The organism is Sphingopyxis sp. KK2 (assembly GCF_001990265.1).
In the GTDB taxonomy this organism is placed as follows: Bacteria; Pseudomonadota; Alphaproteobacteria; order Sphingomonadales; family Sphingomonadaceae; genus Sphingopyxis.
The window spans coordinates 1-57,671 of sequence record NZ_LYVN01000006.1; the positions used below are offsets into that span (position 1 = coordinate 1).

Annotated in this window: 51 protein-coding genes and 1 tRNA gene (1 of these 52 running past the window's edge); 42 read left to right on the top strand and 10 right to left on the bottom strand. The window is 63.0% G+C overall.

The annotated features are described in order from the left end of the window. Window positions 1–29 precede the first annotated feature (29 nt). Window positions 30–1,052, top strand: a complete 1,023-nt coding sequence (locus B1A78_RS01780) for a radical SAM protein (RefSeq protein WP_256837399.1) — start codon at window positions 30–32, stop codon at window positions 1,050–1,052. A 176-nt stretch (window positions 1,053–1,228) separates the two neighbouring features. Here the strand turns inward: B1A78_RS01780 and B1A78_RS01785 are convergent, their stop codons facing one another. Further along, the gene (locus tag B1A78_RS01785) at window positions 1,229–1,864 is read right to left on the bottom strand and encodes a TetR/AcrR family transcriptional regulator (RefSeq protein WP_077145345.1); all 636 of its coding nucleotides are present in this window, start codon (window positions 1,862–1,864) and stop codon (window positions 1,229–1,231) included. A 73-nt stretch (window positions 1,865–1,937) separates the two neighbouring features. Between B1A78_RS01785 and B1A78_RS01790 the strand changes: the two genes are divergently transcribed. From B1A78_RS01790 to B1A78_RS01805, 4 genes are read left to right on the top strand one after another with little or no spacing between them, the layout of a single operon-like run. Continuing rightward, entirely contained in the window at window positions 1,938–2,966 is a 1,029-nt protein-coding gene (locus B1A78_RS01790) for a phosphotransferase family protein (protein ID WP_077145335.1), read from the top strand. Between the two features lie 10 nt (window positions 2,967–2,976). Beyond that, the gene (locus tag B1A78_RS01795; protein ID WP_077145346.1) at window positions 2,977–3,714 is read left to right on the top strand and encodes an SDR family NAD(P)-dependent oxidoreductase; all 738 of its coding nucleotides are present in this window, start codon (window positions 2,977–2,979) and stop codon (window positions 3,712–3,714) included. 25 nt (window positions 3,715–3,739) lie between these two features. Then, entirely contained in the window at window positions 3,740–4,966 is a 1,227-nt protein-coding gene (locus B1A78_RS01800) for an acyl-CoA dehydrogenase family protein (protein ID WP_077145336.1), read from the top strand. Window positions 4,967–4,987: 21 nt separating this feature from the next. Continuing rightward, complete coding sequence (locus B1A78_RS01805; RefSeq protein WP_077145337.1) at window positions 4,988–6,028, top strand: alcohol dehydrogenase family protein; 1,041 nt, start codon at window positions 4,988–4,990, stop codon at window positions 6,026–6,028. Window positions 6,029–6,252: 224 nt separating this feature from the next. Here the strand turns inward: B1A78_RS01805 and B1A78_RS01810 are convergent. Continuing rightward, window positions 6,253–6,328: transfer RNA gene (locus tag B1A78_RS01810), tRNA-Lys, on the bottom strand. A gap of 478 nt (window positions 6,329–6,806) precedes the next feature. Beyond that, a complete protein-coding gene (locus tag B1A78_RS22480) occupies window positions 6,807–7,475 on the bottom strand; it encodes a Crp/Fnr family transcriptional regulator (protein ID WP_037466733.1) in 669 nt (222 codons plus the stop codon). A 117-nt stretch (window positions 7,476–7,592) separates the two neighbouring features. Between B1A78_RS22480 and B1A78_RS01820 the strand changes: the two genes are divergently transcribed. The 9 genes from B1A78_RS01820 (at window position 7,593) to B1A78_RS01860 (ending at window position 20,287) form a co-directional block, all read left to right on the top strand. Continuing rightward, a complete protein-coding gene (locus tag B1A78_RS01820; protein WP_077145338.1) occupies window positions 7,593–8,627 on the top strand; it encodes an AraC family transcriptional regulator in 1,035 nt (344 codons plus the stop codon). A 183-nt stretch (window positions 8,628–8,810) separates the two neighbouring features. Then, window positions 8,811–11,615 (top strand): TonB-dependent receptor, encoded by a 2,805-nt coding sequence (locus B1A78_RS01825; protein ID WP_037466737.1) that lies wholly within the window; start codon window positions 8,811–8,813, stop codon window positions 11,613–11,615. 424 nt (window positions 11,616–12,039) lie between these two features. Further along, on the top strand, window positions 12,040–12,819 hold the full coding sequence (locus tag B1A78_RS01830; RefSeq protein WP_081570247.1) for a Crp/Fnr family transcriptional regulator: 780 nt from the start codon (window positions 12,040–12,042) through the stop codon (window positions 12,817–12,819). Between the two features lie 120 nt (window positions 12,820–12,939). Further along, entirely contained in the window at window positions 12,940–13,470 is a 531-nt protein-coding gene (locus tag B1A78_RS01835; RefSeq protein ID WP_037466744.1) for a thiamine pyrophosphate-binding protein, read from the top strand. A gap of 12 nt (window positions 13,471–13,482) precedes the next feature. Continuing rightward, window positions 13,483–14,082 carry a thiamine pyrophosphate-dependent enzyme gene (locus B1A78_RS01840; RefSeq protein ID WP_037466746.1) on the top strand — a complete coding sequence of 200 codons (600 nt, stop codon included), beginning with the start codon at window positions 13,483–13,485 and terminating at the stop codon, window positions 14,080–14,082. Beyond that, window positions 14,075–15,712 carry a GMC family oxidoreductase gene (locus B1A78_RS01845; RefSeq protein ID WP_037466748.1) on the top strand — a complete coding sequence of 546 codons (1,638 nt, stop codon included), beginning with the start codon at window positions 14,075–14,077 and terminating at the stop codon, window positions 15,710–15,712. The genes B1A78_RS01840 and B1A78_RS01845 overlap by 8 nt, the downstream gene beginning before the upstream one ends. Window positions 15,713–15,722: 10 nt before the next feature. Next, entirely contained in the window at window positions 15,723–17,015 is a 1,293-nt protein-coding gene (locus B1A78_RS01850) for an MFS transporter (protein WP_037466751.1), read from the top strand. A 44-nt stretch (window positions 17,016–17,059) separates the two neighbouring features. After that, window positions 17,060–19,426, top strand: a complete 2,367-nt coding sequence (locus B1A78_RS01855; protein WP_037466753.1) for a TonB-dependent receptor — start codon at window positions 17,060–17,062, stop codon at window positions 19,424–19,426. A 66-nt stretch (window positions 19,427–19,492) separates the two neighbouring features. Further along, a complete protein-coding gene (locus B1A78_RS01860; RefSeq protein ID WP_062793000.1) occupies window positions 19,493–20,287 on the top strand; it encodes a Crp/Fnr family transcriptional regulator in 795 nt (264 codons plus the stop codon). 85 nt (window positions 20,288–20,372) lie between these two features. On the opposite strand, the gene B1A78_RS01865 is transcribed toward B1A78_RS01860, so the two are convergent. Next, on the bottom strand, window positions 20,373–22,460 hold the full coding sequence (locus B1A78_RS01865) for a malate synthase G (RefSeq protein ID WP_037466758.1): 2,088 nt from the start codon (window positions 22,458–22,460) through the stop codon (window positions 20,373–20,375). Between the two features lie 95 nt (window positions 22,461–22,555). On the opposite strand from B1A78_RS01865, the gene B1A78_RS01870 reads away from it, so the two are divergent. Then, window positions 22,556–23,455: a LysR family transcriptional regulator gene (locus B1A78_RS01870; protein ID WP_034156878.1), complete on the top strand. Its 900-nt coding sequence runs from the start codon at window positions 22,556–22,558 to the stop codon at window positions 23,453–23,455. A 45-nt stretch (window positions 23,456–23,500) separates the two neighbouring features. Here B1A78_RS01870 and B1A78_RS01875 read toward each other — a convergent pair whose 3' ends face one another. The 6 genes from B1A78_RS01875 to B1A78_RS01900 form a co-directional block, all read right to left on the bottom strand. Then, window positions 23,501–24,940: an NAD-dependent succinate-semialdehyde dehydrogenase gene (locus B1A78_RS01875; protein WP_020997462.1), complete on the bottom strand. Its 1,440-nt coding sequence runs from the start codon at window positions 24,938–24,940 to the stop codon at window positions 23,501–23,503. A 259-nt stretch (window positions 24,941–25,199) separates the two neighbouring features. Then, window positions 25,200–26,426: a Rieske 2Fe-2S domain-containing protein gene (locus tag B1A78_RS01880; protein WP_256837422.1), complete on the bottom strand. Its 1,227-nt coding sequence runs from the start codon at window positions 26,424–26,426 to the stop codon at window positions 25,200–25,202. A gap of 156 nt (window positions 26,427–26,582) precedes the next feature. Continuing rightward, window positions 26,583–27,251 (bottom strand): dienelactone hydrolase family protein, encoded by a 669-nt coding sequence (locus tag B1A78_RS01885; protein ID WP_052215406.1) that lies wholly within the window; start codon window positions 27,249–27,251, stop codon window positions 26,583–26,585. A 66-nt stretch (window positions 27,252–27,317) separates the two neighbouring features. Further along, window positions 27,318–28,127, bottom strand: coding sequence for a chlorocatechol 1,2-dioxygenase (locus B1A78_RS01890; protein WP_372236860.1), 810 nt, complete (start codon window positions 28,125–28,127; stop codon window positions 27,318–27,320). Window positions 28,128–28,351: 224 nt separating this feature from the next. Continuing rightward, window positions 28,352–29,431, bottom strand: coding sequence for a maleylacetate reductase (locus B1A78_RS01895; protein ID WP_020997467.1), 1,080 nt, complete (start codon window positions 29,429–29,431; stop codon window positions 28,352–28,354). A 186-nt stretch (window positions 29,432–29,617) separates the two neighbouring features. Further along, a complete protein-coding gene (locus B1A78_RS01900; protein ID WP_077145339.1) occupies window positions 29,618–30,508 on the bottom strand; it encodes a LysR family transcriptional regulator in 891 nt (296 codons plus the stop codon). A gap of 179 nt (window positions 30,509–30,687) precedes the next feature. On the opposite strand from B1A78_RS01900, the gene B1A78_RS01905 reads away from it, so the two are divergent. From B1A78_RS01905 to B1A78_RS02035, 27 genes are all read left to right on the top strand, one after another. Then, complete coding sequence (locus B1A78_RS01905) at window positions 30,688–31,884, top strand: muconate cycloisomerase family protein (RefSeq protein ID WP_081570248.1); 1,197 nt, start codon at window positions 30,688–30,690, stop codon at window positions 31,882–31,884. Then, window positions 31,881–32,627, top strand: a complete 747-nt coding sequence (locus tag B1A78_RS01910) for a sulfite exporter TauE/SafE family protein (RefSeq protein ID WP_037468440.1) — start codon at window positions 31,881–31,883, stop codon at window positions 32,625–32,627. Before B1A78_RS01905 ends, B1A78_RS01910 begins: the two co-directional genes overlap by 4 nt. Continuing rightward, on the top strand, window positions 32,624–33,706 hold the full coding sequence (locus tag B1A78_RS01915) for an AraC family transcriptional regulator (protein ID WP_020997471.1): 1,083 nt from the start codon (window positions 32,624–32,626) through the stop codon (window positions 33,704–33,706). The genes B1A78_RS01910 and B1A78_RS01915 overlap by 4 nt, the downstream gene beginning before the upstream one ends. Window positions 33,707–34,080: 374 nt before the next feature. Next, a complete protein-coding gene (locus tag B1A78_RS01920) occupies window positions 34,081–36,360 on the top strand; it encodes a TonB-dependent receptor (protein ID WP_083733730.1) in 2,280 nt (759 codons plus the stop codon). Between the two features lie 101 nt (window positions 36,361–36,461). After that, window positions 36,462–37,700, top strand: coding sequence for an NAD(P)/FAD-dependent oxidoreductase (locus B1A78_RS01925; protein WP_020997473.1), 1,239 nt, complete (start codon window positions 36,462–36,464; stop codon window positions 37,698–37,700). Then, entirely contained in the window at window positions 37,697–39,043 is a 1,347-nt protein-coding gene (locus tag B1A78_RS01930; RefSeq protein ID WP_077145340.1) for an SRPBCC family protein, read from the top strand. The genes B1A78_RS01925 and B1A78_RS01930 overlap by 4 nt, the downstream gene beginning before the upstream one ends. Beyond that, window positions 39,043–39,576 (top strand): aromatic-ring-hydroxylating dioxygenase subunit beta, encoded by a 534-nt coding sequence (locus B1A78_RS01935; protein WP_020997475.1) that lies wholly within the window; start codon window positions 39,043–39,045, stop codon window positions 39,574–39,576. Before B1A78_RS01930 ends, B1A78_RS01935 begins: the two co-directional genes overlap by 1 nt. An 18-nt stretch (window positions 39,577–39,594) precedes the next feature. Next, on the top strand, window positions 39,595–39,924 hold the full coding sequence (locus B1A78_RS01940) for a non-heme iron oxygenase ferredoxin subunit (protein WP_020997476.1): 330 nt from the start codon (window positions 39,595–39,597) through the stop codon (window positions 39,922–39,924). Window positions 39,925–40,348: 424 nt separating this feature from the next. Next, complete coding sequence (locus tag B1A78_RS01945) at window positions 40,349–42,769, top strand: TonB-dependent receptor (RefSeq protein ID WP_077145341.1); 2,421 nt, start codon at window positions 40,349–40,351, stop codon at window positions 42,767–42,769. Window positions 42,770–42,795: 26 nt separating this feature from the next. Continuing rightward, window positions 42,796–44,595 (top strand): FAD-dependent monooxygenase, encoded by a 1,800-nt coding sequence (locus tag B1A78_RS01950; protein ID WP_062793167.1) that lies wholly within the window; start codon window positions 42,796–42,798, stop codon window positions 44,593–44,595. Between the two features lie 99 nt (window positions 44,596–44,694). Beyond that, on the top strand, window positions 44,695–45,381 hold the full coding sequence (locus B1A78_RS01955) for a 3-oxoacid CoA-transferase subunit A (protein WP_020997479.1): 687 nt from the start codon (window positions 44,695–44,697) through the stop codon (window positions 45,379–45,381). A 14-nt stretch (window positions 45,382–45,395) separates the two neighbouring features. Further along, complete coding sequence (locus tag B1A78_RS01960) at window positions 45,396–46,049, top strand: 3-oxoacid CoA-transferase subunit B (protein WP_034156879.1); 654 nt, start codon at window positions 45,396–45,398, stop codon at window positions 46,047–46,049. Between the two features lie 24 nt (window positions 46,050–46,073). Then, on the top strand, window positions 46,074–47,279 hold the full coding sequence (gene pcaF, locus B1A78_RS01965; RefSeq protein WP_020997481.1) for a 3-oxoadipyl-CoA thiolase: 1,206 nt from the start codon (window positions 46,074–46,076) through the stop codon (window positions 47,277–47,279). Between the two features lie 252 nt (window positions 47,280–47,531). Next, the gene (locus B1A78_RS01970; protein ID WP_051908354.1) at window positions 47,532–47,861 is read left to right on the top strand and encodes a hypothetical protein; all 330 of its coding nucleotides are present in this window, start codon (window positions 47,532–47,534) and stop codon (window positions 47,859–47,861) included. A gap of 48 nt (window positions 47,862–47,909) precedes the next feature. Further along, window positions 47,910–49,304 carry an MFS transporter gene (locus B1A78_RS01975; RefSeq protein ID WP_051908352.1) on the top strand — a complete coding sequence of 465 codons (1,395 nt, stop codon included), beginning with the start codon at window positions 47,910–47,912 and terminating at the stop codon, window positions 49,302–49,304. Between the two features lie 193 nt (window positions 49,305–49,497). After that, a complete protein-coding gene (locus B1A78_RS01980) occupies window positions 49,498–50,019 on the top strand; it encodes a helix-turn-helix transcriptional regulator (protein ID WP_231568033.1) in 522 nt (173 codons plus the stop codon). Between the two features lie 59 nt (window positions 50,020–50,078). After that, a complete protein-coding gene (locus tag B1A78_RS01985; protein WP_037467191.1) occupies window positions 50,079–50,411 on the top strand; it encodes a hypothetical protein in 333 nt (110 codons plus the stop codon). 38 nt (window positions 50,412–50,449) lie between these two features. Further along, window positions 50,450–50,926, top strand: coding sequence for a hypothetical protein (locus B1A78_RS22485; RefSeq protein ID WP_051908350.1), 477 nt, complete (start codon window positions 50,450–50,452; stop codon window positions 50,924–50,926). 62 nt (window positions 50,927–50,988) lie between these two features. Further along, window positions 50,989–51,861 carry a JAB domain-containing protein gene (locus B1A78_RS22490; RefSeq protein WP_169802885.1) on the top strand — a complete coding sequence of 291 codons (873 nt, stop codon included), beginning with the start codon at window positions 50,989–50,991 and terminating at the stop codon, window positions 51,859–51,861. 190 nt (window positions 51,862–52,051) lie between these two features. Next, window positions 52,052–52,810, top strand: coding sequence for a transcriptional regulator domain-containing protein (locus B1A78_RS02005; RefSeq protein WP_051908348.1), 759 nt, complete (start codon window positions 52,052–52,054; stop codon window positions 52,808–52,810). Window positions 52,811–53,098: 288 nt separating this feature from the next. Continuing rightward, window positions 53,099–53,842 (top strand): LuxR family transcriptional regulator, encoded by a 744-nt coding sequence (locus B1A78_RS02010; RefSeq protein ID WP_037467183.1) that lies wholly within the window; start codon window positions 53,099–53,101, stop codon window positions 53,840–53,842. 81 nt (window positions 53,843–53,923) lie between these two features. After that, window positions 53,924–54,535 carry an acyl-homoserine-lactone synthase gene (locus B1A78_RS02015; protein WP_037467180.1) on the top strand — a complete coding sequence of 204 codons (612 nt, stop codon included), beginning with the start codon at window positions 53,924–53,926 and terminating at the stop codon, window positions 54,533–54,535. 10 nt (window positions 54,536–54,545) lie between these two features. Further along, the gene (locus B1A78_RS02020) at window positions 54,546–55,448 is read left to right on the top strand and encodes a phytanoyl-CoA dioxygenase family protein (protein WP_051908357.1); all 903 of its coding nucleotides are present in this window, start codon (window positions 54,546–54,548) and stop codon (window positions 55,446–55,448) included. Beyond that, window positions 55,445–56,068 (top strand): GntR family transcriptional regulator, encoded by a 624-nt coding sequence (locus B1A78_RS02025; RefSeq protein WP_081570253.1) that lies wholly within the window; start codon window positions 55,445–55,447, stop codon window positions 56,066–56,068. Before B1A78_RS02020 ends, B1A78_RS02025 begins: the two co-directional genes overlap by 4 nt. A 96-nt stretch (window positions 56,069–56,164) precedes the next feature. After that, window positions 56,165–56,305, top strand: a complete 141-nt coding sequence (locus B1A78_RS22495; RefSeq protein ID WP_156103381.1) for a hypothetical protein — start codon at window positions 56,165–56,167, stop codon at window positions 56,303–56,305. A 69-nt stretch (window positions 56,306–56,374) separates the two neighbouring features. Continuing rightward, window positions 56,375–57,022, top strand: a complete 648-nt coding sequence (locus tag B1A78_RS02030; protein WP_077145342.1) for a lasso peptide biosynthesis B2 protein — start codon at window positions 56,375–56,377, stop codon at window positions 57,020–57,022. Continuing rightward, window positions 57,019–57,671 carry the start of an asparagine synthetase B family protein gene (locus B1A78_RS02035; protein ID WP_037467172.1) on the top strand. The gene runs 1,084 nt beyond the window's last position, so only the first 653 of its 1,737 coding nucleotides appear in the window; its start codon is at window positions 57,019–57,021; the stop codon falls past the right edge of the window. Before B1A78_RS02030 ends, B1A78_RS02035 begins: the two co-directional genes overlap by 4 nt.

Consider the following 57,671-nt stretch of genomic DNA (forward strand, 5'->3'; position numbering starts at 1 on the left):
TAGCAAAGCGGCTGGGCGGGCGAGGGCGGGTGCGCCGCATCGCGTTCGGCGGGGGGAGTCCCAATGCGATCGCCCCGGTCGAACTCGTTCGTCTCCTCGACCAGGTCCAGACGCTGTTCGACGCGCATCATCCCGAGATTTCTATCGAGCTCGATCCGCGCGGCTTCTCGTCCGAATGGGCTCTTGTCCTCGCGGCGGCGCGGGTCGGCCGGGTCAGCCTGGGCGTCCAGACATTCGCCCCGCATATCCAGCAGGCGATAGGACGAATCCAGCCGCTTTCGCATATCGAACATGTCGTGGCTTCGCTCCGCCTGCGGGGGATCGATGCGATCAACTTCGACCTGATGTACGGCTTGCCCGGTCAAGGACTCGCGGATCTCGAGGCAACCCTCGCCGAGACGATCCGGCTGGCGCCGAGCCGCATTGCCCTGTTCGGCTACGCCCATCTCCCCGACATGATCCCGCGTCAACGCCGCATCGACGCGTCCGACCTGCCCGACATGAAACTTCGCTTCGAACAGGCCGAACTCGGATATCGCCTGTTGACCCACGCTGGCTACGTCCCCGTCGGCTTCGATCATTTCGCGCTACCCGGCGACCCGCTGGCAATCGCCGCGAGCGAGCGGCGCGTGAACCGGAATTTCCAGGGATTCACGGAGGATGATGCACCAGTACTGATAGGGCTCGGCGCGAGCGCCATCGGACGATTTCCGGACCTGATCGTTCAGAACGAGAAGAGGGCGGGGCATTATCGCGACATGGTGATGGAAGGGCGGCTCGCTTCGGTTCGCGGCGTTCAACTCGACGCTGACGAGCAGCGTCGAGCCGGCCATATACGGGACCTTTTGTGCACGCACCGCACGCATTTGAACGCGTGCGAACGCGCTGTCGCACAAGGGGGCCTGGCCGAATATGGACAAAAGGGGCTGATCAAGTGGGAGGGGACAGATCTCGTGATCAGCAATCGCGGCCTACCCTATGCACGACATGTCGCCGCCGAATTCGATCGCATTCGCGGTAAGTTGGTCTCCACGAAGCCCGCGAGCGTCTGAAGCGTTTGACGATCTTCCCAAAGCGGATTGTCGATGATCGGCCAACTCCGCTTGCTCGGTCATGTCTTGTCGCCGCCAAACGGCCGCGCGACCTCCGATTTGGCCTCGCAAACAGTATGGTGCTTCTCACACTCTCTGGTGCTGTCGGTCGCCTGACGGCCGCACTGCGCGGCTGATCAGTCTTCGATGATCGATGCGAGCGCGCGGGCGACGCGGCGCAGCGTGTCGGGATGCGACCACATCGGGTGGTCGCGCGACCGGTCGGCGAGCTCGGTTTCGCGTCCCGCCAATATCCCGCCGATCGCGCCGCCCATGAACACGAGGCGCTGGTTGAGCAGGTCCGCGGGCAGGTCGGGCATCAGGCGCCGCACCTCGTCGAGGCAGCGCTGATAGCCCGAGTTCCAGCGCCCCGCGAGCGCGTCCATGAACAGCGCGCGGTTCGACAATTGCAGCCCGACGACGAAGCGGTTGTAGCATTCGCCCCATGCTGGCGGATCGGGGTCAACCGAAGTTTCGACCAAAATCTCCATCACGTCGACAACGCTGTGCAGGTCGCCGTCGGCCTTGGCGCGATCGAGCGCGGCGTTTCGGCGCGCGTCGATGGCTTGGGCGCCGTCGACGACCAGTTCGCGGATCAGCGCGTCCTTCGACCCGAAATGATAGGTGATCGCGGCGTGGTTCTTCTGCCCCGCCGCCTCGGCGATCTGGCGCACAGTCACGCCATCGATCCCGCGCTCGGCGAAGAGTTTAAGCGCGACCGCCTTCAGATGCTGCGGTGCCTCAGAATGCGCGGTGGAGGGGGCACGGGCCATGCGGCGCATTTGCCATTGACAGCGGCACGCGTCAAATGCATTTATCCAAATGGATAAACGAAGAGGGATGAGGATGATCGAGGGAGTCGACCTCGCAGCGCTCGAGCGCTGGATGGACGGGCAGGGCGTCGGCACCGGGCCGATCGCCGATGCGCGCCTGCTGTCGGGCGGCACGCAGAACATCCTGATGCGCTTCCGCCGCGGCGATGCCTCCTATGTGCTGCGCCGTCCGCCGCCGGTGCCGCGCGCCAATTCGAACGATACGATGCGGCGCGAGGCGCGGGTGCTCGCCGCGCTCGACGGCACGGCGGTGCCGCACCCGCGCCTCGTCGCGGCTTGCGGCGACGAGGATGTGCTCGGCGTCGCCTTCTACCTGATGCAACCGGTCGAGGGCTTCAATGCCACGCAGGGCCTGCCTGCGCTTCACGCCAGCGACGCGGCGGTGCGTCACCGCATCGGACTGTCGATGGTCGAGGCGATCGCCGCGCTCGGCGCTATCGACTATCGCGCGGTCGGGCTCGACGGGTTCGGCAAGCCCGACAACTATCTCGAGCGCCAGGTCGGGCGGTGGAAGGCGCAGCTCGCCAGCTATGCCGATTTCGCCGAATGGCCCGGCCCCGAAGCGATCCCCGGGGTCGAGCGCGTCGCCGACTGGCTCGACGCGCACCGCCCGGCCGATTTCCGCCCCGGCATCATCCATGGCGATTTCCATCTCGCCAATGTCATGGTGCGCCCCGACAGCGGCGACATCGCCGCAGTCGTCGATTGGGAATTGAGCACGATCGGCGATCCCTTGCTCGATCTCGGTTGGCTGCTCGCGACGTGGCCCGAGGACGACATGCCGCGCGCGACCGATGTCGCGGTCACCCCGTGGGAGGGCTTCGCAACCCCCGACGAACTGGTGGCGCATTATGCCAAGGTAAGCGGCCGCGACCTGTCGGCGCTCGACTGGTATGTCGTGCTCGCCTGCTACAAGCTCGGGATCATCCTCGAGGGGACGCACGCCCGCGCCTCTGCCGGCAAGGCGCCGAAGGAGACCGGCGACCGCCTCCACGCCCACACACTCGACCTGTTCGATCGCGCACTGCGCCGCATCAGCTGAAGGAATGACGATGAAAGACGACACCGATTTTACGGGCCGGCGGGTGCTGGTCGTCGGCGGATCGAGCGGGATCGGCAACGGCATTGCGCACGGCTTCCGCCTGCGCGGTGCCGAGGTGCATGTGTGGGGGACGCGCGCGGCGGCGAGCGATTATGACGCGGCCGACGGATCGGACCTCAATGGTCTTGGCTACAGCTGCGTCGACGTCGGCGACCCCGATGCGATCGAGGCGGCACCGCTGCCGTTCGGCTCGCTCGACGCGCTGATTCTGTGCCAGGGCACCGTCGTCTATCGTCGCGGCGAGTTCGAACGCGACGGCTGGGACCGCGTCATGGCGGTCAATCTCGACAGCCTGATGCACATATCGCGCAAATTCCGCGCGCAGTTATCCGACGCGGGCGGCTCTATCGTCATCGTCAGCTCGATCTCGGGGCTGAAGGCGAATATCGGCAACCCCGCCTATGCCGCGTCGAAGGCGGGCGCCATCAGCCTGACCAAGACGCTGGGACAGGCCTTCGCTGCCGACGGCATCCGCGTCAACGGGCTTGCCCCCGGCCTTGTCGACACCAAGCTGACCAAGGTCACCACCCAGAATCCCGAGCGGCTGCAAGGCACGCTCGCCCACATCCCGCAACGACGGATGGGCACCCCCGAGGACATGGCGGGCGCCGCGATCTTCCTAGCATCGCCGCTCGCCTCCTATGTCACCGGCCACACGCTCATCGTCGATGGCGGCCTCTCGCTCTAAAAATGCTCTCAGGAAAGGCAGACAGATGAATTTCGAATATAGCGACAAGGTCGCCGGGCTGATCGCACAGATCGAAGCCTTCATGGACGAGCATATCTATCCGAACGAACAGGCCTATTACGACTTCGTCCACGACCAGAACAACCGCTGGCAGGAATGGCCGGGGATGGAGGCGCTGAAGGAAAAGGCGCGCGAACAGGGGCTGTGGAACCTGTTCCTGCCGCACGAATATGGTGCATTCTCGCCGGGGCTCACCAACCTCGAATATGCGCCGCTTGCCGAAATCTTCGGGCGCGTGCCCTGGTCGAGCCAGGTGTTCAACTGCTCGGCGCCCGATACCGGCAATATGGAAGTGCTCGCGAAATTCGGCTCACCCGCGCAGCAGGAAAAATGGCTGAAGCCGCTGCTCGCCGGCGAAATCCGCTCGGCCTATGTGATGACCGAGCCGCAGGTCGCCTCGTCCGACGCGACCAACCTCGAGCTGTCGATCATTCCCGACGGCGACGATTATGTCATCAACGGGCGCAAATGGTGGATTTCGAACGCGATGCACCCGCGCTGCGACCTATTCATCGTGATGGGAAAGACCGACTTCGACGCCCCGCGCCACGCGCAGCATTCGCAGATCCTCGTCCCCCGCGACACGCCGGGGGTCATCGTGGTCCGCAACCAGACGATCTTCGGGTCCTATAATTCGCCGGGCGGCGAGTCCGAACTGCGCTTCGAAAATGTCCGCGTGCCGAAGGAAAATCTGATCCTCGGCGAAGGCCGCGGCTTCGAGATCGCACAGGGGCGCCTCGGGCCGGGCCGCATCCACCATTGCATGCGCTCGATCGGGCAGGCGCAGCGCGCGCTCGAATATATGGCGCGCCGCGTCGACAGCCGCGTCGCCTTCGGCAAGAAGCTCGCCGACCAGAGCAGCATCCGCCAGGACGTGGCGAAAAGCTTTTGCGAGGTCGAAATGGCGCGGCTGCTGACCTTGAAGGCCGCCGATGCCATGGACCGCTTCGGCAACAAGCAGGCCAAGGATCTGATCGCGGCGATCAAGGTCGTCGCGCCGACGATGGCGCAGACCGTGTCCGATCGCGCGATCCAGGCGCATGGCGGCATGGGGGTCAGCGAGGATACGCCGGTCGCCTATTTCTTCACGCTCAACCGCTACGTCCGCCTGACCGACGGACCCGAGGAAGTGCATATGTCGCAGCTCGGCAAGCAGAAGATCGCCGAATATGTCGCCGCGAACCGGCGCTGATCGGAAAGGGGAGCCAAGGCCATGAAAGCCCTTCGCTATTACGGCGCGCACGACATCCGCTACGAAAGCATGGACGATCCGACGCCGCAGTCGGATCGCGATGCGATCGTCAAGGTCACCGCCTGCGCGATCTGCGGCAGCGACCTGCACATCTATCACGGCCACGGCTTTTCGGAGGATGTCGGCTTCTGCGTCGGGCATGAGGCGGTGGGCGAGGTCGTCGAAACCGGACGCGGCGTGTCGCGGCTGAAGGTCGGCGACAAGGTGATGATCCCCGCCGCGGTCGGCTGCGGGTCATGCCGCCAGTGCCTCGCCGGCGTCGTCAATCTCTGCGAGTTCGGCATGGGCTCCTGCTACGGCCTGTCGGCGAAGCTGCAGGGCTCGCAGGCCGAGGCGGTGCGCGTGCCCGCCGCCGACGTCAATGCGGTACTGATCCCCGACGGCGTGTCGGAGGAACAGGCGCTGCTGATGACCGACGCGCTCGCGACCGCCTGGTTCGGCGCGCGAAATGCCGACATCGTGCCGGGCAGCAGTGTCGCGGTGATCGGCCTCGGCCCGATCGGCCTGATGGCGGTCGAGAGCGCCTTCGTCATGGGCGCGCATGTCGTCTATGCGATCGATCCGGTCGCCGAACGCCGTGCCCTGGCCGAAGAGGCGGGCGCGATCGCGCTGCACCCCGGCGAAGCGGTCGAGACGATCCGCGATGCCACTAAAGGCCGCAAGCTCGACTGCGCGATCGAGGTCGTCGGGCGCGACGAGACGGTCGACCTCGCGCTGCGGCTTGTCCGTGCGCGCGGCACCGTGTCGGTGATCGGGGTGCAGCAGTCGCGGCGTTATGCCTTCCCGCTCGAACGCTTCTTTGCGGCCGGGCTGACTTTCCGCGCCGGGACCTGCTCGGTACCCGAGGAATTGCCGACGTTGTTCCCGCTGGTCCAGTCGGGACGGCTGAAGCCCGAGAAATATATCAGCCACCGCCTGCCGCTGAGCGAAGGCGCCGAAGCCTATAAGCTGTTCGATGCGCGCGACGCTGGCGCGCTCAAAATGGTTCTGACGCCAGATTGAATATCAAGCAGGATCGACACCGATCGGTATCGAGAAGAATGTTCCATCGTCCGCTTTTCACGGTTTGGACTCGAAACCCGAAAATCCCAAACCGGCCAACGACGGCCGGGTTAGCAACCTTTACCTGGCCCTTGCTGAACTTTGGCAAGGCGCATCCAAATTTGTCCACGGATTCGCTGCGAAGGAAAGGGGCGTGAAATTTCCGCAATGTTCCAAGGGGAAAATGGTGGACGCACTAGGGCTCGAACCTAGGACCCGCTGATTAAGAGTCAGCTGCTCTACCAACTGAGCTATGCGTCCCCACGAGGCTTCGTAAGGACAGGATGGTGGACGCACTTGGGCTCGAACCAAGGACCCGCTGATTAAGAGCGCGGTGGCCATTATTTTTATTTTTTAATGTTAGTTACTTAGGTGCATCCGTGTTCAATTCATTCTAATTCTGGCAACCGAATTCTAACATGCTCTACCATATCCTACGGCACAAATTCACCTACAACGGATATCGGGTTGAGTGTCAGTTCAGCGCCCGATTGTGGACATTCGGCGCGCGCCGTACGATGCCCGACAGTGGACATTCGTTGGATTGGCCGATGAGCTAGCCGTTCAAGGTCAAACGGCCGGCAAGAATCTCTCGGCAGATTGTCGATCCTCGTCCGGACGGGGGATATCATGCCGTCGGCCATAGGTTCCCGGAGAGCGCCTGGCCACTGGAAGACTGGCTACGCATCCGCTTCTTGGGAAGCTTCGCTGGAACTGACCTGTCGCCGGCCTCCATCGGTTACGGAGGGTCGAGGTTGGCCGCGCGCTCGGCAAGGGAGCCGAGCAGCTGGATATAGCCATAATGCTGCCGGACCTGATTTTGCTGCGCGAGTTCGGCCAGCGAGGCGCCGAGCGTCATGCGCGAGACGCCGAGCAGGTCCGCGAGCTGCTGCTGCGTCGCGCGGGCCACATCACGACCGGCTTCGTTCCGCGCCATGACGACAAGCATGTTTGCGAGCCGTTCGGTCGTGTTCAATCGTCGTTCGGCGTCGATGATGTTGAGTGCGCCCCCGAGCCGTTGCGCCAGGTTTGCCATCATCAATTCGGCCCATCTGACATCCGCGGCAATCAACCGGTGCAGCAAAGGCCGATCGATGGCGATCAGGCTCGCCTCGCCTTGAGCGATCGCATCATCCTGTCGCGGCATGCCGGTAAGGAAAGCCAGCTCCCCGAACATGGCGCCCGCAGCGAGAACTGCGAAATGGGTAAAAACGCCATCTTCGGAATGCCGGCCGATGGTGACATGGCCATCGAGGATCGCCCAGAAGACGTCTCCCGGATCGCCCCGATGCTGGACGAACTGGCCATCGGCGAAATGCTGGACCTTTGCGTACGCGGTCAGTTCCGCGAACTCGCGCGCGGAAAGTTCTGATCGCTCCGGCGTCGCTAAATGATAGCTCTTTGGCATTTCCGGACATCGAGTTGTGGCATTGCGTGCGCAATAGCAAGCCGCAATCTTTCGCGCATGGGGGAGGGGATGCGGTTTGCGGCAATCATTTGTGGGAAGCAGGCAGTGGACCGCGGGATGAAAAGCAGGCCTGAACATTTCTCGGTCGAGGATTTCCGCGTGCCCCGGGATTATCTCCGGCTCATTGCGGGAAAGGCTGCGAGCGAAGCGATGCTCGCTGCTACAAACGACAATGCGGGCGACAATGCAGGCGATGACGACAGCCTCTCGTCGATCACCTTCGTCAATCTTTGCCTCCATTATTTCCGATCGACTTATCGTGAGAGCCTTGCCAACGGACCCGAGGTCCGGTTTGGCGCGTTCGGCCTGATCGTGTCCGCCGCAGGACAGGGATTGAGTTTCGCCGATGCGCTCGAGCGCACCGTCGGCGCGATCGAGATTCTGCGCCCCGAACTTTCGGCGAAAGTCACCAGCAATCCTACCTCGCTGGCCCTGTCCCTCGAACCGAGGCAGGGCGGACCGGCGGCAGAAGTCGGCGTCGAATTTCTGGCCATGTCGCTGCAATGCGCGTTTCGGTGGCTCACCGGTAGAAGGCTACGGCCGGTCCAGGTTCGCGCGGCAGAGCCCGCCGCACGGCACGAGGTGTCGATGCTCAACATTCTGGCTTGCCCCGTCGTCCGGCGCGGTACCGGCGTGACCATCTATTATGATCGCGCGGATGGCGCGCGACCGCTCCAGCCGCAAAAATATGATTGTTGGGCGAGCAAGGAACTTCCCGAATTCCGCGCGCTGCTTCGCGAATTCGCCGACAAGATCAACCGGCATGAACATGTAGCCGAAAGCCCGCTCGTCGCGCGCGTCGACGAACTCCTCACCACGGGCGTCCATCTCGAGGCCGAGGTCGCGGCGCGGCTTCATATGAGCCCGGCTTCGCTGCGACGCCACCTGTCCGAATATGGGACGTCGTTCCGGGCGCGGCTCGACCGGATGAAGCGCGATACCGTCGAGGCGCTGCTCCAGACCGATATGCCGCTCGAGGCCATCGCGGCGGACACCGGATTCTCCGATGTCCGCAGCCTGCGCCGGGCGTGCGTGCGCTGGTTCGGATCGCCACCCGCCTCGTACCGCCGGAGCGGACCAAAGGGGACATAAGGCGAGGGGGGGCATTTTAAGCGATAAAGTCCCCCCACTTTGCGCGCTCGGGTCATTGTTGGCCGAAAAACAAGGCCATATCGAAAGAGTATTCCGGAAATGGCGGGCCCTCCCCGGGACCAGGGACATCGCCAAGCGGGATTGCGTGCCGGCTCACTGACCGGAGTATTTGGGAGGACTTTGATGAATTATGTGGAACGCGCGGCATCGCCGCGTCGGCGGGGTCTTGTTGCACGCCTGCTGTTCGGGGCAGCGCTACCGGCCATCGCAATCGCCTTCGCCATGCCTGCGCACGCGGCCGAAGATGGCGCAAGCGCCGACAGCGCCGACGCCGCTGCAACCGATGCTGATAAGGACATAATCCTTGTCGTCGGCGAGCGTCTCGAAACGAACCTCATGAAAATCCCGATGGCGATCCAGGATATTCCTGCCGAACGCCTGCAGGATCTGAAAATCAATTCGGTCAAGGACCTCAATCTCGTTGCGCCGTCCTTCACCGTGTCGCGCAGCTATCAGGGCACGCCGCAATACAGCATTCGCGGCATCGGCTTCAACGCGATCAACATGTCGGCCTCGCCGACGGTGACGCTGTATCAGGACGATATCGCCTATCCCTATCCTTTCACGCAATTGGGTCCGGTCTTCGACCTTGGTGGCGCGCAGGTGCTCAAAGGACCGCAGGGCACGGTGTTCGGCCGCAATACGACCGCGGGGGTGATCAACCTGACGTCGAACCAGCCGACCGAGGAATATACGGGGTCGCTCGCGATCGACGTTGGCAATTATGAGACATTCAATCTCGAAGGCTTTCTGAGCGGACGGGTTTCGCCATGGCTGAAAGCGCGCCTCGCTTTCCGGACCGAGCAAAGCATGAAAGGCTGGCAGCGGAGCGAATCGCGTCCCGAAGACCGGCTGGGCGAGGTTCACAATACAGGCGCCCGCCTGATCCTCGCGGCCGATCCGTCGCCGGGGCTGGACATTACGCTGACGCTGTCGGGATGGAAGAATGAATCGGACACCCGCGCGATGCAGGCGATCGGCCTGACCCCCGGCGCAGACCAGAAATATGGGAATGGTGCGGCGGCGCTCTCGACGAATGACACTTTGAGGGAGTTCGTTGGCGCCCCTTGCCCGGCTGACGATACAGAATGTTATAATGGCGGATATGATTTTGAGCTTGAGGAATATGTCTATCCGAAGGATCATATCCGCGAATGGGACAACCGGACAGCAGACTGGTCACCTGCACATAAGACGTCATATCGACACGCTGCCGTTCGTGGATATGATCCTGACAGCTTTATCTATAATCATCCCTTTTTTCAGGATGTGGTGCCGGGCCGCGCCGACGGTATTGGCAACAGCGAAGCTTTGCCGGGCAAGCTGAACGAAAATACCAGCTTCTGGTCCACCAGCCTCGATATCGGATATGATATTTCCGATGGTCTGCGGCTGATATCGCTCAGCAACTTCCAGAAACTCAGCCGCGATTCGCTGCAGGATGTCAGCGGTGCACCCTATGAAGTTCTGATCCAGAATCCCAAGGGATCGATTCAGTCCTGGTCGCAGGAACTGCAGCTGAAGGGCGATACGGGTCCGGTCAAATGGTCGGTTGGCGGCTATTATGGGAAGGACAAGATCGAGGAAAATATCCGGAGCAATATCTTTAACAACTCCAACTCGCAGGCGGTTCGGCGATATTTTTCCAATGGCGCGAACGTCGCCGAGGGGCTCCCCGGATATGACGAGTATATCGAACAGGTTAGCGACGACGATCGGGCCGGTGCGTTCCGCTCGCTTCGCGATGTGGGCCAATTCGACGTCGAGACGAAAAGCCTTCTCGCCAACGCCGAATGGGCGGTTACCGATACGCTGACCCTGAGCGGAGGCGCCCGTTACACTTGGGATCGCCTCGAATTCCGGGGCTGTACAAAGGACGTCAACGGCAACGCCCTCCTCGGCGCCCACTCGGGGGTGCTTTACCTGATAGAAAGGGCGTATGGAAAGGCAGCCATTCCCGACGCTCCGGCCAAGCCGAACGAATGTCTGACCATGTATCAGGATGGCACCCGGATTGACGACGAAAAGGGAGAGGTTCCGCATTTTGAGCGCGGCGAGGTCCACAATATCCAGAAAGAGAGCAATTTCTCGTGGCGCGCGGCATTGAGCTGGCGGCCTGTCCCGGAATTGATGGCTTATGCCTCTGCCTCGCGCGGGTATAAGTCGGGGGTCAACCCGCTCAACACCGCCAATTCCGAAAAGCAGGATGCTCCGGTAAAGCAGGAAGAACTAACCGCCTACGAAGCCGGTGCCCGCCTCGATATCGATCGCTTCCGATTGGGTGTCGGCGGCTTCTATTATGATTATCGCGATAAGCAATTGTCGGGATATTACAAGGATCCAGTGTTCACGACCCTCGCAGCGCTGGTCAATGTGCCCAAATCGAAAGCCTGGGGTATCGAGGGAGACCTGAGCGTCGAGCCGGTGCGGGGCATCACCCTGTTTGGTAACGCTCTCTATCTCAAAACCAAAATCCTCGAAACCGACCCAACTGCAGTCAACGAACTGGGACGTTTGGCAAGCTACAATGGATCGGGCTTCGGCGTTCCCAAATGGGCATTGAGCGGCGGTGCGTCGTTCAACACCTCACTTGGTGAGGCACTTGGCCTGCGTGCGACGGTGAACTATCGCTGGCAGTCAAAGACGATTGGCATGCGAAGCACCCAGTTCGCCTATGAGGAATTTGGTGAAAAGATACCGGAACAGTCCAGCCCGAAGGAGCATTATTACGATATCAAGGCTTACGGGTTGCTCAACGCGAACATCACCTTGTTCGACGGCGACGACAATGACTGGGAATTCTCGATCTGGGGTCGCAACCTGAACCAAACCGACTATGCCATCGGGGTCAAATCGAACGCCACGACGATCTTCCGCATTCCGGGCGATCCGCGCACCTTCGGCGCGACCTTCCGCGTGAATTTCTAAACCTCCACAGCCTGCGTTCGAACCCACCTCTCATTTTCGGGAACGCAGGATCACTGCTGCCGCGCAAATATCATTGCGCGGTAGCATTTTTTTTCGTGCCACATTTACCGGGCGCCAAGGTTCCCCATTTCCCGATATGCGGGGAAGGTCGCGCCCGATGCTTCTGGTTCATCATTTCGGTGGAGTCCGCTCTGTCCTTTTGACGACCGGAAGCGGACCGTCGGTAGAGGGGCAGGGCCGGTTCTTCCTGGCGCCAGAAGGCGCTGTGGCGGATATCTACATGGCTCGAAAGTGCAGGCGGTCGGGCTCGATAGCGCCCGCCTGACGCACAGCAACCGCGCCTCCCGTGTCGTGGGATCCCCCGTAAGCAGACCTACCCTAAACGGCCATCATTCGACCGCGATACCGCGAGCCATCGGGACCCATGGATATGCACCGGGGATGCCGGCATCCATATCCTTGTTCTCCGGAAAGATCGGCCACAGCAATTGCCGCTTGCCATTGCGTTCCCGGTGCCTCAGCAGAGCATGCGGGAATGCAAAGAAGTTATCATTTTGCGATGGCCGAGCGATCACGGCTTTCCGCGCGCGAGCTCGCGCAACTGGCCGCGCGCGCAAGGGTTCAGCATTTTTCTGGCGGACAATTCATTCAGCACCAGGGCGATCCGGGCGATGCCTTCTGGGCGGTCGTCGACGGTCATGTCACCATCGGCCGTCATTCCGAAGACGGCGTCTTCACCCACTTCGCGGTTCTCGCCGCGGGAGACCTGTTCGGCGAGCTTGCCTTCTTCACCGATGTGCCGAGGCAGGTCGACGCGATCGCCGACGGCAGCGCCAGCATGATCGCCATCGATCGGCCCCTGCTGCGCCAGCTGATGGCCGCGGATGTCGGTTGGGCCGAATTGCTGCTGCGGAGTCTGTCGCGGCAGCTCGCGAGCGCGCTCGACACCATCGATGCCGACCGGCGATTGAGCGCGACCGAGCGGCTCGCCAATCTGCTTGTCACCATCGCGCGGAGCGATGCCGGCCGTGACATCGTTCGCGCGACGCAGCAGCAGCTCGCCGACCTGCTCGGTGTCTCGCGCGTGACGCTGGGCGCCGCACTGACCGACCTCGCGAAGCAAAATCAGGTCCGGCGGCACTATGGCTATATCCGGCTGCTTGGATCCCTTGCCGGGCGGGCGGCCGATCCAGATTCCGAATAGGCCGCGACAGACCCGATCCAACGATTGCGTTCACCGGGTGGCGGCAAAAGTCGCAAACTTGACAGACCGGCCTCGCCGTCCGGCGTAACCCGCTTCCAAACATAATGGGAGAGGAAGCGAATGGAAGCGCATCCGTACAATATTCCGGCGTCGGCCTGTCTCGCAGCGCTGCAGCGAAACGGGGTCGATCACTTCGTAACGGTGCCGGACTGGATCCAGCTCGCGCTGCACGAGCGGGTCGAGGCCGGGGTCGATGGGCTCGAGCTCGTCCGCTGCAGCAACGAGGACCAGGCCGTCTGCGTATCCGCGGGCCTCAGGATCGCCGGCAAACGTCCGATCACCGTCATCCAGAACCAGGGCCTCTATGCCTGCGTCAACGCGCTCCGCGCCGTCTGCCTCGATGCGTCGATCCCCGTGGTGTTTCTCGTCGGGCATTTCGGCCGCGAATTCGGCAATTTCGGGCAGGACCCGAACCTGTCCGAGCGCAACACCGTCAAGCTTCTGGAGCCCATTCTGAACGCGCTCGGCGTCCGCTTCTGGCGGCTCGAAACCGAAGGAGACCTTGCCGGTATGGATGAGGCCTTCGCCTATGCCGACAGGGAAAGCCGCAGCGCGGTCCTGATCGTTGGCGCCCCCACGGGCTGGAACTGAAAGGCGCACGACATGGACATCAACGAAGCCTGCCGCATCATCGAGGGCGTGCGCGGCGGCGCCATATTGGTCGCAACGATGGGCGCGATGGGCGCGTTCGACCAGCTCGGCGCCGCGCAGCCGCGGATCAATTCGGTCCCCCTGATGGGGGGCGCCGCGAGCATCGGGCTGGGGCTGGCGATCGGCCGGCCGGATCGGCGCGTGATCGTCGTCGACGGCGACGCGAGCCTGCTGATGCAGCTCGGCGGCCTCGCCACGGTCGCCGAACGGCAGCCGCGCAATTTCCATCATTTCGTCATCCGCAACGGCACGCAGTTTTCGGGCTTTTCGAACCTCGCGACACCTGCCGAAGATATCGTCGATTTTGCGGCGATGGCGAAAGCGGCCGGTTATCGTGGAGCGTCCAGTTTCTCGGACGCAGCCGCCTTTTCCGAAGCGCTTCCCGCGATCCTCGCGGAAGACGGCCCCATCTTTACCGAGCTTCGCGTCACTCCGCCGCCGCCGATCCCGGGTGCCAACACCCAGTTCGAGATCCCGCCGCAGCAATTCGTCCGGATGGGCGCCGAGGCGGTCGCCCTGTCGGCGTGGCTCGCGGAGCGCGGCAATGACTGAAATCCAGGCCGATATCATCGTCGTCGGCGCGGGTTCGGCGGGCGCGACGCTCGCATCGCGGCTCGCCGAACGAAACGCAGGGAAGATACTCCTGCTCGAAGCGGGCGGCGCGCGGCAGGATGATTTCTGGGTCCGCACGCCGATCGGCATCGCGAAAATCCTGCAGAACCCCGACTATGTCTGGCCTTCTCAGACCGTTCCGCAGGCCAATCTTGTCGGCCAAAATGTCTATCTGCCGATGGGGCGGATGCTGGGGGGATCAAGCTCGGTCAACGGCATGGTCTATGTTCGCGGCGATCCGGAGGAGTTCGACCATTGGCGCGACCTAGGGTGCGAGGGTTGGGGCTATGACGACCTGCTGCCCTATTTCCGGCGCATGGAGGATTTCCCCGAAGGCGATGGGGCGACGCGCGGACGCGGCGGGCCGGTGCATGTCACCTCGCTCGCTCCCGACGCCGATCCGCTGACCGAAGCGTTCGTCGCGGCGTGCCGCGAGGCCGGCATTCCGCAGACGCGCGACTATAATGGCGGCCGTGCGGGTTCGAACAGCGGCGGTTATGAAGGCGTCGGCTATCTCCAGCTTTCGACCGAAGGCGGCGAGCGGTGCGGCACCGCGCGGGCCTATCTGAAGCGCACCGCACGGAATACCGATCTTCGCATCGAGACGGGCGCCCGCGCGGCGCGCATATTGTGGGAGGGCAAACGCGCCGTTGGTGTCGAGTTCAGCCAGAACGGCAGGCTGGTCACTGCGCGCGCGGCGAGGGAAGTGATCCTGTCGGCCGGTCCGATCCGGTCGCCGCAACTCCTCGAGCTGTCGGGTATCGGGCAGGCCGCGCGCCTCCAGGCACTCGGTATCGAGCCGGTCGCGGAGCTGCCGGGGGTCGGCGAAAATTTCCTCGACCATCTGCAGTCGCGCATCACCTTTGAATGTACCGGCTCCGACACGCTGAACATGATCCTCGCGAGCCGGATCAAGATGCTGACGATGGGCGCCAAATATCTCCTCACGAAGAAGGGGCTGATGGCGACGCCGTCGGCTACCGCCCATGCGACGGTGCGAACGAGCCGCGAGGCGCGGCCGGCGGTGAAGATCCAGATCCATCATCTCAGCGGCGCGGATCGTTATGCAAATGCGAAGGGAATGGGGCTCGATCCGTTCCCGGGTTTCGGGATCGGCTTCTTCCAGCTCCGCCCGCGCTCGCGCGGCAATATCCATATCACGTCGGCCGATCCGGCGCTCGACCCCGCGATCGATCCCAATTATCTCGCCGACGAAGGTGATCGTGCCGACATGCTCGACGCGCTGCGCATTTCGCGCGACGTCGTCGCGCAGGACGCTATGCGGCCCTTCGTCGTGCGCGAGACGCGGCCCGGTCCAGAGATCGCCGACGATGCCGGCCTCCTCGACTATATCAAGCGGTCGGGACAAACCTCGTGGCATCCGATCGGGACGTGCAAGATGGGTAGCGACCCGATGGCGGTGGTCGGCCCCGACCTTCGCGTGCAGGGTGTCGAAGGGCTGCGCATCGCCGATTCCTCGATCATGCCGACCATGCCATCGTCGAACACCAATGCGGCCTCGATCATGATCGGCGAAAAGGCCGCCGATCTGATCGCCGGCCAGCGTTGAGCGCGCCGCGATGAACGCCGATCAGTCGTTCCAGCCAGGCAAGGCATGGCGTATCGCCCTGCTGCTTGCGCTGTTCATCTTGATCAACTTCCTCGACAAGATTGTCTTCGGCCTCGTCGCGGTGCCGATGATGGCCGAACTCGACCTGTCGCCGACCGAGTTCGGCCTGATGGCGGGCGGGTTTTTCTGGCTGTTCGCGGTCGGCGGCATCGCCGGCGGGCTGCTGGCCGACCGCTTCCCGACCAAATGGATCATCGCCGGCATGGCGGCCTCATGGGCGCTGCTGCAGTTCCCGCTCGCGCTGACCTCGTCGATCGCGGTCATCTTGATCGGGCGGGTGCTGCTGGGCATGGCCGAGGGGCCCGCTTGGCCCGTCGCCGTCCATTCGCTTTACAAATGGTTCCCCAACACGAAGCGCACCCTCCCGGCCTCGATCCTCGGCCAGACCGCCGGGGTCGGATTGATCATCGCCGGACTTCTCATCCCGCAGATCACCCACAATTTCGGATGGCGCGCCAATTTCCTGATGCTCGGTGCGCTGGGCTGTCTGTGGCTTCTGCTCTGGCTTCTATTCGGCAGCGAAGGCCGCCTGATAGATGACAACGAGGCCACTGCGAGCGAACGCGCCGGGTTCAGCGAACTTGCCCGAAACCGCACACTCGTCGCCTGCATCATTGCCCATTTCGCGGCCTTCTGGACCTTGGCACTTACGCTGACCTGGGTGCCGGTCTATCTCGAAACCGGGCTTGGCTTTGATGCGATCACCGCCGGTCATATGTTCTCGGCCTTCATCGCGATCAATGTCGTCTTCGGGCTGCTCATGCCCGGCCTGTCGCAAAAGCTCTCCGCAAGCGGCCATAAGAGCCGTACCGCGCGGGGGCTGCTGACCACCGCCACGCTGATCGTCGCGGCGCTTTGCTACATCGCATTGCTCCTGCCCGACTTGACCCCGACTTTGCGGATCATCCTGCTCGGTCTCGGCGCGGGGATGGCGCAGACGATCTATTTCACCGGCCCCGCGATGATCAGCGAATGCACGCCGCCGCGGCAGCGCGGCTTCCTGCTCGCGCTCGATAATTCGCTCGCGTCGACGGCGGGAATACTCGCCCCCGTCGTCACCGGCTATCTCGTCCAATATTCGGCGGGCGGGATGACGCGTGGCTATGATTTGGGGTTCGCGGTCGCGGGCGTCCTGCTGCTCGTCGCTGCCGCGATCGGCGCCAAATTCCTCCATCCGGAACGGTCGGGCTCGCGCGAAGCGACCAGCCTCGGTGCGGCGAGCGCCATTCCAACTCAAAATTAGAAGGCGGGCACGAAACCACGTCTTCGATCAACAGGGAGAGTCTTATGTCCAGGAAATTCGTCCATCTGCTCCTCGGCGGCGTTGCGGTCACGGCAGCCTGCCCGGTCTTTGCGCAGGACACGGCGACAGCCCCGGTCGCCGACGGCGATAGCGGCAGCGAGATCGTGGTGACGGCGCAAAAGCGCGCTGAAAATCTCCAGGATGTTCCCGTGTCGATCGCCGCTTTCTCGTCAGAGACACTTGCCGCGGCCAACATTGACGAGGTGGAAGAGCTTTCCGCGCTCACGCCGAACTTCTCGGTCAACAAGGCGACCGCCAGCGCGGCGGTCCGGATCAATATCCGCGGCGTCGGCGCATCGGGCAATACCGCGACCGAGCCCAGCGTCGCGGTCTTCCTCGACGGCATCTATGTGCCGCGCGCGGGATCGACGATCGCAACCTTCCTCGACATCGACGGCGTCGAGGTACTGCGCGGGCCGCAGGGCACGTTGTTCGGCCGCAACGCGAGCGTCGGCGCACTGTCGCTGCGGACCGCCCAGCCCGAATTCACCTTTTCGGGCGAAGTCACCGGCGAAGTTGGCAATGCCGATCGCTACCGCCTCGCGGGCCACGTCAACCTTCCCCTCAATGACAAGGTCGCCGTCCGCCTCGCGGCTGCCGGGAGCTGGTTCGACGGCTTCTGGTTCAACGAATATGACGGGATGCGTTACGGGCAGCAGGACGATGTCGCGCTTCGCGGCAGCGTGAAGGCCGAACTCGGCAATCTCGAATGGATCGTCAGGGCGGACTATACGAAGATCAGCGGCGACGGGGTCACCGACAGCGACTTCGACGCAAGCTCGGTATCGCCGACGCAGCTTGCGCAGTTGCGCACCATCCTTGGCGGTGACCTTCCCGATACGAATTTCAACGACCGCGTGATGAACTATGCCGTGACCGCCGATCTTGATGACCGGCAATGGGGCCTGTCGAGCGATGCGACGTTTTCGCTCGGCGACAGCAAGATCCGGCTCATCAACAGCTATCGCGACTGGCGCAACGACCAACTCGATGGCGATGTCATCTTCTTGCCGCTGCCGCTGCTCTCGCGCCAATCCTATTTCGATTCCAAGAGCCAGAACCACGAACTGCAATTCATCTCGCCGACCGAGCAATGGCTCGGCGGCAAGCTCGACCTCGTTGCCGGCCTCTATTATTTCGACGAAGAGTACCGGCTCGGTGAGGTCCTCAATCTCGGATCGCGTTTCTGCAATACGCTGCTCCCGGCGGGGGCCGCGCGAGACGGTTGCAACGCGTTCCAGACGACGACCGGCGGGGCGAATGCGACGACGCAGCGCATGGCGCAGAACACCACGAGCTACGCGGTTTACGGCCAGCTCAACTATCGCCTCGCCGAACCGCTAACCCTCGTTCTCGGTGGGCGCTGGACGCATGAAGAGAAGAGCGGCAGCTTCGCCCAGTCGATCGCGACCCCCGTTGCCTCGATCCTGCGCGCACCCGAAACGCTGACGCTGCCCGACCTCAGCGAGAGCCGCTTAACCTACCGGATCGGTCTCAACTTCAAGCCGACCGACGATGTGATGCTCTTCGGCAGCTATTCGACGGGCTACAAGTCGGGCGGTTATAACAGCGGCGGCGGCACACCGTCGCTCAGCACCTTCGACCAGGCGGGCAATCTCGTCTCGACGCGGCGGGTCTTCGGCCGCGAGACGGTCGACAATTATGAAGTCGGCATCAAGTCTGAATGGCTGGACCGGGCGCTGACGGCGAATCTCACCTTCTATCGGATGGACATCAACGGCTATCAGGATCGCAGCTTCGACGGCGTCAGCTTCATCATCCGCAACGCCGGGTCATTGCGGCAGCAGGGTTTCGAATTCGACACGGTGCTGCGTCCGTCGCGGAATTTCACCGTCAATGCCGCGCTCGCCTATCTCGACAGCGAGTTCACCAGCTTTCCCGGCGGGTCGCCGCTGCCGGGCCTGCCTGCCGGATCGGTGCAGGACCTCACCGGCACGCGCGCCAATTTCTCCCCGGCGTGGAGCGGGCAGGTCGGATTCAACTGGAAGGGAGATATCGGCAATTCGGGGATGAGCTGGAGCGCGAGCTCGAACGTCAACTTCGTCTCCGATTATCGCAACAGCCAGATTACCGACAACAACCCGCAGACGATCCAGGACGGCTATGCGCTACTGAGCGCGCGGCTGACGCTCGCGGGTGTCGACGATCGCTGGTCGGTGGCGATCTTCGGCAATAATCTCACCAACGTCCAATATTCGACCGTCATGTTCAACCAGACGCTCGCCGGCGCCTTCGGCCTCAACAATGGCGTATTCCCCGGTAGCACCGCCATTCGGCAAACGCACGCCAGCCCGCGAACCTATGGCGCGTCGCTGACGCTGCGCTTCTAACGCCAGTTGCTGTCCGGACTTACCCTCGCATGCGCCGAACATGTCGGCGTGTGCGAGGGGCATGGCATGCTGTGGTTTCTCGACTTTGATGTTGTGGACCCATCCCGAGGCGATCTAGGATCGTCGGAGGAAGGTGGCGGGCCATTGCCGGAACAGGATGCGAAGCGTGCGCGGTCGGTTTTCGACCGGGTGAAGGGCGAGGACTGGTATCTTCGCTGCAGCGACCGGGCGCTGGAGGCCTTCGCGCGCGCGGGCTCGACGCGGCGGATGACGCATGGCGAGATTCTCTCCCAGCGTGGCGACATGGTCGACGCTTTGGCGATCATCCTCGACGGCACTCTAGAGGTCAGCATAACGACTTTCGACGGTCGGCGTCATGTGCTGGGCTTCGTGGGACAGGGGCAACTCGTCAATCTTATCCCCATTCTCGACGATCAGGTCGCGATCCACGATTTCTACACGCACCAGCAGTGTGAGCTTTTCATCATTCCGAAGTCGGCGTTCATCGATGTCGTCGACAGCGAACCGGTTCTCGCACGCCATTTAATGCGCTTGCTGTGTCTGCGCTCCCGGGTCCTGTACGACCGGCTGGCGGACGCGTCGCTTTTGCCGCTCCGGTCGCGCTGCGCCCGCGCGATACTCTCGTTGCTTCCCGTCGCCGACGTGCAGCAGCCTCAGGCGGAACCAGTCCAGATACAGCTCGCGCAATGGGAACTGGCCGACATGGTCGGCGTGTCGCGGCAGACGCTCAACGCGGAGCTGCGGCGGCTGGAGAATCTCGGCGTAATCGAACGCAAATATTCGAACATCCGCGTCACGGATATGAGCGCGTTCATGGAGATTGCTGCTAGCGAATATTAACGACCGATGCCCAAGAAGGCGGGGTGCAATCATCCGCTTTATCCAGTTGGCGTCCCAAAAGCTGCCAGACCGCAATCGGCCAGAGCTAGCCGCCCGCCTTCTTCTGAGCGCGAAAGACATGGAGCAGCGGTTCGGTATAGCCATTTGGCTGCCTGCTACCCTCGAAAACCAGGGCCTGTGCCGCCCTATAAGCGAGGCTCTTGTCGGCATGTTCCGTCATCGGCTGATAAAGCGGATCGTCTGCATTCTGCGCGTCGACCTTCGCCGCCATATGCTCGAATGCGGCGTCCACTTCCTCCACGGTGCAGACGCCATGGTGCAGCCAGTTGGCCATATGTTGGGAACTGATCCGCAGCGTCGCGCGGTCCTCCATCAAGCCGACGTCGTGGATATCGGGCACTTTGGAACACCCGACGCCCTGGTCGATCCAGCGGACGACGTAGCCCAGTATACCCTGTGCATTATTCTCGAGCTCTTCACGAACATCCTCCGGCGACCAGTTCCGCCAAGCGGCCACCGGGATGGTCAGCAGGTCGTCGAGACCGTCGATCGGTTCCGCCGCCCGTTCTTTCTGGCGAGCGAACACATCGACTCGGTGGTAGTGCGTGGCATGGAGCGTCGCGGCCGTAGGTGAAGGCACCCAGGCGGTGTTGGCGCCCGTCCTCGGATGGCCGATCTTCTGGTCGAGCATGTCGGCCATCCGGTCGGGTGCAGCCCACATACCCTTGCCGATCTGGGCTTTGCCCGAGAGGCCGCAAGCAAGCCCGATCTGGACATTGCGGTTCTCATAAGCCTGAATCCAAGCCGATGTCTTCATGTCGCCCTTGCGGATCATAGGGCCCGCCAGCATCGACGTATGTATCTCGTCGCCGGTGCGGTCGAGGAAGCCGGTGTTGATGAAGACGATGCGGTCTTTCACGGCGTGGATGCAGGCGGCAAGATTGGCGCTGGTGCGGCGCTCTTCGTCCATCACCCCGACCTTGATCGTGTGGCGGGTAAGCCCGAGCAGATCCTCGATCGCATCGAATAGCCGGTTTGTGAAACCGGTCTCGTCAGGCCCATGCATCTTGGGTTTGACGATATAGACGCAGCCGGCGCGGCTGTTGCCGGCATCGCGTGCCAGATCGTGCATCGCGATCAGGCTGGTGACGATGCCGTCGAGAATGCCCTCGGGTGCTTCGTTTCCGTCCGGCAGCAGGACCGCCGGCGTCGTCATCAGATGGCCGACATTGCGTACGAACAGCAGGCTCCTGCCCGGCAGCACGACGTCCTCGCCGTCTGGCGCCGTATAGATACGGTCGGGATTGAGCGCGCGGGTCATGAGCGTGCCATTCTTCTCGAACGAATCGGTGAGGTCGCCCTGCATCAGGCCGAGCCAATTCGCATAAGCTGCAACCTTGTCCTCGGCATCGACGGCAGCGACCGAATCTTCCAAGTCGCAGATCGCCGTTAGCGCCGATTCGAGGATGACATCGGCTATTCCGGCCGGATCCGTCTCACCAATCGGATGCGCGCGGTCGAAGACGACCTCGATATGCAGGCCGTTGTGGCGGAACAACCGGCCCTTTTCGCTGCGACCGACATATTGACCGGGGTCGGCCAGAACGATTTCTTCGCTTGCCAGATCGGCCCAACTGCCGCCGGCGAGAGGGATGGCGTTGTCGAGGAATGCCTTTGCCCAGGCGACCACCCGCGCCCCGCGCGCCGCGTCATAGTTTTGGCCGGCAGGGGCTCCGGGGATGGCGTCCGTTCCATAGAGGGCATCGTAAAGGCTGCCCCAACGCGCATTGGCGGCATTGAGCAAGAAGCGGGCGTTGAGAATCGGGACGACCAGTTGCGGGCCGGCCAGGCGTGCGACCTCATCGTCGACAGCGGTGCTGCCGATGGTGAAGGGCGCGGGTTCGGGAACGAGATAGCCGATCTCGGTCAGAAAATGGCGATAGGCTCCGATTTCGAATTCCGCGCCCGCCCTGTCCTTGTGCCAGCCATCGATCTGCGCCTGCAGTTCGTCACGGCGAATCAGGAGCTGCGCATTCTCCGGTGCGAAGCGGGTGAAGATTGAGGCGACGCCGGCCCAGAAGGGCTGCGGCTCGATACCCGTGCCCGGCAGTGCGCGCTCTTCAATGAAATGCGCCAGTACTGGCGAGATCCGTAGCCCGGCTTTCTCGATCATGGTCTTCGTCCTCTCGTTGCCATACGGACATAGACCCGGATCGATCCTTTCGGTAGAGAAGCAATATGAATGTCACTCATTCTCTAGATGAACGAATGATAGGCAACGAATATCGACTGTTCGCTGCCGTGGTCGACGCCGCAAGCCTCGCGGGGGCCGGCCGAGCGCTCGGGATATCGCCCTCGATGGTGTCGAAGCGTCTCGCGGCACTCGAGGAGCGGCTCGGGACGAGGCTGGTGAACCGGACGACGCGGCGTCTCTCACTTACCGAACGCGGCGCCCGCTTCCATGACGAGGTGACGGCAATCCTGGCCTCCATGCGCGAGGCCGAGCGGCGTGTGTCGGACCGCACCGACCATCCGTCCGGTCCGCTGCGGCTTTCGCTCCCGACTTCGTTCGGGCGCCTGCACGTGGTCCCTCATTTGAAGGCATTCCTCGATACCTGGCCCGATATCGAACTGACGCTCGACATGTCGGACGGGCTCAGGGACCTCTTCGCAGAGCGGATCGATGTCGCCATCCGGATCACCGCCGCGATCACATCGGGCTTGACGGCGCACCACCTCGCGCCCAGCCGCCGTCTGCTATGCGCGGCACCATCATATCTGGAAGCATATGGCGCGCCGCGCTCGATTGCGGATCTCGGACACCACCGCTTGCTCGCGGCGACCGGGCAATTGCCCTGGCAGCTTGACGGCCCGTCGGGGCCGCGGATCGTCCGCGGCAGAAGCGCCGTGAACACCAATTCGAGCGAGGCGGTGCGCGAGCTCGCCCTCGCCGGCGTCGGTATCGCGCTGCGGTCGATCTGGGACGTCGGCACGGAACTTCGCGAACGAGAACTGATTCCGGTTTTGCCCGCCTATCAGGGCTCGCTCGAGACGGGCATCTATGCGGTCTATCCGGCCGGAGCACCGCCCACGGCGGCCGCCCGGGCGTGTATCGAGTTTCTGGAAGCGCTCTTCGCCCGGATGGAGTGGGCGGCAGGTGGAGGCTGAAACGATCGCCTCGGTATCGGGCGGGTGCTGCCGTGCCCGCTGCAATCAAACGTTGGCGACCACGACGGCGCGTGGATTGATATAGTTGTCGAGCGCCTCGGGGCCTCCCTCGGTACCATATCCGGAATCCTTGATACCGCCGAAAGGCAGTTCGGCGGTTGGCGTCGCCGGACTATTGACCCACAGCATCCCGACCTCGACCCGGCGAGCAAGAATATCCGCAGTTGCGAGGGATTTCGTGAAGGCGTAGCCGGCAAGGCCGAAGGAAAGGCGATTGGCTTCGAGGATCGCTTCCTCCAGACGATCGAAGCTGCGGATACCGGCGACAGGCCCGAAGGGCTCGTCATTGAAAAGACGGGCCTCGAGCGGCACATCGCTCAGCACCGTCGGCGCCCAGAAATTGCCAACGTCGCCGACCCGATTGCCGCCGGTGAGGAGCGTGGCGCCCTTCTCGATCGCATCCTGCTGGAACTCGGCCATCGCGGCCAACCGACGCGAATTGGCAAGTGGCCCGATCTGCGTACCGTCCGCAAAGCCATCTCCGACCCTGAGGTCGCGAGCGGCGGCCGCCAGCGCGTCCGCAAACGCATGCTTGATGCTCGAATGAACGAGAAAACGAGTCGGAGCGATGCACACCTGCCCGGCATTGCGAAACTTCGAGGCGCTCAGGCTTTTCACCGCGAGCCCGATATCGGCATCCTCGCAGACGATGGCCGGCGCATGACCGCCAAGTTCCATCGACACGCGCTTCATATGTTTGCCGGCTAGGCTCGCAAGCAGCTTGCCGACCGGCGTCGAACCCGTGAAGGTGATCTTGCGAATGATCGGGCTCGAAATCAGATAATTCGAAATCTCCGCCGGATCGCCGAACACGAGATTGAGCACGCCATCGGGAAGACCGGCATCCTGAAATGCCCGGATCAGTTCGGCGGGGCTTGCGGGCGTCTCTTCGGGCGCCTTCACGATCATCGAGCAGCCAGCCGCAAGAGCCGCCGAAATCTTGCGCACCACCTGATTGATCGGGAAGTTCCACGGCGTAAATGCCGCCACCGGCCCAACCGCGTCCTTGATCACCATCTGGCGGATCGCGATGTCCGTTCTGTGCGGGACAAGCCGGCCGTACAGGCGAAAGCCTTCTTCGGCGAACCACTCGATGATGTCACCGGCGGCCATTGCTTCGATCTTGGCCTCGTGCAGCGGTTTGCCCTGCTCCTGCGTGAGAAGTCGCGCGATCTCGTCGGCGCGTTCGCGCATGAGGCCGGCAGCTCTGCGCATGATCTTGCTGCGCTCAGCGGGGGTGAGGTCCCGCCAGATTTCGAAGCCGCGTTGGGCAGCATCGAGTGCGCGGTCGAGATCGGCGCGTCCGCAGTGAGCGACGCGGCCGATTTCCAGTCCCGTCGCCGGATTTTGCACCGCCAGCGAACGGCCATCGGCTGCATCCTGCCAACGGCCGCCGATAAACAGCCGGGTGTCCGGATAGGTCATTGACAGCTCCAAATAAGGTCTTGAGGGCCGCGCGATCGTTGCCGCAAGCGCGCGGGGGACGCGGTGGAAGGGGCGGCATCGTCACAAGTTCGCCGATCCTTCGGGCTTCGCGAAAGTCCGCAGCTATACGGCCCACGCGTCGCCGGGTCGAACGAAGCGGGAGCAGAAACGGGATCGCTTCTACCCCCGCCATGCAGCCCGTCCTGCGGACAAGATGCGACGATAGCTTTGCTTCGGACCGCGCGCGGACCGCGTCAGGCTAGGCCGGCTGCGATTCCTTGTTGCTCGCGGTGGCCGGTGCCTCCTTCTTCTTCAGCGGGACATGCTCTGGAACAAAATCCTTCCAAGTCTTGCCTTCGGGGACGAGGAAATGAGTTCCTGCAATCGTCATCGGATTGCTGTAAAGTGCCGATGGTTCCTCGCCGTTGGCGATGGCATCGGCGAGCCGCAGAAAGACGCGGTAGAGACGCGCGACACCGATGTCGGCGGGTGCCAGAATCTCCTTCGAGCGATCGCGGATCGCGCCCGAGGAGGAGAGGATCACGACATCTTCGGGAACGAGCGGCGGGATTCCGGTCCACGCCCCATTCTTCATCGCCTCGCGATCCTGACGGTAATTGTTCATCCGGTTCGGCTTGTCGGGAAGGAACCAGGTGTCGGGATGTGTTCCCATTTGGATCAGCAGTTCTTCGGTCAGGTTTCCGTCGCGAAGGATGGCGGAGCGCGTCGGTTCGAGACCGAGTTGCTTCTCTTCGTCCCACCAGACGAAATAGTGCAGGGTGCGCGTATCGGTCATCGGCACAATGATGCCGAGAAAATTGCCGTTGGCGTTGTGATAGTGGAACGGCGCAACGAAAGTCGCGAGCCGCACTTCATCGACCGTACCGCCGTCTTCGGTCGGCACTGCGCGCGTCGCGGCGTAATAGAGCCCGAAATCGGTTTCCTGGACCTCGATTTTAGGGGCCGCGACCGCTCCGGCATTCTTCACGGCGACCGCTACCACCGTATCCGAATCCCTCGCGAAGATATCCTTGTGCAGGATCGTCAGGTGCGAACTGTCAACGAGCGCTTCACCGAGCTGAACGAAATTGCATTCGTCGACGACGAAGGCCACGGCCAACCGATTTTCGGCAGGAACATCGAAATAGGGCCAATGCGGGAAGGGCGGCTCGAGCTCCGCGGGCCCCATATACATCCAGATCATGCCGCCTTCCTCACGAACGGGATAGGATTTGGCGCGGAATTTTTCCTTGAAGCGCGGGTCGAGGACGTTGGGCGTTTCCATGATCGTACCGTCGACCGCGAATTTCCAGCCGTGGAAGAGGCAGCGGATGCCGCAGCCTTCGACGCGGCCAAGCACGAGGCTGGCGCCGCGGTGACAGCATTGCTCGTCGAGAATTCCGACAACGCCATCGGTGTTGCGGAACGCTGCGAAGGTCTCACCCATGATCTCCAGCCTGCGAGGCGGACCATCGGGTTCGCTCAGCTACTCGCTCAGCAGGACCGGAATCCAGAACCGGCGCAGCGCTTCGCCCATCGGCGTGCCGCGGCCGGTCTGGCACATCTTCATATTGTCGGCGTGGGACAACATAGGATTCTCCTATTCGCTTGATTTCTGGAGGGGCGTTTTCGGGCGCAGCATTCAGTCTCTCTCTTTCGCTTCTCCGACGAGCAGCACCTCTTCGACGATTTCTAGGGCAGCCCGCGCATTTTGCGCGAGCGAAGGGTCGTCGCTTCCGATGTCTGCTAGAAAGCCGTGACCGGAGCCGGGAAATAGGTGGAGCCCGAAGTCAGGTGTGCGCTCGGCAATCTCCGTCAGCCGAAGGAAATTCTCGGGTGACTGCGATTGGTCCTGATCGCCGAACAGGGCAACATGACGGTGCGGCAAGCCCTCGAGATAGTCGAACGGCACGGGTAGCGGGTCGTCGTTCGCCAGCCCTTGCGGAAATCCATAGAGGCTTACCAGGCTCACCGGAATCCCGCGCCGGGCGAGTTCGAACACGTAAAGACCGCCGAGGCAAAAGCCGGCAACGCCGGTGATGCGCTGCTCGCCTATGAAATGCGCGAAGGCATCGACATAAGCGCGATCACGGACGCGGTGCCGACGCGCGAACGCCGCCTCGCGGGTAACCTCCGGCAAAGGGCCCAGCTCGTGGAAAGGGTCCATCAAATGCACGAATGCGCCGCGCTCGGCCATGTGCGTCGCCAATTGCTGGTAGAAGGGGCCGGCCCCGTAGATGTCCGGCAAAATGGCGATCCGGACCCTTTCTCCTTCGTCGCCGAACGCGAGGCTCGGCAGACCATCGTTCATCGCAACATATTCACCCGGCGGCGGCAACGCCGCCGATGCTTGGCCATGGCACATGATCCGCGCCCGTCAGGCCGCTGCAGCGGCGTGCGCCAAGGCAGGTGCGAGCTCAAAGTCGGTCTCGATCACCTTGATGCCGCTCTCGCGCACATCGGCATGAATCAATTCCGAGTGAACGCCTTCGCAGCAATCGCTGTCCACATACTCGCCGCCCTCGAAATAGGCCTGGGTGGTCAACGTGTGGAATCCGGGTGCGCGAACCTTGTAATGGACATGCGCGGGACGCCAGCTGTGCCGTCCCATGGCTTCCAGCAATGCGCCGACCGGACCTTGATCCGGAATTTTATAAGCGACGGGCACGGTGGTGCGCACTTCATACCCCCCCGCGGCATCGGTGCGCAGCTTCCCGCGATAGAAATCGCGCGGAATATTATTGTGGAAGCCGCCATAATGGCCGTCGGGCGTCGAATGCCAGACGTCGATGATCGCGTCGGCAACCGGCGCGCCGGCTAGGTCGAGGACCCGGCCGCGCAGCAGGAGCGGCTCGTGGCGGTCGTCCTCATAGGTCTTCAGCGCGCCCTCGACGAAGGGCGCATCGTCGAGGAAATAGGGACCCTCGAGCGTGCTCGTGCTCCCGCCGAAGTTGCGGTTCTCGATCTGGCAAATGGTCGTGTTCAGAAAGGCATCGATCATAAGCGGCAGCTCGCCGGCCTCGACGGTTTTCATGATGTAGCCGATGCCCTGCCGATACTCGTCGAAGGTCACGTCGTGCTTCATCAGCGCGCCGCGGATGCCCTCGACGATATCGGCCACGACCGCTTCCAAACGATTGCTCATATAACCTCTCTCCTGTGCGTCGCAGCGCCGCCACGACCGCATTCTTCCATTTTGAACTGCAAGACTATGGATTGTGGCGGATTCGGGAAAATACTTTATCGGCCGCCCGCCCATACCTCGACCGTATTGCCTGGAGGCGGATCGCATCAAATTGATCGCTGCCGAGCCGTGAAGATCAAATTGTTCGGAACCTCGATCCGTTCCCGCTCCCGTTCCCGGCCGGAGCAGGCCATGCGACCTTCGAGACATTCGATCCTTGAGGCGCTTTAATCCGTGTAAGTGCTGTGATCGGGCCGGACGCCCGCCCAGGCGTTTGCGATCAGGCGGCGCAGGAGATGCGGCTCGAGCGGGCGCGGATTGGCATAGGCATTCGCAAGCGCCAGCGCGACGGCCCGGTCGATATCGCTCTCCTCCATGCCGAGATCGCGTAGCGCCACCGGGACGCCGGCCCCTTCGGCCAGGTCGTAGATACGACCGGCTATCCCGTCGCCGCCCAGCGCGCGCTTGATGGCGTCGACGGCATCGCGTGCGGTGGGCGCATTATAGGCGAGCGCGTGCGGCAGAATGATCGTGTGCGTTTCGGCGTGCGGGAGGTCGAAGGAGCCGCCCAGCACGTGGCAGAGCTTGTGATGAAGGGCCATACTCGTCTGACCCAGGCAGATCGCGCAGAGCCACGCGCCGTAAAGCGCGTCGCGGCGCGCGTCCTTGTCGTCGGGCCACTGTGCGATTGTCGGTAGCCCACGATAGAGTGCCGCGATGCCTTCCTCGGCCATCAGCTGCACGATCGGATTGCCGTTGGTCGCATAAAGGGCTTCGACCGCGTGCGCCATCGCATTGATACCACTGGTAACCGAAAGCTTCGGGGGCAAGGTCAGCGTCAGATCGACATCGTATATCACCGTTTCGGGGAGAACCTTGGCCGTCACCTGGGTCGTCTTTTCTCCCGCTTCGGTCTGGCCGATGATCCGGGTCATCTCCGATCCGGCATAGGTCGTGGGAATGGCGATCTGGGGAAGGTCGGTTCGAAGCGCGATTGCTTTCGACAGGCCGATCGCCGACCCGCCGCCCAAGGCTACAAGACCATCGATCCGATGCTCTGCGACGATCGCCATGGCGTCGATGGTCACCTCGACCGGGGTGTGCATCCGCGCGCCGTGATAGGTGGCGGCGCACCGGTCGCCCAGAAGCGCGGCAACCTCCTCTGCTGCCGTTCGCTGGTCAGGTGTCGAAACTATGAGCAGACGTTCGCAGCCCAGTCGCTCTGCCTCCTCGGGTAACTTGCCGAGCGTCCCATGGCCGAACAGAACCCGATAGGGCTGACCTTCGAAAACAAACGGAATATTCATGCGATGACCTCGTGGCACTGGAGCCGGGTGCGACTGTCGCGCGCCTTCCGGCAACCCCGGCGCGAATGTGGATGACGACCACGCCGGCACGGCTGGAAGGCTCGCTCTTCGCCGGTCGTCATGATCCTTCGCCCCTGACGCTAGAGAGCGCTAGCCATGCGGTCCAATACTGTTGCTGGCTCCCGGCTATACGGAAGTGCTATCGCTTTCGGCCAAGCTCGCGAGAAACGCATCCACGACGGGCGGTCTGCCGTCGCGGAGGAAAACGCAGCTGATCGCGGAAACGGCTGCGGGATGCTCGATCGGCGAGAAGCAGATGCCAGGCCATGCGAGGCGGGCCACCGATTCCGGGACGATGCTGAGCGAATCGCTGACCAGCACCATGGCGAGCGCCGCAAATACATCTTCGGCGGGATCGGTCATCGCAGGCTGAACGTTTACGGTCATCAGAAACCGCAGGACCTCATCGGCGAAACCGGGACGGCCCAGCTGCGGAAATACCGTCAACGAGCGTCCGTGGATCTTCTCCAGCCCGTCAATCGGCGACGGCGGTTGCGCTGCATCGAGACGCTCGGCGAGGTACAGGCGCTCTTCGCCGATCCGCATGGTCTGGAGGTCGTGATCGACCGAATAATATCGGGCGAAGCCGATGCCCAGCTGGCCGTCGCGGAGCCGCGCGACCTGTTCGTCCTTGCTGGCTCTTTGTATCTTGACCGAGATATGGGGGCGGGCGGTCATGAAAGTGCGCACCAGCTGCGGAACGACCGTGTAGATTGTCGCTCCGAAATAGCCGATGTCGAGGCGCCCGAGCTCGCCGGCCTGCGCTGCCCTCGATTTTTCGATCGCGGTATGGCTGATATCGAGCAGGCGCTTCGCCTCGACGAGGAACAGCTTCCCGGCTTCGGTTACCTGCACACCTTTCGAGGATCGGACGAGCAGTTCGACACCGAGCTCGTCCTCCAACTGCTTGATCTGCCGCGTGATTGGAGGCTGCGAGACATGCAGCTTGCGCGCTGCGGCGGTCAGATTGCCTTCTTCGGCGACGGCAACAAAATAGCGTAGTTGGCGAAATTCCAAAACATGCTCCCATACCGTTCACGTATTGCGTGAGCCCTGCATTAGTATTTTTCTTCATCGAGCAACAGGGGCAACATTGGCCGACAAACGGAGCTGTCGGACAAACCGGTTCGATGGCAGCCGGGAAGCGAGACGAGCCCTGGTTCGCCCCGCTTCGGCGCAGGGGAGACAGATTTCAGATGACTTTGGTGACAGAGCTCACGCCTCCGGCGGCGAGCGCGCCCCCATTTTCCGACCATCCGGATCATGTAATCGCCGCCGTCACGGCGACGATCGTCGACTTGCCCCTTCGTCGACCGCATTTTCATGCAACCGGCACTCACGCCACGCAGTCGCTCGTTATGGTGGAGCTGGTCACGTCTGGCGGTGCCGTGGGCTGGGGGGAGGGCGGAACGCCGGGCGGCACGGCCTTCTGGGGCGGCGAGTGCGTCGAAACGATCAAGCTGATGATCGACCATTATCTCGCGCCGGCCGTCATCGGCATTAGCGTTTTCGACCAGGAGCGAATTCTTGCTGCGATGGACCGTATCGCGGCAAACAATCATTTTGCAAAGGCGGCGATCGATATCGCCGTCCACGATGCGGCCGCCCGCTTGATTGGCATATCGGTGTCGCAGATGTTCGGCGGAACGGCGCGTTCGACCGTTCCTGTCCTATGGGCTCTGGCAGCAGCTGCCTATGAGGCCGATGTCGCCGACGCGATCGAGCAGATCGAGGCCGGCCGCCACAGCGTCTTCAAGATAAAGATTGGCAAGGGCGATGCCGCCTCGGAAACCCGGCGCGCGCTGGAGACGGCGACGACCATTCACGATGCTCATCCCGATGCAAGGTTCGTCGTCGATCTAAATCAGGCGTGGGACGAGTCGACTGCGATGCGCTGGCTCGCGGCTTTTCAGGAGCGCGATTTCCTCTTCGTCGAGCAGCCCGTTCCGGCCTGGAACGTCGAAGGCATGATCCGTCTCGCGTCGCGCTTCGAAATTCCGATCATGGCCGACGAGGGATTGTGGGATTTCCACGATGCCTATGAGCTGATCCGGCGCGGCGCGACCGACATCTATGCCGTAAAGATTGCCAAGGGCGGCGGCCTGCGGCGGGCTTTCAAGGCCGCCGCCGTTGCCGAGGCTGCCGGGGTTCCTCTGTACGGGGGGATGGCGCTCGAGAGCTCCGTCGGGACGGCGGCAGGACTGCAGCTGTTTAGCGCGCTCCCGAACCTTCCCTTCGGCTGTGAGTTGATCGGCCCCAGGCTTCTGGCGGAAGATCTCACGGTCCAGCCGATCGCGTATCGCGACCGGGAAGTCGTCGTCCCGTCAGGCGTCGGCATGGGGGTTGAGATCGACCGTGATCGTGTCCGAAGCTTCACCCGGCGCAACAAATGACAGGGGATTCCGCTCTGATACTGGCTGCCGTGGCTGTGGGTGTGGCGACATATATCCAAGGCATCACGGGCGTTGGCTTCGGGATGGTAGCGATGCCTTTGCTTGTGCTGATCGATCCCGGCGCCGTTCCTGGCCCCGTGATAATCGCCGGGATTTTCGCTTCGGTGCCTTTCCTTATTGCCGGCTGGCGACAGGTTGCGTGGCGCGAGCTCGCCATTCTGCTTCCAGGGGTCGTGATCGGTTCGCTCGTCGCGGCGATTGTCATCAGCCTTGTCGCATCGAACACCTTGCGCGCTTTCGTTGGCCTCCTGCTCGTTGTCGTAGGAGGCGCAGCGGTGTTTTCGAAGTCCCGCGCGCCGGGTCCGGTCGCTTTCACTTCGGCTGGCTTCGCTACCGGATTCATAGGCACCGTTGCGGGCGTTCATAGCGCGCCGCTTGCGATCCTCTACCGCTACGACACGCTGGCGAAGGTGCGTCCGACTGCTGCAGCGCTGTTCGTTGCGGCCTATATCCTGTCGCTTGCGGGGTTGGCGGCGATTGCTCCGAGCCAGCTGGGATCGCCGACGATCGTGCTCGCAATGATACCGGGCGTCTTAGTTGGCCTTTTTGCTGCCAGCGGGCGGTTCGCCCGGCCGGCCGGCGGCATCATGCGCCCCATCATCCTCATGCTGTGCATTCTCGCCGGGCTACGTCTCATCGCGAGTGCCATGGGAGGCGGCATCCTTGCCGCGATGGCGATATGAGCGCGGTTCTCGATGCGTCCCGCGATTTCGAATGGTCGACGGACTCGGTTCGCGGCCCCTCGGCCCTGAGCTGCTGGATGGATCGCGTCGGGGCCTGCCTGACCGAAGTCGATATCGAGAGTCGGGCTTTCGGTGGACATCGCGCTCGCATCCAGCATTTCGAATTGGGTCCGGTGCAGCTGAATTTCCTGTCCGCCACCTCGCAGCGCATCGTGCACAGCAACGCGATGATCAAGCACAGCGCGAATGATTACCTTCTCCTGTTTTTCGAGAAGGGCGCCGGGAAGCTGCGGCATTATGATCTTGAAGTCACGGCTCCCGAACAATGTTTCATTCTCCTCGACAACCAGCAACCCTATGAGCTGCTCCGGGAAACCGGGGGGATCACACTGTCGATGCGTCTCCAGGATGCCTGGCTACGCCATTGGCTCCCCCACCCTAAGACGGCGGTCGCTACACCTATCTTTGCGGAAGACGGATGGGGATCGTCGCTGGCCGCGACGCTCAAGACGATCTCTCACCATGGCCTGGCCGACGCGATCCTGCCGCGCGGGGTCATCGCCGATCAACTCGGGGCATTTCTGGCGCTGATGATGGGTGGACGGTGCCAGGCCGTCAGCCGTCATCGGGGAGAATTGTTCGTGCGCCTCAAACGATCCATGCGCGCCAGACTGGATGATCCCGATCTGGATCCCGGAACGATTGCTGATGCTGTCGGAATATCCAAGCGTCATCTGCATGGCCTGTTCGCACAGGCGGGCACGACCTTTGGCGCCTTGCTGATCGAGATGCGCCTCGAGCGCGCCGCCGGCATGCTGCGTGATGGACGTTTCAGCGGGTATCGCGCGGCCGATGTCGCATGGACGTGTGGCTTCGCCAACGCGAGCCACTTCGCGCGGCGATTCCGGGCAAAATATGGCGAGACACCCGTCCGCTACCGCAAGGGGGACGGATCCGGATCCATTCGGGCGCGTCCCGTCGCGTCGGGCCGGACTCCTTCTTGCGCTTTGACGGCAGGGGCGCCTTCTGCCGGACACAAGGAACGCCCGGCGCCTGCCGGCGCTGCGGGGGCCGAATGAGCCCGGCTCGCGATTTCAAGCCGCGAAGGTTGCGCTCGGAGAGCATTTTTCGCGCGCTGCGAGGCGCGCAGCAAAGCCTGCGCGAAGATATGATCGAACGCAGGAGAACAAGGATTCTGGGACAGGAGACGATCCGCCGGTTGCTGTCGGAAGCGACGCGTGCCGCCCTTGCGCGGCGCCCAGCAAGAACCGGTTTTGCGCGTCGAGCGGGCATGCCCTTCGCTGCAACGCAATCTTTCTAGCTCGAAGAATGAGCACCCGGACCGAGGGGTGATCACAACAGAGGCCGATTCTGGCCCATATTTGGGGAGGTTAACTTGAAACGCAACCATGGACTGCTTTCGTCCCAGCGCGCGACCGTGTCCGCTCGCGTATTGGCCGTCGGACTTCTCGCAAGCCTGCCCGGCGTTGCAGTTGCTCAGGAAACGGAGGCGTCTCCGGCACCCGAGGCAGCGCCGGCAGATGCCGCCGAGCAGAGCGGCCTGCAGGATATCGTCGTGACCGCGCAGAAGCGGTCCGAGAATATCAACAAGGTCGGCATCTCGATCACCGCGGTCGGTTCCGAGGATCTGGCGGCGCGCGGCGTTTCCGATGTGAGCGACCTCGTCAAAGTGGTGCCGGGCTTCAACTATACGCCGAGCGCCTACGGCACGCCCGTCTACACCCTGCGCGGTATCGGCTTCTACGAAACCAGTCTCGGTGCGGCGCCCGCTGTCAGCATCTACGTCGACGAGGTTCCTCTGCCATTTTCGGCCATGGCGACCGGCGCGGCGCTCGATCTCGAACGTGTCGAGGTTCTGAAGGGTCCCCAGGGTACGCTGTTCGGCGGAAACTCGACGGGCGGCGCGATCAACTACATTGCTGCCAAACCCACCCCCGATTTTCGCGCCGGCGCCGACGTCACCTATGGCCGTTTCGATCGCGCGGAAATCAAGGGCTATGTCAGCGGCCCGCTGTCCGACACGCTCGAGGCGCGTCTTGCCGTCCAATATACGCATAGCGGCGACTGGCAGCGCAGCTATACGCGCGACGACAGTCTGGGAGAGGGCAACGTCCTGATCGGCCGGCTGCTTCTGAAGTGGGAGCCGAGCGATCGGCTGACGGTCAATCTCAACGTCAACGGGTGGCGCGACAAATCTGACACGCAGGCGGCACAGCTCGTCGCCGCCGTCAGCCCCAATGCCGCGGTCAGGGCGCTCCTCGACAATTATCCCGATGCGCCGGCGAGCAATCGCGCTGCCGACTGGGATCCGGGGAAGAATTTCGAGCGCGACAACGGCTATTGGCAGGCGTCGGCCAGGATCGATTATGAACTGGGAACGGACCTCGATCTGACGTCGATTACGGCCTTTCAGAAAATCAACCGCAAGAGCCTCGTCGAGGCCGACGGCACCGCGATCGAGACGCTCGCGGTGGCGGCGCCTGGCAGGAGCAAGGACTTTTCGCAGGAGCTTCGCCTGGCTGGCGAGAGCGGGCCGATCCGGTTCGTCCTCGGTGGCAACTATGCCTATGATTTCATCGACGATTCCCTGATCACCTCGGCGATGACGAGCAGCTTTCCGTTCGATGTCGCTCGCGCGGTTTCGATCCAGAAGGTCAATACCTATGCCGTGTTCGGGAACATCGATTTCAAGGTAACCGACACCGTGACGTTGCAGGGGGGGCTGCGATACACCGATCAGCGTCGCAGCTTCGAGGGCTGCTCCTATGACTCGGGCGCGGGCGACCTCTCCGCGGTGATTTCGCGCTTCGCGACGCTGCTGAGCGGCATCCCGACGACGCTGCCGCCCGGAGCCTGTATCACGCTGTCGCCGACCTATCGACCCGGCGTCGTTTTCAACAATCTCAACGAGGACAATGTCTCGTGGCGCGCGGGCGTGAACTGGCAGGCGGCGCCAAGGGCCCTGATCTATGCCAACGTCAGCAAAGGTTACAAGAACGGGGCCTTCCCCACGACGGGCGCGACGGCGTCGCTTCAGCTTGCGCCCGCCAAGCAGGAATCCGTCCTCGCTTACGAGGCCGGTTTCAAGCTGACATTGTTCGATCAGACGCTCCAGTTGAATGGCGCGGGCTTCTATTACGATTATCGGGGCAAGCAGCTGCGCGGCAAGGTCATCGACCCCGTGCTGGGTCCCCTCAACGCTCTCGTCAACGTGCCGAAATCGCGGATCGCCGGCGCTGAGCTGCAGGCAATTTGGCAGCCGACCGAGGGGCTGAACATCAATATGGGCGGTACCTATATCGGCTCCAAGATTCTCGGCAATTTCATCAACTATGACGCCCTCGGCGTGCTGGGGCCGCTGTCCGGCGATCCTTTCCCGCTGACGCCGAAATGGCAGTTCGTCGGCGACGCGCAATATGAGTTCCCGGTCGGCAACGACATGAATGCCTTCATCGGCGGCGCGATGAACTATCAGGGGCGTACCAATGGTGGCCTGGGCGATCTCGCGCTTTTCGACATGCCGGGCTATACGCTCTACGACGCCCGCATCGGCGTGAAGTCGCCCGACGACAAATGGCGCGCGTCGTTCACGGTCCAGAATTTGACCGACAAATATTACTCGACGCTCGTGAACCTGCCGACCGCCGATGCGGTCATCCGCTACACCGGACGTCCGCGGACATGGGCCTTCAACCTGTCCTACCGGTACTGAGCCCGCGCGATGCTGGTTCCGGAATATCAGGGCGTCTGGACGCAAGCCCCGGCTACCCTGAGCCGTCTGCGTTGCGCCATCTGCCACGGTGAGGTGCGTCGATGACAGTCGGCCCCCAATCGATCGTGGTGGTTGGCGGGGGGCACGCGGGCGGCGCCATCGCGCTGTCGCTCCGTGAAAACGGAGCGACAGGCGATATCGTCATCGTCGGGGAAGAGCCGGTCGCGCCCTATGAGCGACCGGCCCTGTCCAAGGAGATGCTGCTGGCGCAGGTCGATGCTCCGGTTCCTCTTGCCTCTCCGGAGCGATGGCCGGAGCGCGGGATCGCGCTTCGCCTGGCGACAAAAGTGGCTGCGATCGACCGGACGCATCGCTGCGTTCTGCTCGAGGACGATAGCGCCTTGCCGTATGATGTACTGATTTTGGCGACCGGCGGCACAGCGCGGAGCATTTCTGGCAGTCTGGAGGCGGGGGCGTTCACCTTGCGAACGGTTGCGGACGCAGAATCGCTGCGGAGTCGCGCGCGGATCTCGCGTTCCGCCCTCATACTGGGTGGCGGATTGATCGGGCTCGAGGTCGCCGCGTCGTTGCGTCAGGCAGGTCTCGAAGTCGATCTCGTCGGCGCCGATCGGCAGGTTGCCGCGCGCAGCTTTCCTCGTGTTGCATCGGATTGGATCGCTGACGCCCATGTAAAGGCGGGCGTTCGCCTGCACTTGGGCAGTAGGGTCACCGCACTGCGGCGCGCCGAGGGCGGTATCGAAGCGCAATTGGCTAATGGGCAGCACCTCGTGTCCGACCTCGTCATCTTGGGGCTCGGTATCGAACCGAATAGCCGGCTGGCGGCAGATGCAGGGCTTCCTTGCAATGGGGGAATCCTCGTCGATGAAGACTATCGGACGCTGGGCGATCGCAGAATATTCGCGATCGGCGACATTGCCGAGCGGTCGGCGATCGACGGCGTGCGGCCCTCGCGCGACGAGAGCTGGTCGCATGCGCGTCGATCTGCTGCTATCGCGGCGCGCGCGATCCTCGCCCTGCCACCGGAACCCGAGGAGGCGCCTTGGTTCTGGACGAGCCAGTTCGGGCATATGATCCAGGTCGCGGGTACTACGGACACGCGCCTGACCGCTGTCCGCCGTGGTCCCGGCGTAATGCTGTATCTCGACGGCAACAGGCTCGCGGGCATCGCATGCCTCGACACACCCAGGGATTTCCTTGCCGGCCGGCGCGCGATCGCGTCGGGGCAGGGCGTCGATGTCGCGCGTGCCGCCGATCCGGCCACCGATCTGCGCAAATGTTTCTTCACCCATATGGCGCCCCACGCAGGAGTAATGTCATGACCGATGCCGCCAGCCTCGCCGCGCTGATCGATGATCGGCCCGAAGACGGTATTTTCGCCGTCGACAGCGCGGTATTCACCGACGAAGCGATTTTCGAGGCCGAGATGACCGCGATCTTCGAGGCGACCTGGATTTTCATCGGCCTCGAATCCCAATTGCCCAAACCCCACAGCTTCTTCACGACCTACATCGGTCGGCAGCCGGTGATCGTGATGAAGGACGGTGAGGGCCAGATCGGCTGCTTCCTCAACACGTGCCGACACCGCGGAACGCTGCTTTGCCCGCTGAAACACGGGCGCCAGAAATTCCATACCTGCCGCTATCATGGCTGGTCCTATGATTCAGGTGGCGAGAATGTCCATGTGACGGCCGAGGCGACGGGCCAATATGCGGCGAGCTTTACCGAGGCGGATCACAATCTCATTCGGGTTCCACGCTTCGAGAGCTATCGCGGACTCCTTTTTGCGAGCCTCAATCCCGACGTCCCGACGCTGGACGATCATCTGGGTGACGCCAAGGTCTTCATCGATCTTGTCGTGGATCAGAGTCCCGTCGGCGAGATCGAATATGTTCCGGGAGAGGTGACGTACACCTTCAAGGGCAACTGGAAACTGCAGTTCGAGAATGGCCTTGATTTCTACCATTTCAGCACGACGCACAGCGCCTATGTCGATATATTGGCGCAGCGCGGAAAGCGCGGCACGCTCGGGGTTCTCACGAGCGAAGACGAACCCGAAGCGCAGGGGAGTTTCAACTTCCACTACGGACATGCCGTCAATTTCTCGATCCTGCAGCAGAGCCTGTTCAGCCGACCGCTGTGCCTCGAACAGGATGCACTCGATGCGGTCCGCGAACGGGTTGGCCCCGTCCGCGCGAAATGGATGCTCCGACAACGCAATCTGACCATTTATCCGAACCTCCAGATCATCGACATCAACTCGGCCCAGATCCGGACATGGCGTCCGCTTTCGGCCAGCAAGACCGAAATGACGTCGCACTGCCTGGGCATCGTGGGCGAGCGGCCCGCGGCCCGTCGCTTTCGTATCCGGGGCTATGAGGATTTCTTCAATCCGCCTGGCCTGGCTAGTTCGGACGATAATGCGATGTATGAGTTATGTCAGGCGGGCTATGCCGCGCAGGCCGGCCCGAGGCAGGGGTATGGGCGCGGCCTCGCTGGTACGCCCGGTGCGGGCGACGCGCAAGCGGCGGAACTGGGCATCACGCCCGTCGAAAGCTCGATGGGCGTGGGCAAGGCGTTCGGCAACGAAGCCTTTGGCGGCGAGACGAACTTCTTCCCCGGTTATCGTGAGTGGAAGCGCTTGCTGCAGCGGGGAAACGGCTGATGGGCGCCGCAACCGGAATTTCGGAGGCGCCGGCCGATCCCGTTGCGCGCGCGCTCGCTTCGGATCTCCTGTTTCAGGAAGCGGATGCGCTCGACTCCCAGGACTGGACCGGCTGGCTCGCGCTTTACCGCGAGGACGCCCGCTTCTGGATGCCCGCATGGCTGGACGAGTATCGGAATACCTCGAATCCCGATACCGAAGTGTCGCTCATCTACCATGAAATGCGGTGGGAGCTAGAGGAACGGGTTCACAGGCTCGGTTCGCGCAAGTCGGTGACGACCCTGCCGCTTCCCCGTACGCTTCATATGATAGGCGGATCGAGGGTAACGGCGCATTCGGAAAACCGGCTGGATGTTCGTTCGCACGCCACCGTGCATGTCTATGATCCCAGGACCTTCGACCATCATGTCGCAGCCGTGAGATACAGCCACAGCTTTGTCCGCGAGGACGCGGGGCCATGGCTGATCGCATCGAAGACGATCATCCTCATCAACGACCGCATGCCGAGCGTCGTCGATTTTTATACCGTTTAGCCGATCCGAGAGAGATTTATGTCCATTTCAGCAGATGATGCCGCAAGCTGGCATCCGATTACGCGGTCCGAACTCATTCCAGAAGGCGAGATCTTCGCCGCAACATTCGGCGACAGGGAGATCGCAGTCTATAATGTGAGCGGTACATTCTACGCGACAAGCAACATCTGTACCCATGCCTTCGCCCTCTTGTCGGATGGATGGCTCGAAGACTGCGTTGTCGAATGTCCGCTTCACAATGCGCGCTTCGACGTGCGCGACGGCGCGGCGCTGGCAAGTCCTGCCGAAGGGTCGCTGCAATGCTACCCGGTGCGCGTTGCCGACGGGGTGGTGGAAGTCAGCTTCTGACGGCGCGGACGGCAAACTCCCCGTTTATGGAGTGGGCGCGCCCGGCTCCGGCCTCGCGGATGGTCGTATTCTGCCGGGCGCGCTCTGCTGACGCGCCCCTCACCCGATGAGAGCATTTCGAGGCACGGCTGTCTCCTCGGAACGTCGCTTCGACGGGTCTGAAGCCATACGGAAGCGCTATCGCACAGGGCCTAGCTTAGTATTGGGAAAGCATCGCCCATCGTCCTAGCTTTGTCGGGCGCAGGGCGAGTTGGCGATCAGACCAAAGGCCCTCGCGCCGAAGTGAGAGTGCATTGCGGGGAGGGGCACTTCGCTCATCCAGCGGGCCTGCAGGTCACGCTGATGACCGCACTCTCGCTTCGTCAATTGCAGCGCGCAGCGCCCGCCGGGCTTGAAGTGCTGTACGATCGAACGGGAGAGGACGATGCAGATCAAATGGATGCTCGGGTGCGCATCAAGCGTCGCGGCCCTGGTTCCGGGACTGGCGCTTGCGCAGGCCACCGGACAAGGCGTCGACGCGCCGAACGAGATCATCGTGACGGCCCAGAAACGGGCGCAGAATATTCAGGACGTGCCGATCACCATGCAGGCCGTCGGGGGCGAGCAGCTGGCGCAGCGCGGCATCCAGTCGGCCTATGATATTCCCAAGATCGCTCCGAACATCACCGTGTCGACCCAGGGCGCGGCCAATCGCCAGATCGCGATCCGTGGGGTCGGGACCAACGACTTCTTCGGCAATGCGACGGGATCGGTCGGCGTCTATATGGACGAAGTCACGATGAGCGCACCCTATCTCACCAACCTTGGCCTGTACGATCTGGACCGGGTGGAGGTGCTGCGCGGACCACAAAATTCCCTGTTTGGCCGCAACACGACCGGCGGTGCGGTAAACTATATTTCAAAGCAGCCGGAACTCGGAGGCGGGGTCGACGGGTTCGTCCGTCTCAACTACGGGAACTTCAACCGGATCGACGCGGAAACTGGCTTTAACGTGCCGCTTGGCGACGTCGCGGCCCTTCGCCTTGCAGGCATGTTTCAGCATTCCGACGGTATGTGGCATAATCTGGCTGACGGCGGCGCGCGCTACGGCAAGAAAAACCGCTTTTCGCTTCGTGGAACGCTGCTCCTCGAGCCGAGCGATAATACGAAAATAACGCTGAACGCGCATTACGGGCAGGAAGACAGTCAGATCGATCCCTTCCGGTTCGTCGGTCTGCGCGCGCCTTCTGGGTCGATCTTCGCGCCCGGCCTTTCGCCGAGGCAGCTCGATTTCGAAGGCATTTCGGGTGGCGCCAACTCGCAGGGCCGCGTGGTCGATACATCGAGATGGAGCGACATTTACCGCGTCGGCGATGACCAGCAATATGTCGAGGCCTATGGCTTTTACGCCAAGCTGGTACAGGATCTGGGCGATGTCAGCCTCACGTCGATCACATCCTACGACAAGTCCGACGTCCGATTCACATATGATCTCGGCGGTCCGGGTGCGACCGATAACGACATCACGATGATCAACGGCAATGATCAACGCTTCAAGCAGATGAGCCAGGAATTACGCCTGCAATCGACCGGCAAAGGCCCGCTACGCTGGATCGCCGGCCTCTACTATTTTCACGAAAGCTCGCTCCTCGGGCAGAATATGGGGTTCGGCCCGTTCAATGGCGGGACCGGCGCGGGCGGGGCGGCCGCACTGCTACTGCTTGCCGGCGACCCGTACAGCAATCAGGCGGCGTTCAGCATCGCCCGGCTCAAAAACGAGGTGCTGTCGCCCTATGGCCAGGTCGAATATGATATCAGCCAGACGGTGACCGTCAGCTTCGGGCTTCGCTACACCGACGACAAGAAGAGCGCGCCTTCGCTCTTCGTCGGCAACGTTGGAACCGGGACACTCGGTCGTGACCAGTTCCGGTCGAACGCAGTGATCGGCTCGCTCACGGGCGGCCTTCCGCTTTGCGACCTGGACGGCGACGGAAATCTCGCCGGCGGTACGCCCGACAATCGCGGCAAACCCTGTGCGCAAACCCTCGCGCCGGACGACATCCGCGCCAAGAAATGGGGCGGGAAGGTCGGGATCGACTTCAAGCTCGCCGACGACACGCTTCTCTATGCCAGCGCTTCGCGGGGATTCCGCTCGGGCAAGCACGACATCGAGTTTTTCCATGGTCCGCAGACCGGCTTTGCGCGGGAGGATCAGCAGGTCGAGACGCTCGATGCGTTCGAGGTGGGGCTGAAATCGGAACTGTTCGACCGTACTCTGGTGCTGAACGCGGCGGTCTTCTACTATATCTGGAAAGATCAGCAGTTCTTCGACGTCAACCCCAATACCGGTCCGGTCTTCATCAATGTCCCGGAATCGCAGCTCAAGGGCGCGGAGATCGAACTGCGCTGGAATCCGGGGAGCGGCTTTTCCGCTCAACTCTCGGGCGGATTTCTCGACAGCGAGGTGACCGACGCCGGCACCGATCCGTCGGGTTTGGTGCAGAAGGGGCACGCCCTGCCATTTGCCCCGAAATATTCGGCCAATGCACTGGTAGCCAAAGAGTTCGAGATCGGCGACAACAAGCTGCGTCTGCAAGCCGACCTTCAGTATCTCAGTAAGTCGAAGGGCTTCCTGCGCGACGTCAATTATGTCGATGCGATCGGGAGCAGCGTTTTCCTGAACACGCGGGCGACATGGTCCTTCGGTGCGGACCACCGCTACGATCTCAGCGTCTATGCCACGAACCTTACCGGGCAGACGCGCTGTGAGTATAAACGCGACCTGTTCGCCTTTTCGGGAGCCGCTTACTGCCTGCCGAATTCGGGCCGGACGCTTTTTGGCGCCGAGGCGCGAGTGAAGTTCTGAATCAAATCACTTAGGAGGATGGATGCGTGTCTGAGACGGACGTGATCACGAAGGCAGATGTATTGGTTGTCGGTACCGGCCCAGCCGGCGGAACGATGGCGTTGGCGCTCGCGAGGCTCGGCGTCGATGTCATGGTCATCAACAAATACCCCTGGACCGCACCGACGCCCCGGGCGCACATCACCAACCAGCGGACGGTCGAAGTCCTCCGCGACCTTGGTCTGGCCGAGGAAGCGCTCGCCCTGGCGGCGCCCAACGATCTCATGGGCGAGAACACCTATTGCACGAGTCTCGCCGGCGAGGAGCTCGGCAGGCTGCGCACATGGGGTACGCAGCCGCATCGGCGATCGGACTATGAACTCGCGAGCCCGGAGCAGATCTGCGACCTGCCGCAAAATCTGCTCGAGCCGCTGCTGGTTGGCGGCGCTGCCCGCCAGGGCGCGCGCGTGCGGTTCAGCACCGAGTTTTTGCGGTGCGAGCAGGACTCGGACGGCGTTACCTCTTGGGTGCGCGAACGCGATACCGGGCGCGAATATGCGATCCGCTCGAAATATCTGATCGGTGCGGACGGCGCCAACTCGCGCGTGGTCGATCAGGCGGGGCTGCCGCTCGAAGGGAAAATGGGCGTATCGGGTTCGATCAATATCGTTTTCGAAGCCGATCTTTCGCGCTTCGTCGCTCACCGCCCGAGCGTTCTGTACTGGATTTTCCAGCCCGGCTCGAGCGTGGGCGGGATGGGTATCGGGGTCGTCCGCATGGTGCGTCCTTGGCACAAGTGGCTCGCGATCTGGGGCTATGAAGATGTCGCCAATCCGCCGAAGATCGACGACGAGTTTGCCAAGGGCATCCTCTATAATCTCATTGGCGACGATCAGGTCGATATCAAGATCGAGAGCTTCTCGACCTGGACGGTCAACGACATGTATGCAACCAAACTGTCGGCGGGCCGGATCTTTTGCATGGGCGACGCCGTGCATCGCCACCCCCCGACCAACGGTCTCGGCTCCAACCACTCGATCCAGGATGCATATAATCTCGCGTGGAAAATGGCGTTGGTGCTGGGCGGCAAGGCGGGGTCGGACCTGCTCGACAGTTATAACGCCGAGCGGGCGCCGGTCGCGGAGCAGACGGTGACCCGTGCCAACAAGAGCCTTGGCTGTTTTCCGCCGATTCTCGAAGCGCTTGGACTGTTCGGTACCGACGATCCCGAACAAATGCGCCGCAACATGGCGTCGATCAAGGACTCGACCCCCGAGGCCGCCGATCGCCGCGCGGCATTGCGGACCGCGATCGATGGCTCCGACTTCGTCTATAATTGCCACGGTGTCGAGATGAACCAGCGCTACGCCTCCAATGCCGTGGTCGGCGATGGAACCGCGCCGCCGCAATATGATCGCGATCCCGAACTTTTCTACCAGCCCACCAGCTTTCCGGGCGCGCGGCTGCCCCACGGCTGGGTCGCGCGCGATGGAGCGCGGGTCTCGACGCTCGCGCTGTGCGGGGATGGTGAGTTCACCCTCCTGACCGGATTGGGCGGCGAGGCGTGGGTGGACGCGGCGGCTGCGGCATCGGAGCAATTTGGCGTGCCGATCCGGGTGCACGTCATCGGTCCCGGGCGGCCGATCGAAGATCCGCATGGCGATTTCGCCCGAATCCGCGAGGTCGGCGAAAATGGGGCAATCCTCGTCCGGCCGGATGTTTACGTCGGTTGGCGCGCGGAAGCTGTCTCGGCCGATGCCGCCGAACGGCTGTGCTCGGCGATGGCCACCATTCTCGCCTTGCCCGCCGAAACGACTTCGGAACGTGCGGACGAAATGGTCGTCTGACGGATCGTCCGGCCGCTGTCTTGGGTGAGACTCCCTTCCCATTGCTGCAGCGGCCGGGCGATGCTTAGCCTTTGCCAATGTGAAAGTTTGGAGGGTCGAATGATCGACAAGTCGGTCGTCAGCGCCGAGGCGGCGGTGGCGGACATCAAGAATGGTTCGGCGGTCATGATCGGCGGTTTCGGTACCGCTGGAATGCCCGACCAGCTCATCGAGGCGCTTATCGCGCAAGGCGCCGGCGACCTCACGATCATCAACAACAATGCGGGCAACGGCGAGACCGGCGTTGCCGCATTGATCAAGGCCGGTAAGGTGAAAAAGATCATCTGCTCCTTTCCGCGTCAGGCGGACTCGCATCATTTCGACGCTGCCTATCGTGCCGGGCAGATCGAGCTCGAACTCGTGCCCCAAGGCAATCTTGCGGCGCGCATTCAGGCGGCGGGAGCGGGACTTGGCGCAATCTTCACGCCGACAGGCTTCGGGACGCTTCTTGCCGAAGGGAAGGAGACCCGTGAGATCGACGGGCGTCAATATGTGCTCGAATATCCCATCCACGCAGATTTTGCGCTGATCAAGGCGCAGCGGGGCGATCGCTGGGGGAACCTCGTCTATCGCAAGACTGCCCGGAATTTCGGACCCATTATGGCGATGGCGGCCAAGACGACGATCGCGCAGGTTGCCCGGATCGTGCCGCTTGGCGATCTCGATCCCGAAGCAGTCGTGACACCGGGGATATTCGTGCAGCGGGTCATCGAAACGGCACCCGTGCCTCTCCACGCCGTGGCCTGATCGGAAGAGATGATATGGAACGCTTGAATCGGCACCAAATGGCCGCGCGGGTCGCAAAGGATATTCCCGAGGGCGCCTATGTGAATCTCGGCATCGGCCTTCCGACCACGGTCGCGAACTATCTTCCTGTCGACCGCGACATATTCCTGCAGAGCGAAAACGGCCTGCTCGGGATGGGGCCAGCACCGGTGCCCGGCGAAGAGGATTGGGAACTCATCAATGCCGGCAAGCAGGCTGTGACACTCCTGACCGGTGGATGCTATTTCCATCACGCCGACAGCTTCGCGATGATGCGGGCCGGCCATATCGACATCTGCGTGCTCGGCGCCTTCCAGGTTTCGGTGCACGGCGATCTCGCGAACTGGCACACCGGGGAACCCGGCGCCATTCCGGCGGTCGGCGGAGCGATGGATCTCGCGATCGGCGCCAAGCAGACCTTCGTGATGATGGAACTGCTGACCAAGCAAGGCGAAAGCAAGCTGGTCGAGGCGTGCCACTATCCGCTCACGGGGCTCGGCTGTGTGTCGCGCGTCTATACCGATGTCGCTGTCTTTGAGGTGGGCCCGTCCGGTGCCGGCGTTCTTGAGATGGTCGAAGGGCTTGCCATCGAGGATCTCCGCAAGCTGACCGGCGTCCCGCTTCGCGAGAGCATGGCGCTTCCGGCCTGACACTGACCTATCGAGAGGACTCATATGACCGACGCATTCATTTGCGATGCCATCCGCACGCCGATCGGCCGCTATGGCGGCATCCTCGCGAACGTGCGTGCGGACGACTTGGGTGCGCTCCCGCTCAAGGCGCTGCTCGATCGCAATCCCGCTCTCGATCCTGCCGCGATCGAGGAGGTCTTCTACGGCTGCGCCAACCAGTCGGGCGAAGACAACCGCAACGTCGCGCGAATGAGCCTGTTGCTGGCCGGTCTGCCTTTCACGGTGCCGGGGGTGACGCTCAACCGCCTTTGTGCGTCCGGGCTCGAAGCGGTCGGAGCGGCGGCCCGGGCAATCCGCTCGGACGAAATGGCGCTGGCGATCTCGGGGGGCGTAGAGAGCATGACACGCGCGCCGTTCGTCATGGGCAAGGCCGACGCTGCCTTCGGCCGCGGGCAGAAGCTCGAGGATACGACAATGGGCTGGCGTTTCGTCAACCCGGCCCTTGATGCACTCCACGGCACCGAGACGATGCCGCGCACCGGTGAAAATGTCGCCGAAGATCACAAGATCAGCCGCGCGGATCAGGACGCATTCTCGTTGCGAAGCCAGCAGCGCGCGCTCGCCGCGCAGCATAACGGCTTTCTCGCCGAAGAAATCGTCCCGGTTACCGTTCCGGGCCGGAAGGGCGAGACGGCCCTCGTCGCGATCGACGAGCATCCGCGGGCGGATGTGACGATGGAAGCGCTCGCGAAGCTGAAGCCGCTCTTCGGTCCCGAGGGCACGGTCACTGCCGGCAATGCCTCGGGCATCAACGACGGCGCCGCTGCCATGGTTATTGCCAGCGAGGCCGCAGCGAAAGCGCATGGCCTTACGCCGCGAGCCCGAATCCTCGGCCTCGCCTCGGCCGGCGTCGAGCCGCGCGTGATGGGGATGGGCCCGGTCCCGGCGACGCAGAAGCTGATGGGTCGGCTCGGGCTTGCCATCGGCGATTTTGACGCCGTCGAGCTCAATGAAGCTTTTGCCAGTCAGTCGCTCGCGGTGTTGCGCGCGCTCGGTCTGCCGGATGACGCACCGCATGTGAACGCGAATGGCGGTGCGATAGCGCTTGGCCATCCGCTCGGCATGTCGGGCGCGCGCATTGCGATGACGCTCGTTCACCAGCTTGAGAAAAGCGGAGGCAGGCGCGGCCTTGCCACGCTGTGCATCGGCGTCGGCATGGGTCTTGCTCTTGCAGTCGAGCGCGTTTGACGATCCCGCCGGATCGGGAGTGGACGGCGTCTGCGAAGTCTGCCCGTCACGCGGGCGGAAGGCGCTCGGCCGGGCGACGCGCTCCGAGACAATCTTTTGAACGCTGTGAGGCGCGTTTCGCGTCCGGGCCCGCGCTATATTTCAGTCGGCGCATGATGGACTGCGCCGCAATGAGAGACGCGAAGTGGGGAATGGGTGCGGTCGGTGCCCGCGCTCCCGGCTCTTCTCGGGCGATGGTTTTTGAGGGATCATATGGCAGGTCCAATCGAAGACGCCACCGTCTGGCGGCCGATCATTGCTTTGGAAGATCTTTCCGAGGGTGCCCTTCATGTCGCCGAAATCGCGGGCAGGCACATAGCAATATATCATGTCGAGGGCTCGTTCTACGTGACGAGCAATATAGCCGGCGCTTGCTTTGCGCTCGCGTCCGAGGATTTGCTCGAGGTTCGCATAATCGAGGGGCCCGCGCACATCGCGCGCATCGAGGCTCGCGCGAGGGACGAGCTCTCCGGCCCGGCGGGCGTGCCGCTCGAACGCTGTTCGGTGCGGTTGGCCAATGGTGTTGTCGAGGTCCGCATATAGATTCGGCCGGCCCGGTCTGGCCGGAAAGCGCACGACCGGAGTGGGAAAATGGACGAGAAGAATAGAGACGACAGCCCTGCGACCCTGCTTGGAGAGGTCATCGACAAGCAGTCGTGGAATATGCTGGTCGTGACCACGGTGCTTTTGTCGACGCTCATGATGTTTGTCGACGGATATGACCTGCAAACCATTGCTTTTGCTGCTCCTTCCATCATGTCCGAATGGAGTTTGTCGTCCGCGGCCTTCGGATTGGTGTTCGCGGCCGCCTCCTTCGGAATGCTGGTCGGCGGGATCGTCTTCGGCTGGATCGGCGATCGGCACGGCCGCAAATTTGGATCTCTCGTCGCGCTCGTCGTGTGCGGCTTGGGATCGCTGTCAGTCTTGGTCGCGCGCGACATTTATCTGTTGAGCCTTTGCCGCTTTCTCACGGGAATCGGAATCGGCGGCCTGACGCCGCTTCTCTATGCACTCAATCAGGAGCTCGTGCCGCAGCGATTTCGCGCGACTGTGGTTGCGGTCATCATGATGGGATATATGGCTGGCTCGGCCAGCGGGGGCGCCGTGGCGGCCGCCTTCATGCCTCATTATGGCTGGGAAGCACTGTTCTGGATCGGCGGTGTGTTATCGCTTCTTCTCGCCGGCGTCGGCTACGTCCTCCTCCCGGAATCGGTTGCGTTTCTCTCCCGGCGGTCGACCCGGAAGGCGGAACTGGAATCCCTGCTGCGCCGTATCGATCCCTCGATCGCGGCGGAAACCGTCGCCCGCATCGCGGCTCTTCCCGATGTTCCGCACGCCGCCGCATCCCGCGGCCTGTCCCCGCTCTTTTCCGGACGCCTGTCGACGATCACCCCCTTGCTGTGGCTAGCCTATGTCTGCAGTTCGGCGACTGTCTTCTTCATGATCAGCTGGCTACCGACGCTCATGCTCGGCGCGGGGTTGCCGAAAGCCGAATCCGCGCTTGGACTGTCGCTCTTCATCTTGGCAGGATCGATTGGCGGCCTCGTCATCTCCGCCTTCATCGACCGCCTGGGCTTGTCGTCGATCACAGTTATGCCGGTCATCGGCTGCATTCTTCTTGCTACCCTCGCGTTTCCCGACTTGTCCTCGTCGGGCTATATGATCGCCGTCGGGATATGCGGTTTTTTCGTGTTGGGCGGACATCAGGGTCTGAACGGTGCCGCCGGCTTGCTCTACCCGTGTCCTGTCCGCGCGTCCGGTATCGGCTGGGCATTGTCCATCGCAAAGATCGGTTCGATTGCCGGCCCGCTCGTCGGCGGTATATTGTTAGCCACAGAACTGCCGCGCCTGCAGTTGATGATGATCGTGGCCTCGCCGCTGCCAATTTTCGCCGTTAGCTTAATTCTGCTCGGACTGGCTAAATCGCGGGAGGGGAGAGCAAGCGCCGTGAAGCGCATCGAATTGGCGGGCTCCGACGTCGTCTGATTGTGTTTCGGGTCGCGTTATTCCGATAGTCGCATTGCGTGCCCTTTCGTCGGCCTCCACCCGGCAGAGTGCCGAAGACCATCGGTCGCGCACATTCCGCGACAGGGCATCCCCGGCCCGGTCCCGTTCGGTGAAATCGCATGTTGTTCAAAAAAATGGGTCTTGTGCGCCGACGGGATGTCACCACACTGACATGATGGAAGGGTCGCAATCTTCTACCGCCGATGATCGTCTCCGATGGAATCGTCTGACCGACAAGCAGCGCGCTTGCCTCGAGCTCCTTCTCGAACGCAAGACATCGAAGCAGATCGCACGCGAGCTCGGCATCTCAAAATATACCGTCGACCAGCGGATCACCGCTGCCAGGCAGCTTCTCGGGGCGAGGGATCGTGACGATACCGCGATCCGCTACGGGCGCCTCAAGCAAATATGCGACCGGATCGCATACGATCCGGTGGAGCTTCCCGACACCGCAACGATCATGCCATCCGGCTTCGCAGACGATGGCCCTTCGAATGTTTTCGATTTGCGCGAGACCAGCAAGTCGGTGGACCGGCTTTCAGGAGAAGGCGCCCCGTCCGGGAAGATCTGGAGGCACGACCACAGGCTCTCGGCCAGGCTCACGATCATGGCGACCATTCTCGCAGCCGCGATCATTTTCCTGCTCGGCAGTCTCGGAATTGCTGAGACGCTCACGCGGCTCATTTCCGGCTGATCTTTCTCATATCCGATCGAACGAGCGCCGGAGCCCGTGCTTCCGGCAAAGGAGAAGTCATGTCCGATACCATCAGTTTGGCCGCCGCGCGGCTCCAGCAACAAGTCCCCGCCGCCGAGGCCCGCATCGACGACGCCATCATCGCCGCCTCGTCGCTGATGACGAGCGTCGTGACGGCGCGACGCGATACGCCCGGCGTCCCCGCCGTCAAGGCGCAATCGACGATCCACCGCATCGCCAGGCTACAGACCGTGCTGGTCGGTGCGAGCGGCGACGCCTTGCGTATCCATGGCGAGCTGGCCGACATCGCGCGCGAGACCGGCGGGCTCGATCTCCATGAATGTCCCGCCATCGCGGGCGCCGGAGACGCTGCAATGGCGGCGACCTCCTAGCGATTGACCCGGGGTCGCCGGCATGGTCATTGGTCGCGATGGTTCGGATCGCAATCTTCCTGACGATCTTGCTGGCGGCGCTGGTCTATGCCTTGAGAAAAGGCGGCGGCCCGGAGCGGGCGATGGCATTGATCCTCATCGCGATGGCGGTCGCCGATCAAGTCCTGCACCAGTTTATTCCGCCGACCTTCACGTCGGTCGATGCGGGGCATCTGGCGATCGATCTCGCAGCCGCGGCGGCGAGCGTCACACTTGCGCTGACGGCGTATCGCTTCTGGCCGATGCTGGCAGCGGTGCTCCAGCTTCTCCCGCTCATGGCGCATGTCGGCAAGGCGGCGGACATGTCGGTTCATCCGGTCGCCTATCTGACGATGCAGGTCGCTGCATCCTGGCTTCTCCCGCCGCTTCTCGTTTTTGCAACCTGGCGGCACCAGAAGCGGGTGCGCGCGAATGGGAGCGATCGGTCCTGGCTGGGCTCATCGCGGCGATCGCGCCCGAAGATTGCGAACTCATAGCGCGCGTCCTCCTCGATGAATTCAGCAGCCTTGGGCGCCTCTGGGCCCAAACCGCCGAACGCATGGCGGCCGTTCTCTGCGACTGGCCCGAAGTTGGTTCCTTTCTCGTCACGCTTCGCGACACGATGTTCGATGGAATGCGATCGGACCTTCGCGCCGGGAGGATCGACCCGTTCGATCCCGCGCTGCGCCGCTACCTGATCGCGTCGATGGGATCGCTCCCCGACGAGCGGCTCCGCGTCTTGTTCCTCGATACAGCGCATGGGCTGATAGCCGACGAGCAGATGCAGCATGGCACGCTTTGCCATCTGGCCATCTACCCGCGAACGATCTTCCGGCGCGCGCTCGAGCATAATGCGGCGGCGATCATTCTCGTCCACAACCATCCGGGCGGCGATGCGACGCCGAGCGAGGACGATATCGAGGCAACGCGCAAGCTCGACCAGATCGGGCGCGCGCTCGACGTGGAGGTTCTCGATCATATCATCGTCACGCCGACCCGGCTTCACCATATCATTTGCGAGCGGAGGAGCGCCGCACGCCGCGCCAATCCCGCGTCCTTCACGCTGCGAAGCGAGGTGCTGCCGGAGGATGAGGCGATCGATCGCGCCTGTCGAAACGCCGAGACAGTGTTGCGACGCCGCATCCTTCGCCGGCAGCTCGTCGGCAGCGCCGAACTGTTCGGCGAGCCGGCATGGGACATGCTCATCGATCTCTTCATCCACGAGTGCAAGGGACAGCAGCTCTCGATGTCGTCGCTCTGCGCGACCGCCGGCATTCCGACCAGCAGTGCGATGAAGCTCGCGCAACGCCTGTGCGAGGCAGGCATATTGGAGCGGACGCCCGACCTCTTCGACGGGCGGCGTACGCTGATGAAGATCGCACCCGAGGTTGGGCATCGGCTGCGGGCCTATTTTGCCGAAGGAACCGAATAAGCTGCGCCTGAAGCGGGCGCGGCCCGTCGCGGGCGTGCGTCGTCGTCTCTGCGGCCGCTGGTCTGGCGCGTCAGCGACCAAGGCGCCATCACATCGATCCTTTCTGCTCGTCACCAACTGCTGATGCCGGCCTGTTCTTGCCCGATCGACGCCGCATGGAAATATTCGGAAAATATTCTGGCGATACGATATGAGCGGCGGACCTGCCGCGAACTGGCGATTTCCCGAAGCTTATGGCGGGCTTCTCGTCTCGGACCGACGCGCGTTCGCCTGGGAGTGGCTACGCCGAAGTCCGCTGTACCGGACCCTCTGGAAAAACCGGGCGCGCGTTTCGGACGAGCGGCTCGAGAGCCTTGGCCTGCACGGCTGGATCGATCCCGCTTTGTCCGCGTCCGAAGCCCGTCCAATCTGGAGCGTCGTCAGAGATCCACGCGTGCTGCGCGGGCGGCCCGCCCGCGTAGACAGTCCTGCTGACGACCTGTTCGACGTGCGCGATGTCGCCCCATTTGTGTCGGTCGAGATCGACGCAGAAAAGACCGAGCATTGGTTGCTGAGTGACGGACATTGGGCCATCCGCCTCGACTTGCACGACGGCACGCTGCTGGGCGGCCCGATCCTAGTCGAACATCGGATATCCGGCCTTCAGTCGGCAAAGCCCAAGCTCGAAGCTCTCCGCCAGTTTGTCGTCCTGGCCGAGAGCGGCCGGCTACCGCGTTCGATGATGCCGCGCGAGCGTAAGGCGGCGCAATGGATCCTCGAGCTGCGCGTCGGCGATGCGATTCTGTCCGGCGCGACACAACAGGAGATGGCGCGCATCTTGTTCGGTGCGGTGATCGCGTCCCGGCGCTGGCGGATTGAAAATGCCTCGCATCGTCTTCGTGTCCAGCGGCTCGTGCGGATCGCTCGGCGGAGACTTGCTGACCCCTTGTCGGGACCATGGTTCGGCTAGCGCGCCACCCGGAGCACGCGACGTCGTCCGCCGCGCACGGAGCCACCAACCGTCCCGGGGCTGCTCTTCATGACAACAAAAACTCTCAATTTGAGACTAAATCGCGAATATATTTGAAAAATATTATCGCGCCCATAGCTTTGACGGGCTCCGCATCGTCTATGACCAGCAACGATGCCCAACCGCGGTGACCCTGCCCATTGAGAGGGCGAGGGGATCGGCACCGGACTGGGAGCAATGCCGGGCAAGCAGGTTCGAGAATGCTGCCGGCGTTGCCATGGGTCATTCATGCCAACCCTCGACGCCGCGCTGCGGCTCGCGGCCGAATCCTTGAAGGTCGCAAATGAAGATGCATTGATCGATATTCTCGACGAGGCCTGTTCGAGGCTCGGCTGCTCATGGTTCGCGTTGAGTCATCATGTCGACTTCCTGGCGGCGCCCGAGAAGGGATTGCGCGTCCACAATTATCCCGAAGACTGGGCACGATGGTTTGATGAACAACGGCTCGGCGTCCGCGACCCGGTCCATCGTGCGAGCGCTCGCCGCGCGGCCGGTTTCCTCTGGCACGAAATGCATCATTTTTCGCGGCCACGGCCTGGTGACGGCGCGATTCTGAAGCGCGCGCGCCGGCACGGGATCCATGATGGCCTCACCGTTCCGACGCATATCCCCGGCGACGCACACGGGTCGGTATCCTTCGCTTGGCAGAAGGGGCATTATGCGACACCCGAGGCCTTGATGTTCGCGCAGGTGATCGGCGCTTTCGTCTTCGAGGCGGCACGGCAACTGTCGGGGCTGGTTCCTGCCAATGATCAGCCACGCCTCACCGACCGGCAGATCGAATGCCTTCTCTGGGCCGCGCGCGGCAAATCGGATTCGGTGATCGCGCAGATCATGGACTTGCAGACGGATACGGTCAGTGAGCATTTGCGCAACGCGCGCGCGAAATACTCCGCTCGAAGCCGCGTTAGCCTGGCGATCCGCGCCTTGTTCGACGGCACGATCTGCTTCAGCGACGTCGCCGGCGGCTGAAACACCCCCCTTTCTTGGTATGGCGGAGATGATTTTTTCGGTTCAATTGGTCTGTCTCTTTCAACCGAGGAGACAAAACCCATGTTCATCACGGTCAATCAGGACAATAGGGCGGACGAGCATGTCGCGCTCCGTTCGATGTTCGAAGCGCGCAAACGCGTCTTTGTGGATCTGCTCAAATGGGACCTTCCCGTGCTCGCGGACCGGTTCGAGGTCGACCATTTCGACGATCCCTTTGCCACTTATCTGATCGTCACCGACGGGCAGGGCGAACATCTCGCCTCGGCGCGGCTTCTGCCGACGACGCGGCCCGCCCTTCTCGACGGCATCTTCCCCTATCTTGTCGACGGCCCAGTTCCGCACGGAACAGCGATCTTCGAAATCACCCGCTTTTGCCTTTCGCCGGGGATCGGCGCGCGGCAACGCCGCGCGGCGCGCGATACGCTGCTCGTGGGGCTCGTCGAGCATGCGCTGGCGCATGGCATTTCAACCTACACCGGGGTCGCCGAGCTATCGTGGTTCCGGCAGGTCGAGCGGTTCGGCTGGGATTGCCGCCTGCTCGGCGAGACCGCGATTCACGATGGCCGTGCGCTGGTCGCACTGGCGATCGCGATCGAGGCCGACACCCCCGCAAAACTGGCCGAGACCGGCATCGTCGCGGCCGCCGCCGACGCGGCCGCCGAAGCCGCGTGAGGAGGGAATGATGGCGAACCATTCCTTTTCGCGCCGCGACTCCGCTGGCACCGCCGCGCAGCGCTTGGCCGATGATGGCTATGTCCTGCTTCGCGGCGCGGCACCGCCGGCCGAGATCGCGGCAATCGCGGCGGACCTGGCACCGCGCTTCGTCGCGACACCCTTTTGCTCGGGCGGCTTCTACGGCGCGCGCACCAAGAGGTTCGGGCGCCTGCTGATCCGTTCGCCGCACATGGCGAACCTCGTGATGCATCCCGGTATATTGGCGCTTGCCGAGGCGGCGCTCGGCCCCTGGTGCGAGCGTATCCAGCTCAACCTCACGCAGGCGATCGAGCTCCATCCCGGCGCGCTCGCGCAATTCCCCCACCGCGACCAGGATATGTGGCAGGGCTCGCTCGGCGAGGTCGAATATCTCCTCAACGTGATGTGGCCGCTCACCGAATTCACCGCGGAAAATGGCGCGACGATGATCTGGCCCGCAAGCCACGGCGTCGAAGCGCTGATCGAAGAGCCGCGCGAGCAGCCGGTGGTTGCTGGAGCCGAGCCGGGCGACGCGATCGTCTTCCTCGGGTCGACACTCCACGGCGCAGGCGCAAATTTGAGCGCGATGCCGCGCCGCGGTATCATCGTCAGCTACTGTCTCGGCTGGCTCAAGCCCTACGAGAACCAGTGGTTGGCCTATCCTCCTGACATTGCCCGCCACTTCCCGCCCGAGCTCGCCGCGCTCGCTGGATACGCGCAGCACCGCCCCAATCTCGGCAACTTCGAAGGACAATGTCCCTCGGTCCTGTTCGGCGGCTATCCCGACGAGCCGCTGGCTGCGATCGACGCGCTGCGGCCCGATCAGCAGGCCTTGCTCGCTGACCATGTCGCCGCGCAGCGCGTCGCGGTAGACGGAGCGCGCCGGGCATGAATGCCGGCTCGACTATGGAGCGCGTCTATCTCGACCTCAAGGCGCGGGTGCTCGATGGCCGCTATCCGCCGGGCACGCGGCTCGATCCGGTCGTTCTCGCGCGGACGCTGCGCGCCAGCGCGACCCCGGTCCGCGAGGCATTGCACCGCCTCGCCGGCGAACGGATCATCGACAGCTGGCATCAAGAGGGGTTCCGGCCCCCGATCCTCGCCGAGGCCGATCTCCACGATCTCTATCATTGGGCGTCATTCCTGCTCGGGCTCGCGCTCCAGGGTCCGGTGCCAGAGCGCGATCGGCCGACGGGCCTCGTGAAGCTGACGCATCACAGGGATTATGCCGAGGCCCTCGACTCGCTCTTCCGGGCGATCGCACTGTGGAGCGCCAACCGCGAGCTGCGCTTCGCGATCTTCAACCTGGTCGAACGGTGTCATCTGTTTCGCAAAGCCGAAGCCCGCGTCGACACCTCGGCGCGCGATATGCTCGCCGCGATGGAAGCCGATTACCGCTTCGGACGCTGGAGTGCACTGCGGGCCAAGATCACGCGTTTTCACCGGCGGCGGATGGCGTTCGCGGGACGTGTCGTCGCCGAGCTCAGACCCCGAGACACGCCGCTCAGATAATATTCGAAAGATATTCAAACTATAAAAATTCTATTCTGTCCGATCGGCGTAGCTTTCTCGATGCCGCAATCCCGCGGCATTTAAGAGGAGGTTCTCATGAACCACAATGACACCGTCGAAGACGGCATCGAAGAACTGGGCGTCGCCAGCGTCGTCACGCTCGGGCCGGCTCCGCCCTATCCCGAGGATCATCTCCTCAGCCCGATCCCCGTCGGCGGCGGCATCTCCGCCGACTGACGGCTTTGCGGACGCGGCGTCCTGCGCCGCGTCCGCTTCTTCACCATGACATATCATCTCGCACCTCATGTGAGCTACGGGCTGCTCGGCCACCGGGTGGTTCTGCTCGACCTCGCGGCCGACCGTTATCTTCTGCTCGGGGAAGCCGAGGCGGCCGTGCTGGCCGCACTTGCGGCGTCCGAACCGCCGCCGTCTTCAACGCTCGTCGAGACGCTTCTGGCGCGTCGCCTGATTTGTGCGGGGCGGGGGGCCGGAATTGCGCCGGTCGACCAGCCGCCGCCACTCATAAGCGCCCTCGAAGTCGATGGCGGCAGCGGCAGCATATCTTCATGGGAAGCGATAGCCTCGGTCGCCCGCGCACGTTTGTCGCTCCGCTTCCTGGGGCTTGCGCGAACCGTCTCGCGATGGCGCGCTTTCCGGGCTCTATGTGCGAGGCAGTCCAAGGGACGGGACGGCCTCGCCAGGGACAGCGAAATTGCCGCGGCTATCGCGCGGGGCTTTGCCGAAGCGCGCATTGCTGTCCCCACGCGCCGGCTTTGCGTCCCCGACAGCCTCGCGCTTGCCCGCTGCTTGTGGACGCGCGGTATCGCCGCCGACGTCTATTTCGGCGTCCAGCTCGATCCGCTCCTCGCGCACAGCTGGGTACAGAGCGATAACCTTGTCCTGTCGGATCCGCTCAACATCGCCGCCGATTATACGCCGGTGTTCAAACTTTGAGCCTGCGTCTCGCCCTGATCGACGGCGCGGCCGCGCTCGGGCGGCTGCCGGAAGAGCTTTTGCCGCTCGCCACGATCGGTCCGGGGCGGCTCGTCGGAGACGGCGCTGCGCCGCTGACCGTTGCCGGAAATGTCGCGCTGGCGGGTTGGGCCTTTCATCGCGATGGTTTCGGTCCCTGTTCGGACCTGTCGGACGAGGCGGCGGCACAGATCGTCGCCACCCGCGGCGCCTGGGCGCTTTCGGTGCTCTGGGGTCATTATCTCCTGTGCTGGGCGGACGCGGCGGGCAGGGTATTTCTGCTCCGCTCGCCCGTTGCCGGCCCGCCGGTTTTCCATGCGCGGGGAGACGAAGGTCGGTCGATGGACGGCAATGGCAATGGCGCCGCGAGCCGCTGCGCGTTCACCGATCTTTCCCTCGCGCACTCACTCGGCTTTGCCCGTGGCGGACCCGATCCGGCGCGGATCGACGCGGCGCTGCGCTACCCCTTCTTTCGCGGACCCGACACCGAGATCGCCGGGGTCAGAGAGGTCGTCCCCGGTGAGATTGTCGAGCTCGCGAGCGGCCGCCGCCAGGCCGGCAGCTGGTCGCCATGGGATCATAGTGTCCGGCCGCCGCGTCGCGCTGCGCCCGACGAGCTCCGCCGGCTCGT

Coding starts and splice junctions, on each gene's coding strand:
- B1A78_RS01860 (WP_062793000.1), top strand. CDS start 19,493: ATGCTGTGGTTTCTCGACTTTGATGTTGTGGACCCATCCCGAGGCGAT.
- B1A78_RS01845 (WP_037466748.1), top strand. CDS start 14,075: ATGACTGAAATCCAGGCCGATATCATCGTCGTCGGCGCGGGTTCGGCG.
- B1A78_RS01795 (WP_077145346.1), top strand. CDS start 2,977: ATGAAAGACGACACCGATTTTACGGGCCGGCGGGTGCTGGTCGTCGGC.
- B1A78_RS01960 (WP_034156879.1), top strand. CDS start 45,396: ATGGAACGCTTGAATCGGCACCAAATGGCCGCGCGGGTCGCAAAGGAT.
- B1A78_RS01930 (WP_077145340.1), top strand. CDS start 37,697: ATGACCGATGCCGCCAGCCTCGCCGCGCTGATCGATGATCGGCCCGAA.
- B1A78_RS02020 (WP_051908357.1), top strand. CDS start 54,546: ATGGCGAACCATTCCTTTTCGCGCCGCGACTCCGCTGGCACCGCCGCG.
- B1A78_RS22490 (WP_169802885.1), top strand. CDS start 50,989: ATGGCGGCCGTTCTCTGCGACTGGCCCGAAGTTGGTTCCTTTCTCGTC.
- B1A78_RS01910 (WP_037468440.1), top strand. CDS start 31,881: ATGACAGGGGATTCCGCTCTGATACTGGCTGCCGTGGCTGTGGGTGTG.
- B1A78_RS01785 (WP_077145345.1), bottom strand. CDS start 1,864: ATGGCCCGTGCCCCCTCCACCGCGCATTCTGAGGCACCGCAGCATCTG.
- B1A78_RS01935 (WP_020997475.1), top strand. CDS start 39,043: ATGGGCGCCGCAACCGGAATTTCGGAGGCGCCGGCCGATCCCGTTGCG.
- B1A78_RS01850 (WP_037466751.1), top strand. CDS start 15,723: ATGAACGCCGATCAGTCGTTCCAGCCAGGCAAGGCATGGCGTATCGCC.
- B1A78_RS01790 (WP_077145335.1), top strand. CDS start 1,938: ATGATCGAGGGAGTCGACCTCGCAGCGCTCGAGCGCTGGATGGACGGG.
- B1A78_RS01870 (WP_034156878.1), top strand. CDS start 22,556: ATGATAGGCAACGAATATCGACTGTTCGCTGCCGTGGTCGACGCCGCA.
- B1A78_RS01825 (WP_037466737.1), top strand. CDS start 8,811: ATGAATTATGTGGAACGCGCGGCATCGCCGCGTCGGCGGGGTCTTGTT.
- B1A78_RS22495 (WP_156103381.1), top strand. CDS start 56,165: ATGAACCACAATGACACCGTCGAAGACGGCATCGAAGAACTGGGCGTC.
- B1A78_RS01885 (WP_052215406.1), bottom strand. CDS start 27,251: ATGAACGATGGTCTGCCGAGCCTCGCGTTCGGCGACGAAGGAGAAAGG.
- B1A78_RS22480 (WP_037466733.1), bottom strand. CDS start 7,475: ATGCCAAAGAGCTATCATTTAGCGACGCCGGAGCGATCAGAACTTTCC.
- B1A78_RS01925 (WP_020997473.1), top strand. CDS start 36,462: ATGACAGTCGGCCCCCAATCGATCGTGGTGGTTGGCGGGGGGCACGCG.
- B1A78_RS22485 (WP_051908350.1), top strand. CDS start 50,450: ATGGTTCGGATCGCAATCTTCCTGACGATCTTGCTGGCGGCGCTGGTC.
- B1A78_RS01805 (WP_077145337.1), top strand. CDS start 4,988: ATGAAAGCCCTTCGCTATTACGGCGCGCACGACATCCGCTACGAAAGC.
- B1A78_RS02005 (WP_051908348.1), top strand. CDS start 52,052: ATGAGCGGCGGACCTGCCGCGAACTGGCGATTTCCCGAAGCTTATGGC.
- B1A78_RS01970 (WP_051908354.1), top strand. CDS start 47,532: ATGGCAGGTCCAATCGAAGACGCCACCGTCTGGCGGCCGATCATTGCT.
- pcaF (WP_020997481.1), top strand. CDS start 46,074: ATGACCGACGCATTCATTTGCGATGCCATCCGCACGCCGATCGGCCGC.
- B1A78_RS01830 (WP_081570247.1), top strand. CDS start 12,040: ATGGATATGCACCGGGGATGCCGGCATCCATATCCTTGTTCTCCGGAA.
- B1A78_RS01865 (WP_037466758.1), bottom strand. CDS start 22,460: ATGATCGAGAAAGCCGGGCTACGGATCTCGCCAGTACTGGCGCATTTC.
- B1A78_RS01940 (WP_020997476.1), top strand. CDS start 39,595: ATGTCCATTTCAGCAGATGATGCCGCAAGCTGGCATCCGATTACGCGG.
- B1A78_RS01915 (WP_020997471.1), top strand. CDS start 32,624: ATGAGCGCGGTTCTCGATGCGTCCCGCGATTTCGAATGGTCGACGGAC.
- B1A78_RS01835 (WP_037466744.1), top strand. CDS start 12,940: ATGGAAGCGCATCCGTACAATATTCCGGCGTCGGCCTGTCTCGCAGCG.
- B1A78_RS01855 (WP_037466753.1), top strand. CDS start 17,060: ATGTCCAGGAAATTCGTCCATCTGCTCCTCGGCGGCGTTGCGGTCACG.
- B1A78_RS01975 (WP_051908352.1), top strand. CDS start 47,910: ATGGACGAGAAGAATAGAGACGACAGCCCTGCGACCCTGCTTGGAGAG.
- B1A78_RS01955 (WP_020997479.1), top strand. CDS start 44,695: ATGATCGACAAGTCGGTCGTCAGCGCCGAGGCGGCGGTGGCGGACATC.
- B1A78_RS02015 (WP_037467180.1), top strand. CDS start 53,924: ATGTTCATCACGGTCAATCAGGACAATAGGGCGGACGAGCATGTCGCG.
- B1A78_RS01890 (WP_372236860.1), bottom strand. CDS start 28,127: ATGCGGTCGTGGCGGCGCTGCGACGCACAGGAGAGAGGTTATATGAGC.
- B1A78_RS02010 (WP_037467183.1), top strand. CDS start 53,099: ATGCCAACCCTCGACGCCGCGCTGCGGCTCGCGGCCGAATCCTTGAAG.
- B1A78_RS01800 (WP_077145336.1), top strand. CDS start 3,740: ATGAATTTCGAATATAGCGACAAGGTCGCCGGGCTGATCGCACAGATC.
- B1A78_RS01985 (WP_037467191.1), top strand. CDS start 50,079: ATGTCCGATACCATCAGTTTGGCCGCCGCGCGGCTCCAGCAACAAGTC.
- B1A78_RS02025 (WP_081570253.1), top strand. CDS start 55,445: ATGAATGCCGGCTCGACTATGGAGCGCGTCTATCTCGACCTCAAGGCG.
- B1A78_RS01895 (WP_020997467.1), bottom strand. CDS start 29,431: ATGAATATTCCGTTTGTTTTCGAAGGTCAGCCCTATCGGGTTCTGTTC.
- B1A78_RS01980 (WP_231568033.1), top strand. CDS start 49,498: ATGATGGAAGGGTCGCAATCTTCTACCGCCGATGATCGTCTCCGATGG.
- B1A78_RS01875 (WP_020997462.1), bottom strand. CDS start 24,940: ATGACCTATCCGGACACCCGGCTGTTTATCGGCGGCCGTTGGCAGGAT.
- B1A78_RS01945 (WP_077145341.1), top strand. CDS start 40,349: ATGCAGATCAAATGGATGCTCGGGTGCGCATCAAGCGTCGCGGCCCTG.
- B1A78_RS01820 (WP_077145338.1), top strand. CDS start 7,593: ATGAAAAGCAGGCCTGAACATTTCTCGGTCGAGGATTTCCGCGTGCCC.
- B1A78_RS01905 (WP_081570248.1), top strand. CDS start 30,688: ATGACTTTGGTGACAGAGCTCACGCCTCCGGCGGCGAGCGCGCCCCCA.
- B1A78_RS01840 (WP_037466746.1), top strand. CDS start 13,483: ATGGACATCAACGAAGCCTGCCGCATCATCGAGGGCGTGCGCGGCGGC.